The 57,165-nt window shown below is 55.4% G+C and carries 51 protein-coding genes, 1 tRNA gene and 1 pseudogene (1 of these 53 only partly in view); 27 read left to right on the forward strand and 26 right to left on the reverse strand.

All coding sequences use genetic code 11. From position 1 onward, the window contains the following. Positions 1-249: 249 nt before the first annotated feature. Positions 250-864 carry a protein-methionine-sulfoxide reductase heme-binding subunit MsrQ gene (gene msrQ, locus AC2FLU_RS03720; protein WP_480555929.1) on the reverse strand — a complete coding sequence of 205 codons (615 nt, stop codon included), beginning with the start codon at positions 862-864 and terminating at the stop codon, positions 250-252. Positions 865-868: 4 nt separating this feature from the next. Further along, a complete protein-coding gene (gene msrP, locus AC2FLU_RS03725; RefSeq protein WP_480607486.1) occupies positions 869-1,771 on the reverse strand; it encodes a protein-methionine-sulfoxide reductase catalytic subunit MsrP in 903 nt (300 codons plus the stop codon). 379 nt (positions 1,772-2,150) lie between these two features. Between msrP and AC2FLU_RS03730 the strand changes: the two genes are divergently transcribed. Together AC2FLU_RS03730 and AC2FLU_RS03735 are read left to right on the forward strand one after the other, a co-directional pair. Continuing rightward, positions 2,151-2,966 carry a cyclase family protein gene (locus tag AC2FLU_RS03730; RefSeq protein WP_480555930.1) on the forward strand — a complete coding sequence of 272 codons (816 nt, stop codon included), beginning with the start codon at positions 2,151-2,153 and terminating at the stop codon, positions 2,964-2,966. Between the two features lie 97 nt (positions 2,967-3,063). Then, positions 3,064-3,687, forward strand: a complete 624-nt coding sequence (locus tag AC2FLU_RS03735; protein ID WP_496808992.1) for a class I SAM-dependent methyltransferase — start codon at positions 3,064-3,066, stop codon at positions 3,685-3,687. 53 nt (positions 3,688-3,740) lie between these two features. Here the strand turns inward: AC2FLU_RS03735 and clpB are convergent, their stop codons facing one another. Both clpB and AC2FLU_RS03745 read right to left on the reverse strand, forming a co-directional pair. Continuing rightward, the gene (gene clpB / locus AC2FLU_RS03740; RefSeq protein ID WP_480555931.1) at positions 3,741-6,359 is read right to left on the reverse strand and encodes an ATP-dependent chaperone ClpB; all 2,619 of its coding nucleotides are present in this window, start codon (positions 6,357-6,359) and stop codon (positions 3,741-3,743) included. A gap of 125 nt (positions 6,360-6,484) precedes the next feature. Further along, a complete protein-coding gene (locus tag AC2FLU_RS03745; RefSeq protein WP_480521174.1) occupies positions 6,485-6,802 on the reverse strand; it encodes a hypothetical protein in 318 nt (105 codons plus the stop codon). A 139-nt stretch (positions 6,803-6,941) separates the two neighbouring features. Between AC2FLU_RS03745 and pyrF the strand changes: the two genes are divergently transcribed. Both pyrF and AC2FLU_RS03755 read left to right on the forward strand, forming a co-directional pair. Next, positions 6,942-7,646 carry an orotidine-5'-phosphate decarboxylase gene (gene pyrF / locus AC2FLU_RS03750; RefSeq protein ID WP_480474867.1) on the forward strand — a complete coding sequence of 235 codons (705 nt, stop codon included), beginning with the start codon at positions 6,942-6,944 and terminating at the stop codon, positions 7,644-7,646. A 350-nt stretch (positions 7,647-7,996) separates the two neighbouring features. Then, positions 7,997-9,250 (forward strand): DNA polymerase IV, encoded by a 1,254-nt coding sequence (locus tag AC2FLU_RS03755; RefSeq protein ID WP_496808991.1) that lies wholly within the window; start codon positions 7,997-7,999, stop codon positions 9,248-9,250. Between the two features lie 2 nt (positions 9,251-9,252). Here AC2FLU_RS03755 and AC2FLU_RS03760 read toward each other — a convergent pair whose 3' ends face one another. Beyond that, positions 9,253-10,113, reverse strand: coding sequence for an N-formylglutamate amidohydrolase (locus AC2FLU_RS03760; protein WP_496715664.1), 861 nt, complete (start codon positions 10,111-10,113; stop codon positions 9,253-9,255). A 148-nt stretch (positions 10,114-10,261) separates the two neighbouring features. Here AC2FLU_RS03760 and AC2FLU_RS03765 point away from each other — a divergent pair. From AC2FLU_RS03765 to AC2FLU_RS03785, 5 genes are all read left to right on the forward strand, one after another. Further along, positions 10,262-10,336: transfer RNA gene (locus AC2FLU_RS03765), tRNA-Val, on the forward strand. Positions 10,337-10,426: 90 nt separating this feature from the next. Beyond that, on the forward strand, positions 10,427-10,552 hold the full coding sequence (gene ykgO, locus AC2FLU_RS03770) for a type B 50S ribosomal protein L36 (RefSeq protein ID WP_085868787.1): 126 nt from the start codon (positions 10,427-10,429) through the stop codon (positions 10,550-10,552). A 225-nt stretch (positions 10,553-10,777) separates the two neighbouring features. Continuing rightward, positions 10,778-11,794 (forward strand): Fe(3+) ABC transporter substrate-binding protein, encoded by a 1,017-nt coding sequence (locus AC2FLU_RS03775; protein ID WP_480521179.1) that lies wholly within the window; start codon positions 10,778-10,780, stop codon positions 11,792-11,794. Positions 11,795-11,911: 117 nt separating this feature from the next. Next, the gene (locus AC2FLU_RS03780; protein WP_480521181.1) at positions 11,912-12,466 is read left to right on the forward strand and encodes a helix-turn-helix domain-containing protein; all 555 of its coding nucleotides are present in this window, start codon (positions 11,912-11,914) and stop codon (positions 12,464-12,466) included. Further along, positions 12,463-12,984 carry a GNAT family N-acetyltransferase gene (locus AC2FLU_RS03785; RefSeq protein WP_480521183.1) on the forward strand — a complete coding sequence of 174 codons (522 nt, stop codon included), beginning with the start codon at positions 12,463-12,465 and terminating at the stop codon, positions 12,982-12,984. Before AC2FLU_RS03780 ends, AC2FLU_RS03785 begins: the two co-directional genes overlap by 4 nt. A gap of 16 nt (positions 12,985-13,000) precedes the next feature. Here the strand turns inward: AC2FLU_RS03785 and AC2FLU_RS03790 are convergent, their stop codons facing one another. Further along, positions 13,001-13,801 (reverse strand): phenylalanine 4-monooxygenase, encoded by an 801-nt coding sequence (locus AC2FLU_RS03790; RefSeq protein ID WP_480521185.1) that lies wholly within the window; start codon positions 13,799-13,801, stop codon positions 13,001-13,003. Positions 13,802-13,920: 119 nt separating this feature from the next. On the opposite strand from AC2FLU_RS03790, the gene AC2FLU_RS03795 reads away from it, so the two are divergent. Next, positions 13,921-14,379 (forward strand): Lrp/AsnC family transcriptional regulator, encoded by a 459-nt coding sequence (locus tag AC2FLU_RS03795; RefSeq protein WP_480623872.1) that lies wholly within the window; start codon positions 13,921-13,923, stop codon positions 14,377-14,379. 151 nt (positions 14,380-14,530) lie between these two features. On the opposite strand, the gene AC2FLU_RS03800 is transcribed toward AC2FLU_RS03795, so the two are convergent. The 7 genes from AC2FLU_RS03800 to AC2FLU_RS03830 all read right to left on the reverse strand — a co-directional run bounded on the left by AC2FLU_RS03800 (position 14,531) and on the right by AC2FLU_RS03830 (position 23,317). After that, positions 14,531-17,323: a bifunctional aconitate hydratase 2/2-methylisocitrate dehydratase gene (locus AC2FLU_RS03800; protein WP_496808990.1), complete on the reverse strand. Its 2,793-nt coding sequence runs from the start codon at positions 17,321-17,323 to the stop codon at positions 14,531-14,533. 670 nt (positions 17,324-17,993) lie between these two features. Continuing rightward, on the reverse strand, positions 17,994-18,755 hold the full coding sequence (locus AC2FLU_RS03805) for an adenylate/guanylate cyclase domain-containing protein (protein WP_496715670.1): 762 nt from the start codon (positions 18,753-18,755) through the stop codon (positions 17,994-17,996). 289 nt (positions 18,756-19,044) lie between these two features. Next, on the reverse strand, positions 19,045-20,514 hold the full coding sequence (locus AC2FLU_RS03810) for a flavin-containing monooxygenase (RefSeq protein WP_496808989.1): 1,470 nt from the start codon (positions 20,512-20,514) through the stop codon (positions 19,045-19,047). Further along, positions 20,511-20,750: a hypothetical protein gene (locus AC2FLU_RS03815; protein WP_480607462.1), complete on the reverse strand. Its 240-nt coding sequence runs from the start codon at positions 20,748-20,750 to the stop codon at positions 20,511-20,513. The genes AC2FLU_RS03810 and AC2FLU_RS03815 overlap by 4 nt, the downstream gene beginning before the upstream one ends. Before the next feature lie 687 nt (positions 20,751-21,437). After that, on the reverse strand, positions 21,438-21,974 hold the full coding sequence (locus AC2FLU_RS03820) for a hypothetical protein (RefSeq protein ID WP_480521194.1): 537 nt from the start codon (positions 21,972-21,974) through the stop codon (positions 21,438-21,440). Next, on the reverse strand, positions 21,958-22,728 hold the full coding sequence (locus tag AC2FLU_RS03825) for a hypothetical protein (protein WP_496808988.1): 771 nt from the start codon (positions 22,726-22,728) through the stop codon (positions 21,958-21,960). The genes AC2FLU_RS03820 and AC2FLU_RS03825 overlap by 17 nt, the downstream gene beginning before the upstream one ends. A 73-nt stretch (positions 22,729-22,801) precedes the next feature. Beyond that, on the reverse strand, positions 22,802-23,317 hold the full coding sequence (locus tag AC2FLU_RS03830) for a DUF805 domain-containing protein (RefSeq protein WP_480521198.1): 516 nt from the start codon (positions 23,315-23,317) through the stop codon (positions 22,802-22,804). Positions 23,318-23,882: 565 nt separating this feature from the next. On the opposite strand from AC2FLU_RS03830, the gene AC2FLU_RS03835 reads away from it, so the two are divergent. The 5 genes from AC2FLU_RS03835 (at position 23,883) to AC2FLU_RS03855 (ending at position 29,239) form a co-directional block, all read left to right on the forward strand. Further along, the gene (locus AC2FLU_RS03835; protein ID WP_480521200.1) at positions 23,883-24,182 is read left to right on the forward strand and encodes a hypothetical protein; all 300 of its coding nucleotides are present in this window, start codon (positions 23,883-23,885) and stop codon (positions 24,180-24,182) included. Positions 24,183-24,545: 363 nt separating this feature from the next. Beyond that, a complete protein-coding gene (locus AC2FLU_RS03840) occupies positions 24,546-24,845 on the forward strand; it encodes a hypothetical protein (RefSeq protein WP_480474852.1) in 300 nt (99 codons plus the stop codon). 55 nt (positions 24,846-24,900) lie between these two features. Next, a complete protein-coding gene (locus AC2FLU_RS03845) occupies positions 24,901-25,515 on the forward strand; it encodes a hypothetical protein (protein ID WP_480623875.1) in 615 nt (204 codons plus the stop codon). Between the two features lie 1,359 nt (positions 25,516-26,874). Further along, positions 26,875-28,308, forward strand: a complete 1,434-nt coding sequence (locus AC2FLU_RS03850) for a hypothetical protein (RefSeq protein ID WP_480555941.1) — start codon at positions 26,875-26,877, stop codon at positions 28,306-28,308. Beyond that, positions 28,298-29,239 carry a metallophosphoesterase family protein gene (locus AC2FLU_RS03855; RefSeq protein WP_496715674.1) on the forward strand — a complete coding sequence of 314 codons (942 nt, stop codon included), beginning with the start codon at positions 28,298-28,300 and terminating at the stop codon, positions 29,237-29,239. The genes AC2FLU_RS03850 and AC2FLU_RS03855 overlap by 11 nt, the downstream gene beginning before the upstream one ends. Here AC2FLU_RS03855 and AC2FLU_RS03860 read toward each other — a convergent pair whose 3' ends face one another. Next, on the reverse strand, positions 29,240-29,998 hold the full coding sequence (locus AC2FLU_RS03860; protein WP_480521210.1) for a hypothetical protein: 759 nt from the start codon (positions 29,996-29,998) through the stop codon (positions 29,240-29,242). 182 nt (positions 29,999-30,180) lie between these two features. On the opposite strand from AC2FLU_RS03860, the gene AC2FLU_RS03865 reads away from it, so the two are divergent. Beyond that, the gene (locus AC2FLU_RS03865) at positions 30,181-31,107 is read left to right on the forward strand and encodes an SdiA-regulated domain-containing protein (protein WP_496808987.1); all 927 of its coding nucleotides are present in this window, start codon (positions 30,181-30,183) and stop codon (positions 31,105-31,107) included. A 94-nt stretch (positions 31,108-31,201) separates the two neighbouring features. On the opposite strand, the gene AC2FLU_RS03870 is transcribed toward AC2FLU_RS03865, so the two are convergent. Next, on the reverse strand, positions 31,202-33,574 hold the full coding sequence (locus AC2FLU_RS03870) for an autotransporter family protein (RefSeq protein WP_496811872.1): 2,373 nt from the start codon (positions 33,572-33,574) through the stop codon (positions 31,202-31,204). 425 nt (positions 33,575-33,999) lie between these two features. Between AC2FLU_RS03870 and AC2FLU_RS03875 the strand changes: the two are divergent. The 3 genes and pseudogenes from AC2FLU_RS03875 (at position 34,000) to AC2FLU_RS03885 (ending at position 35,395) form a co-directional block, all read left to right on the forward strand. Next, positions 34,000-34,757 (forward strand): annotated as a pseudogene (locus AC2FLU_RS03875) (IS5 family transposase). A 28-nt stretch (positions 34,758-34,785) separates the two neighbouring features. Then, positions 34,786-35,001, forward strand: coding sequence for a hypothetical protein (locus AC2FLU_RS03880; RefSeq protein WP_480519976.1), 216 nt, complete (start codon positions 34,786-34,788; stop codon positions 34,999-35,001). Next, the gene (locus AC2FLU_RS03885) at positions 34,994-35,395 is read left to right on the forward strand and encodes a hypothetical protein (RefSeq protein ID WP_496715546.1); all 402 of its coding nucleotides are present in this window, start codon (positions 34,994-34,996) and stop codon (positions 35,393-35,395) included. Before AC2FLU_RS03880 ends, AC2FLU_RS03885 begins: the two co-directional genes overlap by 8 nt. Here the strand turns inward: AC2FLU_RS03885 and gyrB are convergent. Together gyrB and AC2FLU_RS03895 are read right to left on the reverse strand one after the other, a co-directional pair. Next, positions 35,318-37,735: a DNA topoisomerase (ATP-hydrolyzing) subunit B gene (gyrB, locus tag AC2FLU_RS03890; RefSeq protein WP_480474814.1), complete on the reverse strand. Its 2,418-nt coding sequence runs from the start codon at positions 37,733-37,735 to the stop codon at positions 35,318-35,320. The genes AC2FLU_RS03885 and gyrB overlap by 78 nt on opposite strands. A gap of 114 nt (positions 37,736-37,849) precedes the next feature. Beyond that, positions 37,850-38,422, reverse strand: coding sequence for a TetR/AcrR family transcriptional regulator (locus AC2FLU_RS03895; protein ID WP_480555246.1), 573 nt, complete (start codon positions 38,420-38,422; stop codon positions 37,850-37,852). 100 nt (positions 38,423-38,522) lie between these two features. On the opposite strand from AC2FLU_RS03895, the gene AC2FLU_RS03900 reads away from it, so the two are divergent. Further along, positions 38,523-39,089, forward strand: a complete 567-nt coding sequence (locus AC2FLU_RS03900; protein ID WP_209507178.1) for a carboxymuconolactone decarboxylase family protein — start codon at positions 38,523-38,525, stop codon at positions 39,087-39,089. Here the strand turns inward: AC2FLU_RS03900 and recF are convergent. The 6 genes from recF to mutM all read right to left on the reverse strand — a co-directional run bounded on the left by recF (position 39,086) and on the right by mutM (position 45,711). Continuing rightward, on the reverse strand, positions 39,086-40,183 hold the full coding sequence (gene recF / locus AC2FLU_RS03905) for a DNA replication/repair protein RecF (protein WP_480519982.1): 1,098 nt from the start codon (positions 40,181-40,183) through the stop codon (positions 39,086-39,088). The two genes, AC2FLU_RS03900 and recF, sit on opposite strands and share 4 nt — an antisense overlap. Positions 40,184-40,240: 57 nt before the next feature. Then, positions 40,241-41,362: a DNA polymerase III subunit beta gene (gene dnaN, locus AC2FLU_RS03910; protein ID WP_480483945.1), complete on the reverse strand. Its 1,122-nt coding sequence runs from the start codon at positions 41,360-41,362 to the stop codon at positions 40,241-40,243. Between the two features lie 224 nt (positions 41,363-41,586). Continuing rightward, positions 41,587-42,972 (reverse strand): chromosomal replication initiator protein DnaA, encoded by a 1,386-nt coding sequence (gene dnaA, locus AC2FLU_RS03915; RefSeq protein ID WP_480488104.1) that lies wholly within the window; start codon positions 42,970-42,972, stop codon positions 41,587-41,589. A 555-nt stretch (positions 42,973-43,527) separates the two neighbouring features. After that, positions 43,528-43,791, reverse strand: a complete 264-nt coding sequence (gene rpsT, locus AC2FLU_RS03920) for a 30S ribosomal protein S20 (RefSeq protein WP_039541017.1) — start codon at positions 43,789-43,791, stop codon at positions 43,528-43,530. A 225-nt stretch (positions 43,792-44,016) separates the two neighbouring features. Then, positions 44,017-44,793: an acryloyl-CoA hydratase gene (acuK, locus tag AC2FLU_RS03925; RefSeq protein WP_480474809.1), complete on the reverse strand. Its 777-nt coding sequence runs from the start codon at positions 44,791-44,793 to the stop codon at positions 44,017-44,019. A gap of 66 nt (positions 44,794-44,859) precedes the next feature. Continuing rightward, positions 44,860-45,711: a bifunctional DNA-formamidopyrimidine glycosylase/DNA-(apurinic or apyrimidinic site) lyase gene (gene mutM, locus AC2FLU_RS03930; protein ID WP_496715551.1), complete on the reverse strand. Its 852-nt coding sequence runs from the start codon at positions 45,709-45,711 to the stop codon at positions 44,860-44,862. A gap of 86 nt (positions 45,712-45,797) precedes the next feature. On the opposite strand from mutM, the gene ubiE reads away from it, so the two are divergent. Together ubiE and ubiB are read left to right on the forward strand one after the other, a co-directional pair. Beyond that, entirely contained in the window at positions 45,798-46,550 is a 753-nt protein-coding gene (gene ubiE, locus AC2FLU_RS03935) for a bifunctional demethylmenaquinone methyltransferase/2-methoxy-6-polyprenyl-1,4-benzoquinol methylase UbiE (RefSeq protein ID WP_480474807.1), read from the forward strand. A gap of 3 nt (positions 46,551-46,553) precedes the next feature. Continuing rightward, positions 46,554-48,089, forward strand: a complete 1,536-nt coding sequence (gene ubiB, locus AC2FLU_RS03940) for a 2-polyprenylphenol 6-hydroxylase (protein WP_496808985.1) — start codon at positions 46,554-46,556, stop codon at positions 48,087-48,089. Positions 48,090-48,181: 92 nt separating this feature from the next. On the opposite strand, the gene AC2FLU_RS03945 is transcribed toward ubiB, so the two are convergent. Further along, positions 48,182-49,357 carry an acetyl-CoA C-acyltransferase family protein gene (locus tag AC2FLU_RS03945; RefSeq protein ID WP_496808984.1) on the reverse strand — a complete coding sequence of 392 codons (1,176 nt, stop codon included), beginning with the start codon at positions 49,355-49,357 and terminating at the stop codon, positions 48,182-48,184. A 116-nt stretch (positions 49,358-49,473) separates the two neighbouring features. Here AC2FLU_RS03945 and AC2FLU_RS03950 point away from each other — a divergent pair, with 116 nt between their 5' ends. From AC2FLU_RS03950 to AC2FLU_RS03970, 5 genes are all read left to right on the forward strand, one after another. After that, positions 49,474-50,037, forward strand: a complete 564-nt coding sequence (locus AC2FLU_RS03950) for a helix-turn-helix domain-containing protein (RefSeq protein WP_480606561.1) — start codon at positions 49,474-49,476, stop codon at positions 50,035-50,037. Positions 50,038-50,147: 110 nt separating this feature from the next. After that, a complete protein-coding gene (locus AC2FLU_RS03955; protein ID WP_480606558.1) occupies positions 50,148-51,332 on the forward strand; it encodes a glycine C-acetyltransferase in 1,185 nt (394 codons plus the stop codon). Positions 51,333-51,346: 14 nt separating this feature from the next. Continuing rightward, entirely contained in the window at positions 51,347-52,375 is a 1,029-nt protein-coding gene (gene tdh / locus AC2FLU_RS03960) for an L-threonine 3-dehydrogenase (protein ID WP_480476882.1), read from the forward strand. 64 nt (positions 52,376-52,439) lie between these two features. Then, on the forward strand, positions 52,440-53,324 hold the full coding sequence (locus AC2FLU_RS03965; protein WP_480494561.1) for a tryptophan 2,3-dioxygenase: 885 nt from the start codon (positions 52,440-52,442) through the stop codon (positions 53,322-53,324). 3 nt (positions 53,325-53,327) lie between these two features. Beyond that, positions 53,328-54,155 carry an alpha/beta hydrolase gene (locus AC2FLU_RS03970; protein ID WP_480555260.1) on the forward strand — a complete coding sequence of 276 codons (828 nt, stop codon included), beginning with the start codon at positions 53,328-53,330 and terminating at the stop codon, positions 54,153-54,155. Between the two features lie 66 nt (positions 54,156-54,221). Here the strand turns inward: AC2FLU_RS03970 and infB are convergent, their stop codons facing one another. Beyond that, complete coding sequence (gene infB, locus AC2FLU_RS03975) at positions 54,222-56,708, reverse strand: translation initiation factor IF-2 (RefSeq protein ID WP_480555262.1); 2,487 nt, start codon at positions 56,706-56,708, stop codon at positions 54,222-54,224. An 8-nt stretch (positions 56,709-56,716) separates the two neighbouring features. After that, on the reverse strand, positions 56,717-57,165 hold the 3' portion of the coding sequence (locus tag AC2FLU_RS03980; protein WP_480474799.1) for an RNA-binding protein. The gene runs 175 nt beyond the window's last position; 449 of the gene's 624 nt are visible here — the last part of the coding sequence; its start codon lies off the right edge, out of view; its stop codon occupies positions 56,717-56,719.

Here is a 57,165-nt window from a genome sequence, read left to right on the forward strand (position 1 = left end):
CCGTCTTTCCAGTCCGTCAGGCCAACCTCAGCTGCGCCGGTGAAGGGGTATTTACGGATTAGACTCCCTACCCGCAAGCGGAAAATGCACAAAAACTATAGAAAATGCAGATTTCAAAATTAATTATTTATTTTCAAATTGTTAGCTGATCCATATCAAGCGGAGGCGCGCCAAAATCGTCGGAAACACAGACGGGGTTCCGCACTTTATCACCTTGTTCATAATGTAACTCACAGACTCGCTTCCGAGTCAGGCAGAATCTGCTGTGTTGGACTGGAGTGACAGGCTTGGAATCGGCAACCGGAGGGTAAGAAGGATGACGATAGCTGCCAAATAGATCAGCGGCTCGATCTGAAACCCTTTTGCCAGCATCACATAATGCAGGCCGCCCAGCAAAGCGGCCGGGTACACCAGCCAATGCAGCCTGCGCCAACGCGGCCCCAGTTGGCGCACCGACCAGTTGTTGGATGTTACCGTCAGAGGCAACAGCAAAAGAAACGCCCCCATTCCAACTGTAATATAAGGACGCTTGAGAATATCCGCCCAAATCTGGCTGGGAAGCTGTACGTCCAGAACCAGCCAGACAAGGAGATGCAGGCTGACATATACAAAAGTCAGCACGCCAATGGCCCGACGGAACTTCATCAGGTTCAAGCCCACAAATCGGCGCAAGGATGTGATGGCCAGACCGGCAATCAGCAATTGTAACGCCAGTTCGCCATAGCGGTGCTCCAGCGCCTCAATCGGTTCGATCCCCAAACCGCCAGTCAGGCCAAGATAGAACAGCCAGGGCGCAGGCAGCACCCCCGTCAAATAAACAGCCCATACCGGAATACGCCGGAGTGTCTGATTGATAGCTTGCATGATTCTAGTAATTCCTGGCCAGATCCATACCTTCATAAAGGCTGGCGACCTCTTCTTCATAACCGTTGAACATCAGCGTCGGTTTACGCGAGGCAAACAAGCCGCCGCCGATTTCACGTTCTGAGGCTTGTGACCAGCGCGGATGATCCACGTTCGGGTTTACATTGCTATAAAACCCGTATTCTCGCGAATTGGCCATATTCCAACTGGTGGGCGGCTCTTCTTCAGCAAGCGTGATACGGACAATCGACTTGATCGATTTAAACCCGTATTTCCACGGCACGACCAGACGCAAAGGCGCGCCGTTCTGATTTGGGATCGGCTTGTTATAGATACCAGTGGCCATGATCGTAAGCGGATGCATCGCCTCATCCAGGCGCAAACCCTCGCGATAGGGCCATTCCAGAATTGGATAGCGTGTTCCCGGCATCTCATCCGGGCGGTGGGCCGTTTCGAACGCCACGTATTTCGCGCCCTCTTTAATCCCTGCCATGTTCAGAAGATCGGCCAATTCGAACCCGTTCCATGGAATGACCATCGACCAGGCTTCAACGCAACGGAAGCGATAGATGCGTTCTTCGATCGTCATCTCGGACAGGATGTCCTTGAAATCATACTCACCGGGACGATCGACCAGACCGTCAATCTTGACGCTCCAGGGTTCGGTCACCAGCGTATGTGCATATTTCGCCGGATCATCTTTTCCGGTCCCGAACTCATAGTAGTTGTTGTAACTCGTGATCTCTTCCCACGTGTTCGGCTCCAGCGCATCCTGCGCCGCAGCTGGTCGACCCATTGCCGCCAAACCAACACCCGCCATCCCGGCCATGACCTGCCGCCGGTTCAGGAACGCCGCCCGTGGGGTGACGTAGGCATGTGTCAATGTATTGGTCCAGCGATGCGCCATCTGGGTCTCCGTCATATTCGTTTGTCATTACAGATTTAGGGTGCTGATAGCACAGACCCATGGAAACAGGCGTCACGTTTGAGCGACGTGATTGTAACGTTCCGGTTGGCGACAGGCCCAGACAGGCGGACTGTGCCGCGCTTTGCCCGTTGTTTGACGGTCGTCACGACCTGAGCCAACTCGCGGTGCTCGAACATTACGCCGGGCATATACGTTTTACTCAGAGCTGGCTCTGAAAGGAGAATTACAGCCGGGTAGCCTGCCTGCAGTCTTTACAACTGCGGGTCCAAAACTGCACTCTGTCCGACAGGCACCATACGCGATCAACAGTGTGGCGGGCCTGTTTTTGCAGCCGCGTGGCCGCAATGGGAGGACAAAAATGTGTGATATCTGTGTAATGAACGCCGTAAAAGACAGGATGCTGTCCCGGCGCGGGTTCTTCAAAGCTGCTGCGGCATCGGGTGTTGCGGCTGCCGCAACCGGAGCAATGGCACCGGCCGCACTGGCCGCGGGGCATGGCGGTGTCCAAGACATGACCCACACGCTCAGCCCGGAGTTCCCGACCTGGGGCGGAGAGCCGGGCATCTCGGCTGAACAGGCATTCAATTTCGCGGAACACGGATTCAATCTGTTCAATTTGTCGATTAATGAGCATACGGGCACGCATATAGATGCCCCACTGCACTTTTCTGCGGATGGAGCTTCAGTCGATGAAATCCCGGTCTCAGATCTGGTTGCACCACTTTGCGTGGTCGATATCGCAGCCCGCGCAGCAGAAGACGCCGATACGCGTTTAACCCCTGATGACCTGAAAGCCTGGATAGCCACCAACGGTGACATCCCCGACGGGGCCTGCGTCGCCATGCACTCGGGATGGGCAGGCAAAACCGCTACGGATAAGTTCCGCAATTTCGACGGCGAAGCGCAGCATTACCCAGGCTTTCACGTTGAAGCTGCGCAGATGCTGATGGAGGAAACCGGGGCGCGGTCAATTGCCGTTGACACCTTGTCACTGGATCACGGCATGTCTGCGGATTTCGCCACCCATTATGCCTGGTTGCCTTCTGGCCGGTTCGGGATCGAATGCCTGGCCAATCTGGACCGGGTACCCGCGACGGGCGCGACACTTGTTATTGGCGCACCGAAACACGCTGGCGGTACCGGAGGTCCGGCGCGGATACTTGCGCTGATCTGACCTAACTGACGTACGGCGAAACTGGCCCGCTTTCTTCAGTGGGCCAGTTTCCTTCTGCGCATTCCATGAGTGGTAGGCACTGAGAGAAAGCCAGCCAATGGGCAAGACCAAATCTGATACCACACGGCGCTATGATACCGCTGCACCAAAATGGCGGGATAAGATGCGTGCTCTTGGTTATTACGATGCGTATCTTGGTTTTCTGTCAGCAAGTCAGCTCGCGCCAGAGCATAACAATCGGGTTGTTGATATCGGTGCCGGAACCGCCTCGTTTGCAGAAGCCTGGGTCGCTGTTCATGGGTCACCCGTCGAAGTAACCCTTCTCGAACCCAGTCAAGCCATGTTGAAACAGGGTCAAAGCGCGTTACAGGCGCGGGGTGTCGAGCCAAGACTTGTGCAGGGCTTGTTAGGGTCTGTCGTTCTGGAACCCGCTGATGTGGCACTGGTTGCGCATGTCATCGAACATTGCCTCGATCCTTTGTGCGCACTTGAGCAGATTCACGATTTGATGCGCCCTAGTGGTCGTTTGTATCTGGTGGTGTCAAAGCCGCATTGGTGCAATGCGATCATCTGGCTGCAATGGCGCCATCGCACATTCGGCAGAGAAGAAATTCTGGGACTATTGCACAAAGCTGGCTTCGAATGCGAATGTGAGCACTCATTTCCCGCAGGCCCACCATCCCGGACAAGCCGGGGAATTTTGGCGCGTCGGAGAACGTAGATTCAGACAAATAAAGACCCGCCAATACGGCGGGTCTTCCGTTTGTGCCTAAGTCAATGCACCACTGCGTCATCCGGGCGGGGCCGTTCCGACGTCCCCAACCGGTCACCGATGATCAAGCCATCTGCCCCGGCGGTGACCGGAACGACCTCACCATCCTTGATATCACCGGCCAGCAGCGCTTCGGCCAGCGGGTTCTGCAGGGCGCGTTGAATCACGCGTTTCAGCGGGCGGGCTCCGAAGACAGGGTCATAGCCTTCGTTGGCCAGCCATTCCTTGGCGCCATCGTCCAGGGCCAGCTCGATCTTGCGGGCCGCCAAGCGTTTTTGCAGACGCGCCATCTGGATATCGACGATGCCATCCATATCGGCCCGCTTGAGCCGGTCAAAGATGATCGTTTCGTCCAGACGGTTCAGGAACTCGGGCCGGAAATGTGCCCGCACCGCATCCATCACGTCACGGCGGGCCTGCGCGCTGTCCGCGCCATCGGGCAACTGGCTGAGCGCCTGAGAGCCGAGGTTCGACGTCAGAATGATCAGCGTCTGCTTGAAGTCCACGGTGCGGCCCTGACCATCGGTCAGCACACCGTCATCCAGAACCTGCAACAGCACGTTGAACACATCCGGGTGCGCCTTTTCGACCTCGTCAAACAGCACGACCTGATAGGGCCTGCGCCGCACGGCTTCGGTCAGCACACCGCCTTCGTCATAACCGACATAGCCCGGAGGGGCACCGATCAGACGGGCAACCGCGTGTTTCTCCATGAACTCGGACATGTCGATGCGCACCATCGCGTTGTCGTCGTCGAACAGGAAGTTCGCCACGGCCTTGGTCAGCTCGGTCTTACCCACGCCGGTCGGTCCGAGGAACAGGAACGATCCCAGTGGGCGGCCTTCGTCATTCAGACCCGCTCGCGCACGGCGCACGGCGTTGGCGACAGCAGTCACCGCTGCATCCTGACCAATCACGCGGGAATGCAGAGCGTCTTCCATCCGCAACAGCTTCTCGCGCTCACCTTCCAGCATTTTCGAGGTCGGGATACCGGTCCAGCGTTCCACGACAGAAGCAATCTGTTCAGGGCGCACCGTTTCCTCGGCCATCATACCATTGCTTTCGGCGTTCTCGGCCTCGGTCAGCTTTTTCTCAAGCTCGGGGATGACGCCATAGGACAGTTCCCCCGCTTTGGCCAGGTTGCCTTCACGCTTGGCGATCTCAAGATCAGCGCGCGCCTTGTCGAGCTGTTCCTTCAGGTCACGGGCACCCGCCAGCTTGTCGCGTTCGGCCTGCCATTGCGCTGTCATCTCGGCGGATCGTTCCTGCAAATCGGCCAGGTCCTTTTGCAAGGTTTCCAGACGATCTTTCGAGGCCGCGTCATCTTCAAGCTTCAGTGCCTCTTCCTCGATCTGCATCTGGAGGATGTTCCGGTCGAGTTGATCGAGTTCTTCGGGCTTGCTGTCGACCTCCATCCGCAAACGCGATGCGGCCTCGTCGACAAGGTCGATCGCTTTGTCGGGCAGAAAGCGGTCAGTTATATAGCGGTGCGACAGGGTCGCCGCTGAAACAAGCGCTGAATCCGAGATGCGCACACCGTGGTGCAGTTCGTACTTTTCCTTGATGCCGCGCAGGATGCTGATCGTATCTTCGACCGTCGGCTCCTGCACCATTACAGGCTGGAACCGGCGCGCAAGGGCTGCGTCTTTTTCCACGTATTTGCGGTACTCGTCCAGCGTGGTCGCACCGATACAATGCAGCTCGCCGCGGGCAAGCGCAGGCTTGATCAGGTTGGCCGCATCCATTGCACCATCAGATTTCCCGGCACCGACCAGCGTATGCATTTCGTCGATGAACAGGATGATTTCACCCGCAGCTTCAGTCACCTCGGTCAGAACGGCCTTGAGGCGTTCTTCGAATTCACCGCGATATTTCGCACCGGCGATCAGCGCACCCATATCGAGCGCAAGCAGCTTCTTGTCCTTCAGCGATTCCGGCACATCGCCGTTGATGATACGCAGGGCCATACCCTCGGCAATCGCGGTCTTACCGACGCCAGGTTCACCAATCAGAACCGGGTTGTTCTTGGTGCGACGCGACAGAACCTGCATCGAGCGGCGGATTTCCTCATCCCGACCGATGATCGGATCAATTTTGCCTTCGGCCGCAGCCTCGGTCAGGTCGCGCGCGTATTTCTTGAGCGCGTCATAGCCTTCTTCCGCCGACGCGCTGTCAGCGGTGCGACCCTTGCGGATGTCGTTAATCGCTTCGTTCAGTTTTTGCGCTGATACGGCTCCGGCGTCCAATGCATCCTTGGCCTTGGACTTCACCATGCACAGCGCCATCAGAACACGTTCAACCGGCACGAAACTGTCGCCTGCCTTTGAGGCTATCTTTGCGGCCTCGTCCAGGACTTTGGCAGTCTGGCCATCCATGTAAATCTGGCTCGCGTCACCGCTGACCTTGGGGATTTTCCCCATCGCAGTGTCCAGCGCCTCAACCACGCGGCTCGGCGCGCCGCCCGCGCGTGTGATCAGGTTGCTGGCCAACCCCTGATCGTCATCCATCAGTGCTTTGAGTATATGCGTGGGCTCCAGCCTCTGGTGCCCCTCGCGCAGCGCAATGGTCTGCGCAGCCTGCACGAATCCCCGTGCCCGCTCGGTGAACTTGTTCAAGTCCATGATATTCTCCTTTTCCAAGCGCCCCGTTTTGACATGCCCGCCTGGCAGCACATATCGGTCGAAGCCTCACATTCAATCTGGGAAATATCTTCGGTGGTTCAAGAGGCTAAAACACAGAAATCGACCTATTCGCGCTGGATGGTATAGACTGTATAACCACCAGTCTCGGCGACCTGAACGGCACCCAGATCATTCACCAAAGTTTGGGCTGCCGCACTTCCCGTCGGGCAAGAGACCAGATCTGCGGTATGGTCCAGGAAATTGCCGGTAAACGCCGTTTCACCAGTAAGTTGACACCAATCACCCTCAGACCTGTAACCACCAACCAAACGCAAATCGTCATTGGTCGGCACTGGTGCAGCCCCTGTGTCCGGTGTTTCGGGTGGCGTGTCATTACACGCGGCCAGTGCAATCAACGCGCCCAGCAGAACCAGCTTATTCATTTTTTACCCCTTATTTTGAATTCAAGTTATCAATACAGAGCACGATAACACGAATTGAAGCTGCCTGCGCGGCTTAGCAGATGGACAGAGCGGCCCGAAGCCGCTAGGACGCAGACGTTTGCCAAAAAGGAGCGCCCCCATGTCAGATGACCGCCTGATCGTAGCCCTTGATGTCCCCAACGCTCTGCAAGGGTTGGCCATGGCTGAACGTTTGGGGGACAGCGTTTCTTTCTACAAAATCGGGCTGGGTATGCTGACCGGTGGCGGGTTGGCATTGGCCAACGAGCTGAAACAGGACCACGGCAAGCGCATCTTCCTGGACATGAAATTGTTCGACATTGGCAATACTGTAGAAAATGCCGTTCGGGGGTTGGCGCAATTCGATCTGGATTTTCTGACCGTGCATGGTGACCCTCATGTGGTGCGCGCTGCCAAAGAAGGTGCTGCGGGTAAAGACCTGAAGATCCTCGCCGTGACTATCCTGACCTCGCTGAACCGCGACGATTTGGACGCAAGTCTTCTGAAATCCGGCGATGTGCAGGACTTGGTTGTCGAACGCGCGGCCAAAGCCTTTGAAGCCGGAGCTGATGGCGTTATCGCCAGCCCGCAGGAAGCCGCCCTGATCCGTGCTCTGCCACAGGCTGAAGGGCGTCTGATTGTAACCCCTGGTGTGCGCCCGGCTGGCGCAGCGCTTGGTGATCAGAAACGTGTAGCCACCCCGGCAAGCGCCATTCAGGATGGCGCAGATCACATCGTTGTTGGCCGCCCGATTTATCAGGCAAAAGACCCAAAGGCCGCTGCTGAGGCCGTTCTTTCCGAATTAAATTCTCTCAAGGTGTGCTAAGACCACCTGGTCATTTCAGGTGGGTTTTGCGTTGGATTTTCCGCGCAACAAGTTGACCTAAGGTCACTTTTTGACGAAACCGCGCCAAATCGTCTCTGTGCCAGAAAACACACATTCAAAACCCGAGTTTTCTCGGCACAACCTTCATCCTATCGAAACTAATGATTTTCAGGGATTCTGAAGGGGAAATACTCCCCTACGAACCGCTTCTTCCTGAGGTTCGTTACTTCCCCCCGCGATGTGCGGGGGGTCTTCTTTTCAAATCATCCCATGCCAGCAGGGCCTTTGATCCAGGATCACAGGTGATATAAAGAACTTCCAAGCCAACTGCGGAACGCATGAGGACGCAGATGCCCGGTCTTTGCCGAGATTGCCTGACCACATTGTCAAACGAACAACGCTGTACTGCCTGTGGCAGTCCGCGGGTAAAGACTCACTCGGAACTGTTTGACCTGTCGATTGCCCATATGGATTGTGACGCCTTCTATGCCTCGGTGGAGAAACGTGACAACCCTGAACTGGCGGACAAACCGGTTATCATTGGCGGCGGCAAGCGCGGCGTTGTTTCAACTGCCTGCTACGTTGCCCGTATTCGCGGTGTCCGGTCGGCCATGCCCATGTTCAAGGCGTTGCAACTCTGCCCCGAAGCCGTCGTGATCAAGCCGCGCATGTCCGTCTACGCCCAGGTGTCGCGCGACATCCGCGCCATGATGGATGAATTGACACCCGTGGTCGAACCCCTGTCGCTGGACGAAGCCTTCATGGACCTGTCGGGAACCGAACGTTTGCATGGCGCGCCACCGGCCGTCATGCTGGCGCGTCTGGTCAAGCGCATGAAGGATGAAATCGGTGTCACCGGCTCAATCGGGTTAAGTCACAACAAGTTTTTGGCCAAGGTCGCATCGGACCTCGACAAACCGCGCGGATTTTCAGTGATTGGCCAGGCGGAAACGGCAGAGTTTCTGAGTGACAAACCCGTAAGGTTGATCTGGGGCATTGGCCCGGCTGCGCAGGAAGCGCTGGACCAGGCCGGGATCAGAACTTTCAGTGATTTGCTGCGTTGGGATCAGGAGGCACTTACCGCACGGTTCGGTTCGATGGGATATCGCCTGTGGCACTTGGCCCGGGGTCAGGACAAGCGACGCGTATCTGCGCATGAGCCGATGAAATCCATCAGCAACGAGACGACATTTTTCGAAGACACGTCGAGCCTTGATATTCTGGACGGCCATTTGTGGCGCATGGCCCTGAAAGTGTCGGACCGCGCCAAGGCAAAGGATCTGGCAGGTCGGGTTGTCACGTTGAAACTGAAGAAAGCCAATCACAAGATCCTGACGCGGCGCGTGTCCTTGCGGGATGCGACACAGATTGCCGACCGGATTTACCGCACGGCCCGGGGCCTGTTCGATCAGGTTGTCGATCAGGGGCCGTATCGGTTGTTGGGCTGTGGTTTGTCTGACCTTTGCCCGGCGGATCAGGCGGATATTTCCGGCGACCTGCTGGATCCGGATGCTGCCCGCAGATCAAAGGCCGAACGGGCCACGGACGAGATTCGCCAGCGGTTCGGGGCCGAAGCAATCATGAAGGGCCGTGCGCTGCGCTGATATTATTCCGCCGCCAGACGCTCTGGGCTCGCACCCAGGCTGGAAATCTCCCGGACCACCTGCCTGAGCAGCTTCGAGAACGCCATGAAATTGGCATTGGGCGCGATTTTTTCTTCGTCCATGTACAAAGCGCGATCGATCTCGATCTGAACAGCGTGCTGCTGGCGACCGGGACGACCATAGGTTTGTGTCACATATGCCCCGGCAAAAGGCGCATTGCGTGCCACGTTGAGACCCGCTGCCGCAAAAGCCGCTTCAATGAGGTCCACAACCTCAGAGGATGCGGACGCGCCAAACCGGTCGCCCAACACGATCTCGGGCCGCCTTCCGCGCGCAGTGCCTGCCATGGCCACCGCCTCGTGCGGCATCGAGTGGCAGTCCACCAGAATTGCCTGTCCGAACATCTCGTGTGATTCGGCCAGCAGGGATTTCAACCGCGCATGATAAGGGCGCCAATAAGTGTCGATGCGCAGCCGCGCTTCGTCCATGGTGAGTTTGCCGCGATAAATTGCCCGACCGTTGGCTACCACGCGGGGAATCACCCCGAGCCCTGACGCGACCCTTGGATTATGCCCGAGCCTGCGGGCACCGCTGATCAAGGCCGGGTCAAGTTCATCCAGACTGCGGTTCAAATCCAGATAGGCGCGTGGCATGGCCGCCTTGATCAAAGGGGCACCGTTTTCCGCGGCGGGCGCGAACAACTGATCAACAAAGGCGTCTTCTGAGGATCGAATCACGCTCCGGTTCAATACGGACCGGTTCAGAAAAGCCTCAGGATACTCCCGCCCGCTGTGAGGCGATGAAAAAACCACGCACGAGGTGCGGTTTTCGGGCATATCCAATACATAGGCTGCGCTTTGCATGATCCCTCCGTGCTCGTAATCAACATAGACCGGAAAAATTGTTCTTCCAAACCCCTTGAACCCATTTGCGACTCCTTTTATAGACCCGCTACCGGCGCGGGGATCCGCGCCCCATTTCGTTATGGGGCAAGGCACGCAAAGGGAAAGTGGGCGGTTAGCTCAGCGGTAGAGCACTTCGTTGACATCGAAGGGGTCACAAGTTCGATCCTTGTACCGCCCACCATGATTTCATTGTTCCGGTTCTCCGGGACACCCGAGTAACCCAGGCGCTGGCCACGTCCTTGATGAAGGCGCCGCAGATTGGAGACAGACCATGAAGGTCAGGAACTCGCTCCGCTCGCTCAAGAACCGGCACCGTGACTGCCGGATTGTGCGTCGCAAAGGCCGCGTCTACGTGATCAACAAGACGCAGCGCAAGTTCAAAGCGCGTCAGGGCTAAGAACTGCACATCACTGCTTAAAGAAACCGCACCTTCGGGTGCGGTTTTTTTGTTCCTCGATACACTGGTCGAAGGTTTGGTTGTTTTCAGGAAATTCGACAGTACGGTCGCGACCTTTTGACCGAGTAAATCAGTCGGATTTACTTGCATCCCGCCCAGAATCATATAATTGAGAAAATCAGTCGGATTAATGACCGGCCCGAAATTCAATTGTTGAGGCACACTATGCTGAAATCCACGACCTGCCTGGCCGCCGCGCTGTCGGCTCTGATCGCAACATCTGCCGCCGCCGAAGGCGAGCTGAACCTTTATTCGTCGCGCCACTATGACACCGACGAACGGCTGTATACCGACTTTGAAGACGCAACTGGCATCAAGATTAACAGGATCGAAGGCAAAGCGGATGAACTGATTGCCCGGATGGAAGCGGAAGGCGCAAACTCACCTGCCGACGTGATGCTGACCGTGGACACGTCGCGCCTGGCACGAGCCAAGAACGCAGGTATCCTGCAATCGATCGACAGCGCAAAACTGGAAGAGCGCATTCCAGCCAACCTGCAGGACAGCGACAATCAGTGGTTTGGTTTCTCGCAACGCGGTCGGATCATCTTTTTCGACAAGGAAAACGTGACCAACCCGCCGGCCACCTACGCTGATCTGGCCAAACCGGAATACAAGGGAATGGTTTGTATCCGGTCTTCGACCAACACCTACAACCAGACCCTGCTGGCGTCGATCATCACACACGAAGGCACTGAGGCCGCCAAGTCCTGGGCCGAGGGTGTTGTCGCCAACATGGCGCGTGACCCGCAGGGCGGTGACACCGACCAGTTGCGCGGCATCGTTTCGGGCGAGTGTGAAATCGCGGTTTCGAACACCTACTATTTCGCGCGTTCCATTCGCACAGACGTCAAAGGCTTGTCCTCAGACCGCGACATGATCGACTGGGTCTTCCCGAACCAGGACAGCTATGGCGCGCATATGAATCTATCCGGTGGTGGGGTCGCCGCGCACGCACCCAACAAGGAAAACGCGATCCTGTTCCTTGAGTATCTGGCCAGCGATCAGGCGCAGAAATACTTCTCGGCGGGCAATGACGAGTTCCCGGCTGTTCCAAATGTCGAACTGGCCGAGTCGGTCAAGGCGCTGGGTGAATTCAAGGCCGACGACGTGAACCTTTCAGACGTTGCAAAGAACATCCCCGAAGCGCAGAAGATCTTTAACGAAGTTGGCTGGAAGTAATCTTTCTTAGCGCTGACTTATTGAAAAGGATGCGGATTGTTCGCATCCTTTTTCGTTGATATGTGATATTTGTTAGTGTACTTTCTCATATATGAGAAATTTTTTCACGATGGTGTAATGCCTGACACCCTGTCAAACCGCCTTGCCAATCGCCTGAGCGAGCTGCGCCGCGGGCGCGGTTGGTCTTTGGATTACCTTGCCGAACGCAGCAGGATCAGCCGCGCCACCTTGTCCCGTATGGAAAAAGGGGATGTCAGCCCAACAGCCGACAACCTAGGCCGTCTGTGTGCTGCATACGATCTGCCGATCTCACGCCTGCTGATGATGGTTGAAGACAGCTTTGACCCCAAGGTTCCATTCGAACACCAGACCGAGTGGCGCGACCCTGAAACCGGCTTCACCCGCCGTGCTGTTTCACCACCCGCAAATGGATTGAACGCCGAGGTTCTGGAATGCCACCTTCCCCGGGACAGGGTCATTACCTACGAAGTGCCAACTAAATCGGGGCAAGAGCATCATCTGATCTTAGTGGACGGAGCGCTTACCCTGACGGTCGATGGAACACCCCACGCGCTGAACGCCGGAGATTGCCTGCGCTATCATCTGTCAGGACCGACCCGGTTTGAAACAGGGGCGTCGCGTGGCGCACGTTACCTGCTGGTGCTTATATGATCACGCGCCTGACCGATAACGATTTTGACGCGGCGCTGGACGACCTGGCAGAAATCCTGCATGCCTGTGTTCACGATGGGGCCAGCATAGGTTTCATACTTCCGTTTACCCTGAATGATGCGCGTGCGTACTGGCAACAATACGTACAGCCCGGTCTTAGGTCAGGTAAACTGGACTTGTTCGTTTCGAATGACGGTCCCCGCATTGCAGGCACCGTCCAACTGATCCCGGCGGCAATGCCCAACCAACCCCACCGCGCCGACGTGGCGAAACTTCTGGTCCACCCCAACGCCAGACGGCGGGGGTTAGGCCGATCCCTGATGAATGCGCTTGTTCTTCGGGCGCGAGAGGTGGGGCGCACGGTGCTAGTACTTGATACGCGCAGCACCGATCCCTCGCGGCTGCTTTATCAAAGCCTCGGGTTTCAGATCGCGGGGGAAATACCGAATTACTGCCGGAACCCATTTGAACCAAAATTCGAGCCCACAACCTATATGTACAAAAACCTTGACCCTTGAAAAGACGCAGCCCCCGCTACTGGGCGGCGGTTACCTTTTCGGGAAACTTGTTCGGCAACAGCCCGAGGCGGCGCGCACGACGAACATCTGCCAGCAGGTCCCGTTCGGCGGCCTCAAACAACTCTTCAGGGTCATCCAGAACAAAATACCCCATCTGGTGCATGTCGATCCGGTAGGGTGTTCGCAGAATCGTAAGAACGTCAAATGGGTCACGATCGGGTATGTCGCTGGTCACGGCATAGACCAGTTCTGTCGGCGACGACGCCAACCCTGAACCCAGCGCCTTGATCTGACCGTTCTGGCGGCGCAGGCCAAACTCGATCGAAAACCAGTAGAGCCTGATCAACCAGGCATAATCCGCGTCATCTGCCTGCTTTCCGGCTAGCCCGATGGCGTGGCTGAACGCGGCAAAACGCGGATCACTTAACAACGGTGTATGTCCGAATATCTCATGAAAGATATCCGGCTCTTCTATATAGTCGAAATCTTCCCGGGAGCGGATGAAAGAGGCGGCCGGAAAAACCCGATCCGCCAGCATCCCGAAAAACGTCTTGAATCCGATCAGCGCCGGAACCGGCTGCACCCGCCAACCGGTCAGGTCCAGCAACCGTTTAGAAATATCTGCACAAGAAGGCACTTTTGTCTTCGGTAGGTCCAGCCGCGCCAAACCGCTTAGGTATTCCGGCGCCATATAGCGCCGTACGTTTTCTTCCTGTGCCGCGTAAAGATCAGCCCAGACCGCATTCTCTTCGTCTGTGTAGGTAATGTGGCCATATTCATCCGCCAGTTTGGCGACATATTTGGTCGATTTGGGCATCAGCATCCTCCTGCATGAGATCAGGATACCTCAACTCACATGGAGAATTTGTTTTGATATTCTGAGTATCGCCCATATTATGAACGAAACACTCCGAGATATTGCCATTTGCGGGCCAAATGCTTCACCCTGCCGACATTGATATTTTGCGAGAGCTTCAGGCCAGTGGACGCGTGTCCATGCAGGAACTGGCCGACCGGACCGGGTTGTCGGCCTCGCAATGTTGGCGCCGCGTCCGTGACCTAGAATCGTCCGGGGTGGTTTCAGGGTATCGCGCGCAGGTTTCTGCCAAGGCAGTCGGCCTGAATGCCATTGCCTATGTCCACGTCGCGCTGAAGGACCATCAGGAGAACAGCATCTCGGCGTTTCTTCGTCTGGTCGAGACCGAGCCGCAAATCGTCGAGTGCGCCTCAATCACCGGGGATCACGACTTTATCCTGAAGGTTTACGCCAAAAACCCTGAGGATCTTGAGGTCTTCATCATGCAGCGCCTGTTAAAATCAGGGCTGGTCCGCGACACCCGCAGCAACTTTGTGCTTCGCCAGACCAAGACCCGCGGCCCTTTACCCATTCTTTGACAGGGTCCACCGAAACGGAACCTGAGCGGCTCTGTTAGCGGCTTAACCCATCCTTTCAAAGACGTGGTGTTGAAGGGCGGGGTGTGTCACTCAGTTGGAAAAGCCCGGCCACCATTTATTGGCGGCCGGGCTTACAAGGATCAAAACGTCTTCAGAAGTGAGCCGATTTCGCGGTCGCGGGCTTTTCCATCGGCGGCGCGAACTTGGTCAAATCGATCCCCTTTACTGCCGACTTGTATTCCTCGGCAGTTGGGGTGCGGCCCAAAATGGCCGAGAGCACGACAACCGGTGTCGACGCAAGCAGGGACTCACCCTTTTTCTCATCGGAGTCTTCGACAACACGACCCTGGAACAGGCGCGTGGATGTCGCCAGAACGGTATCGCCTTTTGCAGCCTTTTCCTGGTTCCCCATGCAAAGGTTACAGCCGGGCCGCTCAAGGTACAGGATATTTTCATATTCCGTGCGTGCCTTGTTTTTCGGAAACAGATCGTCGAATTCAAAGCCCGAGTATTTCTGAAGAATGCTCCACTCGCCTTCTTCTTTCAGCTCATCAATGATGTTGTAGGTCGGTGCTGCGACAACCAGCGGGGCCTTGAATTCGACAGTGCCCTGTTCCTCTTCAAGGTTCTTAAGCATCTGCGAGACGATAATCAGATCGCCCTTGTGCACCATGCACGACCCGACAAAGCCCAGATCAACCTTCTTTTCACCCTTGTAGTAGGAAACCGGGCGGATAGTGTCGTGCGTGTAACGCTTTGATACGTCAGCGTTGTTCACATCCGGGTCGGCTATCATCGGTTCGTCGATCTCATCCAGATCAACGACGAGCTCTGCAAAATACTTGGCGTTTTCATCGGGTTTCAGGGCCGGCTTTTCACCCGACCTGATCTCCGCGATCCGCGCATTCGCCTTGTCGATCAGACCTTGCAGCGTCTGGGCTTCGTTTTCCATACCCTTGTCGATCATGATCTGGATGCGGCCTTTGGCGATTTCCAGAGATTCAATCAGCGTGTCATCTTCGGAAATACAGATCGAAGCCTTGGCCTTCATCTCGGCCGTCCAGTCGGTGAATGTGAACGCCTGATCCGCCAGCAAGGTGCCGATATGAACTTCGATGATCCGGCCCTGGAAGACGTTGTCACCGAATGTCTTCAACATCTGCGACTGGGTGGCGTGAACCACGTCGCGGAAATCCATATGGTCTGCCATCTGGCCCTTGAAGGTCACCTTCACCGATTCAGGGATCGGCATCGTGGCTTCACCGGTGGCCAGCGCCAGCGCAACGGTGCCCGAATCCGCTCCAAACGCTACGCCCTTGGACATGCGGGTGTGCGAGTCGCCGCCAATGATGATGGCCCAGTCATCCACGGTGATGTCGTTCAGCACCTTGTGGATTACGTCTGTCATCGAATGGTAAACACCCTTGGGATCACGCGCAGTGATCAGGCCAAAGCTGTTCATGAACTTCATCAGTTTGGGTATGTTCGCCTGCGCCTTTGCGTCCCAAACTGACGCTGTGTGGCACCCGGACTGATATGCGCCATCAACGATGGGCGAGATCACGGTTGCCGCCATAGCTTCCAGCTCCTGCGCGGTCATCAGGCCGGTGGTGTCTTGCGACCCAACGATATTGACCTTCACCCGAGCATCCGAGCCCGCGTGCAGGACCTTTCCGTCAGCCACGCCAACCGCGTTTTTGTTGAAGATCTTCTCGACAGCTGTCAGGCCCTGTCCCTCGTGCGAGATTTCCTTGGACGGAGCAAATGCAGATTCCAGCGCAACACCAAGGGTTTCCGCCGCAAAGGTCTGCAGCTTCTTGCCAAAGACAATAGCGTAAGAGCCGCCAGCCTTGATGAATTCGACCTTTTGCGGCGTGAAGGACGACGATACATCGACAAGCTCTTTATCGCCTGCTTCGTTGTAAAGCTTCTTGTCCTTTGTGTTGATGGTCAGAACGGTTCCGGTCTCGACCGAGTATTTCTGTTCAAGGACAGGACTTTCGTCGTTGTTCAGGATCGGGTTGCCGTCGTCATCCAGCTTTTTGACCCAGTTCTTCAGGTCAATGCCGATACCTCCGGTCACGCCAACGGTGGTCAGAAAGATCGGTGAGATTCCGTTTGTTCCCGCGACAACTGGTGCGATGTTCACAAAGGGAACATAAGGGCTGGCTTGCGTTCCGGTCCACAAGGCGACGTTGTTGACGCCGGACATGCGCGACGACCCGACGCCCATTGTCCCTTTTTCGGCGACCAGCATGACACGTTTGTCCGGGTGTTGTTTCTGCAAATCCTGAATCTCGGCCTGTGCCGCCGGTGTGATCATGCATTTTCCATGCAGTTCCCGATCCGCACGAGAATGCGCCTGATTACCGGGCGACAGAAGGTCGGTGGAAATGTCTCCTTCGGCCGCGACATAGGTCACAACCTTGATTTCCTCTTCGATGTCAGGCAGCCGGGTAAAGAACTCGGCCTTGGCATAGCTTTCCAGAATGTCCTTTGCGATCACGTTTCCGGCCTCAAAAGCAGACTTGAGGCGCTGGGTATCCGCATCATACAGGAACACCTGCGTTCTCAGCACCTCTGCCGCCTGACTTGCGATCGACGCATCATCGCCCAGCGCCAGATCCAGCAGAACCTCGACCGAGGGGCCGCCTTTCATATGTGACAACAACTCGAACGCGAAGGCCTGCGAGATTTCTTCGACCGAGGCTTCACCCAGTATGATCTCTTTCAGTAACCGCGCCTTTTCACCAGCTGCGCTGGTTGTACCCGGCAGCGTGTTATAGATGAAATAGGACAAAGACTCGGCGCGGTGAACGTTGTCCACATCTTTGATTTGTTCAATGACTTCCTGAAGCAGCGCACCGTCTTCAATGGGTTTGGGGTGCAAACCTTGCTCTTTGCGCGTCTCGATCTCGTTCAGGTATTCTGTATATAGGCTCATGACGGTTCCGACCATTTAGCTGGTGCGCTGGCAGGTAATAAACCAGCGCCTTAATTTTGTATGCCGCGGTATACTAAATGCTCACAACTTGCAAGACACTCGCCTGCGACCCTGTGTCCTGATCGAGGATGTATCTGTCGAAATACCTGTCCGTCATGCGTGATTTGTCTGTCGCGGCCAATTGGTATCAGCACACTGGTACCCTAGCCCCCAGTGGCGGAAATCAGTTCCTTGGCCAGTGGCAAGGGTGAGTAACCCAGCCGAGACGGTGTCAATCCCAATCGCAAAATCACCATATCATGAGAGGGGAAGATTCCAATGGACTGTCCATCATGCCCCCGCAACCAGACCGCATCTTCAAAAGGTGGCACATCTCCGGGTGCTTCCAGCCAAAGGTGGCCCTTGGCATATTTGCCATCCGAAGCCGCTTATCGCTGACTCATGCCCTCAGCACACGGCAAACGAACTTTACGATACAAATCCACGGTGAAGATCCTCCCTCCCTCCGTCAAAAGAAAGGGCAAAGCTGGACGACTTATTCGCGCCCGCAGCAGGGTCATCCCGCCGCTACTGTGGCAGGCTTTCTCACCGCCGTTCTCATGGTCGTCCGCCTCAGTGGAGCTGAACCTGTAGGTCGCTGCCTGTGCTCGCAGGAAGTGATCATATGCTCCTAGCATATACGGGCGCTTGTGGGCAGAACGAGATCGATCTTAACCTGTCTTATGCTTGGTGCAATTGAAGCTACAACGTTCTCAGAAATTTGACCCTGGAGGTCAAAAACATCGTCGCGCTTGCCATCGTATCGATCCGCCCAGTCATGCGATCCGGTTTGCGCGCCAATCAGCTTTCCAGTCACACCCAACCGGTTACCAACTCCACAATCAGAACCCTCCAGCACGTGGCGGACACCAAGTTCACGGCCTATACGACGCACATCAACAGAAAGCCCTTTGTAAGAAAAAGAAGAGTTTCGGGCGACTACGAATGTCCAGGGCACTCTGGACAAGCTGGTAATAATGTCTTCGGTAATACCTTCTGCGAAATAGTCCTGCTCTGCGTCAGACGGCAGATTTTCAAACGCCAATACGGCCACTGGAGGTTTGTCAGGGCGAGATTGAGCTGCTGGGCGCGTGGTGACGAATGAAGTCTGAACAGAGTAGGCTGTCACAGTGCGCGCGATATTCTTCAGGTATTGCGATCCTATTTCTGCGAACGCAATATCCACCTTACCTATGACGTCTTCGTATACCCCCATTGAAACGATAATGCCTACGGGAGGAGCCAGACCTTCCAGCCGGGCCGCGATGTTGACGCCGTCACCAAGAACATCACCGTTGTCATCAAAAACATCACCCGCGTGAATTCCCATACGAAATTGAACCTCCGGGATTTGCCCGCGTGCCGCGTTCCGCTCAACCATCTGACGCTGCATCGTTTCCGCACACGCCACCGCATCCAAAACCGAAGAAAACTATGCAAAAAAACCGTCACCGGTCTTTTTGAACAGGCGCCCGCCATTCAATCCGATATGCGGCTCCAGCGCTCTAAAGTGACCCTTGTTAGCGTGCAAAGTGGCTTGCTCGTCAGTACTGACAGCGCGCTATAGTCAACAATGTCAGCTGCGAGTATTGCCGCTAGGTGTCGTTCCAAACAAAAACCCTCCCGCGCATCCATTTTAAAGAAGTGTCACAAGGATATTAGGGGCTTCTCGTACAAATCGCTTAGGCTACGTCTCGAAAGTCGGCCGCACGATAAGGCACAATCAGTTCAGAAATCGGCGCCAGGATACCGCGTTTGCGAAGTGGGTCTACACTCATGTCGAGTAGGAGTTCATCGTGATAGTGGAACATGTGAAGCAGAAGTGTGGCGGAACGTCCCGGCCCTTCTGGCATCCATGATTGTTTCCAGGACTTTAGCGCATCGATATCGCTTTGCATGGCCTCAGCATCCGGTAGGAGCACACGACCTGCAACGACTTCCGCAAGCCATTTGGCCTGAAGCGCGAAGGTCGTCACACTCATGAAGGAGGACGCCCGACCCACGAATGCAAGGTTTGGCACCGAGGGGTGTAGGACATGCCGGTATAAATAGAACCCATCCGGCCCATCATCCAAAGAGTTGAGTATCGACTTCGGTAGATATGGGTAGCCGGTCTTCCAGCCCGTGCCGAAGACGACACAATCGACCTCAAGAGAAACCCCATCCGCAAGGTCGATTCCGCTGGAAGAGAATGCACTCACACCTGTTCGATGTGCAGAAATCTTACCAGATCGGATAAAGTCGATGAGCTCAGGACGTGGAACCATAGTTACTTCCGTAAACGCGTCGAATTCGACAGGCGTCTCAGGCATCAGGGTCTCACCACGTGCGATTTGCGTTCGCAATCGTTGCTGGGTACTGAGCAGCAGTTCTACGATACGCCAGAACAGCCAGGGCAACGGATATCCTATTGAGTGGATAGCGCGCACGATTGGGCTGGGTCTCACATACGGAGGGATCAGGGCTGCAACAAGGCGTGTCAGCATTCCCCATTTGAAAGGAAGAACACCCAGCAATTTGCGCGGAACAGGCCAGTGTGCGGTTCGGAATACGAGGTGAACCTTTTCCGCGACACCCACAGCCGAACCCGCTATATCTGTGGCACTTTTTCCGTAACCGATTACAGCGACACGACGACCTTTGAGTTGCGATATGTCTTTAAATTCGCTGGCGTGAAGGACTTCTCCTCCAAAATCTTCACGTTTGGGAATGTTCGGGACATTTGGTGTCTCTGAATAGAGCCCGGTTGCAACAACAACGAGATCGACTTCAACATCTTCAGATCCTTCGGAGCCACTAACCTCAAGTAACCACACGTCAGTTTTGCGCTCAATCAAGGTGACGCGGGTGCCTAACCGTAAGCACTCTCGTATTCCGAAATGATCGCAATAATCCTCCAGATACTCTCGAAAGACCGGCCCCGGAGTGAAATGAGACGCTTCTTCGGAAAGCGGAAAATCCGGGAACTCGTACAGGTCCTTTTGCACCTGAACGCCAAAATCGTGGTATCCATCCGCCCAGACACCGCCAAGGTACGGATTGCGATCAAAAACAGTGCAGTGGATCCCAACCCTCGTCAGGCATTTTGCAGTAGCAAGCCCGGAAACCCCCGCACCAATGATAGCGGCGGTTTTTACCTCCCCTACTTTCATGCCTCAGTTCCCCGTCGCAAAATTCGCGATAAACCCAAGAGAACGACACCCACAAGCCAGAGCGCCAGAACATAGGCACCGAACACGGTCCAAAGCGCCCATACCCAAAGGCCTTGCCAAATTGTCTTTGCTTGATTTAACCCGGTCTGACCGAGGCGAGAACGCAAAATGAACAACATATTGAGCAGCCCAATCGCAGCGCCGATTGCTGTTCCAATCCAAAAGAAATCGCCCATAACAACCCCCCAAGGCGATATCAGGATATCACGAAATCACAGTTTTAGAAAGTAAGGCGACCATTGGCGCTTTTGAAATCACAGACGGCATCGAAGTCGCCGTTGCCGTCATGCCCCTGAGAACTCGTTCAAAATCTTAGCTTGCCCGCTCGTACCAAGATTGCCCCTACAGCCTGTTTCAATGAGCTATTGGAGGAAGCCGCAGCAGCACTTGGTAGCGAGATTGGTGTCAGGAAGATACACGTCGACAAACTTTGCAAAGTCTGCTTTCTGCGCATCGCAGACCTTAGCGAGAATCCAAGCAAAAAGGCCGCATGGAACCCAAGGTTCCTTGGGGAGGCCCTTTGCGAGATTGCGCAACGCAAAGGGCCATTACCGCAACGACTAAGCCAAAAACTGATTGAATTCATCACTAAGGCAGACAATCGCGCAGCGCAAAACTATGGGCAAACTACGCAAACTTATGGGGTGTGCGAAGTGTTATGCGCGCACCTACAAACCGTGTAGGTGCGCTCGTAACGCTACATTGCCGACATTGATTTCATTGAAGAAAATCTTGGAACTTTGCCCATAACTCTTCGCGGTATTTGCGCATAACTTTGCACGATTTGCCCATATGTTTGCATGCTATAGAGAACTCATCGAACAAACAGACTCTCAGGCTTACCTGCGGTGCCTAAATGTTACTTACTCCCAATGGCCAGCAGACGAGCGCCAAGTGTTGGCTTCGCCATCCCAAACACTAGCGCTGACGCAAGGCGTTGGGTTTATTGCGTCGCATTTGGATCCATGAATATCTGCCACGACAACGCGTTGACGCCCAAAATCAACAACAGTCCAGCCTTGATTGAGCAATGAATGAACCTCCTCTTCAACCAGGAAGTGCGACATGCATCCGCCAGTTCCGCAGTAAAGAGATGCGGCGCTCGAACACGCAAAACCAGACTCATTCAAAACCCAGTCGCGTTGTAGATCTCCGTCGAGATCGACCCTTTCAACCGCGCCCCAGGCTATGTCAAATTGACCGTCGTTGAACTCCGCGCAGGCTCGTGCCGCCAAATCAACCCTCGCCTGCAAACCGGGCGGAAGTTGCGATACATCAGCCGCGACAGCTGGTGAGGTCCAAACAAGGCCCGAAGCAAGCACAATCCCGGCGACCAAACATTTCATCTTACACGCTATTTGGGAAGCTGGTTGGAAGGAGGTATCAATTGCACTGATCATACCTATAGTCCCCATATTCCAGCCAGTTTGCCGAGCCTTCGCTAAAAATCAGAAACTCGGACCTGTCCTCCCCAAGCAGGGCGACGACAAATCCGGCGGGCGGCACAGAGTTTCCAAAGTAACTGTAGGCCGTCATGGCTCTGATCGACTCGCCGTTGACCGTTACTAGCGCGTCCCACTCTCCCTCCGGGTTGTCCAGAATTACATATTCGATCTGGCGTTTTATCGCTCCACCACCACAATAGACGATGCCTTCGGGTGCTTCGTAGGACCCCCCCTGGCTAGTATCTGAATCGCACGCGGAACGAAGGGACCGAATTGCCGCGCCGGAACCTTTCAAGTCAAAGATTCCGTAGCTTACATCTTGATCAATCATCGACAGATTAACTGTTGCATTGGCCGCAAGCTGGTCCAGTACAAAACCATAGTCCTCTTGACTATTGAAACTGACCTCGACGGGATAGTTGTCGACGATCTGCATGGCAGCGTTTTCTGCGCCAACCTGAAATGCACCAACCTCGGTGGTGCCGTTCTTCAAAAAACGAATGGAGAGCCCCTGCTTTTCCACGATGTCCTGGCTATCCTCATATCCAGCCGGAGCAAAGCGGATACGATTACACTGAAGCTCCAGCGTCATGTTTCCGGTCTGAATAAAGGCATTGGGGTTGGGCCCGGAACTGAACGACCACTCCGCCGATGCCGTGGTTGCTATTACTATCATTAGCGCTCCAATGGAAATCGTCTTGAAACTCATTTTCTCTCTCCATTTTGTTGCGTTTCGCACTTTCATTCAGCAGAGAATCCGGCCCGCCGCCCCGGCCACCAGATCAGGAAACAGGTGCGCCGTATTCGTTTGCGCCTTCTTCCGAAGGTCGTGTCAGCCACCAGATCATCAAGATGGACAGAACCAATTGAAGAATTGAGACAACAACAATACCGGTTACGCCCAGGACTGCGGCGGGTCCTCGTAATGCATCGGGGTTTTCGGTCCCTTGCTCCAACACCGAGAAGAACGCCACCCCACCCAACATAACAAAAAGCGTTGTAATGCTGAGCGCCATCGGCAGCAGCAAATACCAGCCAGGTCGTCCTGTATCATGCAGCCTCCGCCAACCGGCGGCCAGCATAGGTATGATAACTGCAAGTTGGAAAACAAAGGACAGAACCCGAGATCCTTGCCCCGTTTCGGGGTTGGTCCCGAATATGACCGTATCCAGCACAGCTAAAGCAGCACTCACGAGAACCACAAACAAGAAGAACCACCAGTATTCTGAGCGTATAGCCCGACCGGAGAACTGGAAGTATTTCGAGAAACACGTTTTAACGGCTTCAACAAACCCCATTTTCAATCCTTTCTTAGTTTCTGTGCGAACTCAGAACGCGTCGCCGACCCAAAAGAACACATTCTCCCTTATGAGTGCTCCCACCTACCTTTTTGTTTAAAAGCAGAAGCCTATCGTACGAGAGCGTAAAGAAGTTTACAAAAAAAATATTGATTTATGAAGAATAAGATTCAAACATTCGAATTCGACACAACTTTATTTTACCTCCGTTGTGGTCGCTGCTGCTCGCTGTGCCGAGCCCTTCCGACTGCTGGAGTGAGTGCTGGCGGTCGGAAGGCCTTCTCCATTGATCGAGCGTTGGGAGGACGCGATGCTTGGACTTAACGAACTAGCCCTCCCTCCAGAGTTCGCTTTAGCTTTTTCCAGTGGCGCCATTCGGGCATCACGCGTTGTTGGCGGTCTCGGCAGTCAACGAAAAATCGTTCCGTCGAAAAAGCCCTCCGCGGCAGGTTTTGGGCAAGATAGTCACAGGGTCGAGGTATGTTCCATTGGCTGTCCAGATACGAGAGCTTCAAACAAGCACATCCAATTTGATTAATTTCAACGAACCCAGAGGGAGAAGAAAATGACCAACAAGATGGTGAAGATTGCGGGCGCAACTTGTTTCGCACTGCTTGCGGCCTGCGACGATACGAGTACATCAAGCGCGTCAGCCGAGCTCACGCCAGCCCAACAGGCGTGTTTGCGAGATGTAGCCAACACGACGAACAATTCGCAAGTCGTGGTGCTCTCATCCGCCTTTAGCGAGGCGGGAACACAGGTTACTGTAGGCGTTGGTGAGGATCGTGCTCCTTGGAATTGCATTGCTTACAGTGATGGAGCAACAGCTGGTATCGAGTTCCTGGGCGACGAAGGCGCATTGTGACCAGTCTGCTGCGTAGCCGAAAACGGCTGCGCAGCACTGGCTTGATCTGCTGAGGTTCGACTTGGTTTGTAGAACCACCATCATTGTATTCGCGATCCTTTACCTGTTGGCGTTGATTGCATTCTTGACGGGCACATTTGGCTGGTTGGGACAGGAAAGAGACCCTTTGTCCGGGGTGTTCCTTCTGCCGTTGGGGCTACCTTGGATACTTGTAGCGGACTCGATCTCAGAGGCGGCCAAACCGTGGTTCGCGGCGCTCGCACCGGTGCTCAACCTGTTGGCGCTGGTCTTGATTTGCAGATGGGCACACGGTTTGCGCCGGCAGTAATAGCCGCGCTTATCCTCACCAAAAGGGAGGAAAACATGGGAAAAGTGATCTTGGGTATTGTGATCGGGCTCGTCCTCGGCGTGGTTGGGGCGATGACCCTGGGTGGCGGCGCCGCGGTGGGTGTTGGCGTTGCGACAGGCTTGTCCGCCGGTGACTGCACCACATTGAAAGGAGCACAAGCTGAAAATCTGATCACCGCCGAGCAAGCGGATCAGATCCTCAATCGCGTAAATTCCGAGATGGCAACACTGCAAGGACTTGAAACGATAGACGAGGTCGTAGGCAGCGCACAGGCATGCGATGAGTTTCTATCAAAGTTGAGGGATGCGAAGTAAGGTTCCTGCCCACGAGGAACAGAACATCAAGGATAGACCAAAAGAGGACCTGCTTGTGAAACGTAGTCTAATGAACCTTGTCACTCCTGTACTTGCGATCAGCGGAACAGCCGCGCTGGCCATGTCAGACGCCGACGACGCTTGCATCGACCATTTGCGGCAGGTTGGTGGACCAGACGGTCAATCCGGTACGATAGAAAGCTCAGAGTTCTCGGAAGCAGGTACGCTCGTCATGCTACGCGACGCAGGCGGAACGCTTTGGCGCTGTATCGCGTACAAGGATGGAAGCATTGGCGAGATGTCGGTTGTCGAGGCGATGGATGATGGCGGTGGCGCCATGGCAGGTGCCCCCGGCTCTACCGGTAACCAACGTGTCAAATTCGATGCCGGCTCCACTGGCGCCGAACTTGTTGGCCAACTCGCGCCCGGAGCGTCGCAGCAATACCTTCTCGGTGCAAAGAACGAACAGTTCCTTTACGTCCGCGTTGCTCCGCGAAATGGCTCCTTGGACTACGTCATTCGTAACCCCGATGGTTCTGAACTGTTGGGATTGATGTCGGCGGACAATGAGTATCGAGGACAGCTTTGGCAATCCGGTGATCATGTTGTGGAGGTTATCAATCGCAGCAACTCTTCCGTCGACTACAACGTAATTTTCGGAATTGAATAGGTTATCGACCAGAAATCCTGGATCTCTAGTCCAATACTGCAAGGAGCGAAAAGATGAAATCCAAGGTCCTATTGGTGATAGGCACGGCGTGTATTGCTGCGCTCGCAGCATGCGATGAGAGTGGCGGATCGGTGGATGCAAGTGCACCAACTGTGGGCAGCTCTAGCGATCTTTCGTCATTTGAAGGGGCAAGAGCGGGACAGGCTGAAATGGGCATCCAGAGTCTCGGATTTGAACTCATCCGAAGCGAAGGGCTGACCTCGTACTGGTTTAACACGGATACTGGTGCATGTGCTCGGATCACAACATCTGAGGGAAGGTACTCAGATGTAGCTATGCTGCCATCAGGTGACTGCTGACACATTTTCATCGATCTAACATCCGCAATAGGGAGCACTAGTACGCATTTTGATCTGGCACATGCGGCGGTCATCGTTGTCGCTCTGATTGTTACAAACCTGGCATTGAAGTCGTCCGGCGTGATCAACGAAGAAAGCAAACACCAATGGAACTGGAAAGTTTTTCTGGCCTACTTCCTGGTCGTCTTTATCATCAACCTGGTGTGGCCAATTTAACGCTGCATGGCGGAAGGCTTATCACCCACTTGAAATGGATCTCGAGAATGAGCCGCTCCAATAGATTACAAAGTGGGAAGAGTTTGAGCATAACAGGCTCAAAAATAGAAAGGAGCTGGCATGCGGTTTTTGACGTCACTGATATTCATTGGTGTTCTTGCAACTACTGCAAATTCTGACGTAACCAGTCGAAACGGTGGCCCAAGCAACAGTCAAATGCTTTCAAAGGGTGGCGACGGAGGTGTTGATGGCGTCGCTTTCTTTCGCCCGGTCTTGAGCGGAGTTTTGTATCGCTCTGGCTTCAAAGGCGGTGACAAGGATCGAACGGGTCTGAGTAACGTTCAGCGCGAAACCCTGTGCGATGAGGGGTTTTCAACCGGGTTTTATGCGGACTTCGGCAAAAACACTCAATACGGTCGCACCAGTTGCGGAAACGGATCTTTCGACTATCAAAGCGCCAGATCCTCCCGACCCGATGCTGTCATGGCGTCCATACACGAGGTGATTGAAAACCCTGGTAAGGGCCCTGTCCTGATACACTGCATGTGGGGCGTTCATTCCTCGGGCGCATTGTCGGCAATGGCGCTCGTTCAGTTTTGCGGTTGGACGGAAGAAAGGGCCAAGGAATATTGGAATGACGCCCGAAACGGGGCGCCTTGTTCAGGCGGATGCGACAAGTGGATTGACACAAAATTCTCCAACTTCAGTGTCGACCCAAAGTTAAAAATCTCCACCGAACAAAAGGCAGCGATTTGCCCTAAATGATACCGGGAGGACTATCCAAATGAAGTTCAATCTTCTGGGGCCACTTGCTTTCATCGCACCCACTGTCTTGTGGGCGAACGACGAAGTTCTCGGTGAAGCCACAACATTTGATAGTCCCAACGGCGTTTCTGAACGTTGTATTCGGATCGAAAAAGTTCCAACGGGCGAGTACAAGAACAGCGATCTTGAGGAAGAAAAAGCCTATTGCGAGATCGATTTCTATGCCTCTGAAATTGCTATTTGCCCAAAAACCTGGAGCACCAGCCCAGGAATGGCCGTCTACGATATTTCGGAAGGACCCTACATGGGGAACCGTTCTGAATTCGAGAGAAACGCTTGCAAAGAGGGCAAGTTGGCAAAAGATCTGGCCAAAGACAGGGTGGCTAAATTCAAGTCCACCATGAACCAAAAGGGCACCAGTGGAACGTTTTCCACTTCTTCGCTGCTTTACTATCATTTCTCCAGGTATTTCGACACGACTGTCAAAGTTCCAGTCGCGGTTTGGCGCAGCATGGACGCCCAGGCGCATTTTTCCGAGGTCGCAGAGCCTGGTCTTGCGATTTCTGGTGGCTCTCATGGCGGGCGCATGAACCACGAAGGCTGGCGTGTCTTCGCAGCTGCGGATGCCGACCCGAACTCATACCAACCGACCGATGATCTATTCACATCGGATCGAACGCAAATATATGGTGTACTGCTTGATAGCCCTGGGCATCGATACGGCTCGGAAATCAACGGCACCCGTAAATCTGGTTGGGGGAAAGGCCAAAACCGTGATTTTCAGGAAACCCCCGCTTTCTTGGCTTTGCGTTCTTCAAAACCATTGTCTGAGGCCATTGCAGAGGGCGTCGGAGAAGGCCGAAAAGACCGGATGATCAACAAGGATCTCGGTCCCGATGTCAGCGACCAACAGATGGCATTTTGGATGCAAGAACTTACCGAGATTGTTCTCCTCGATTTCATCTTTAGCCAGCAGGACCGCGTAGGAAACATAGACTTCACACCCTATTGGTATTGGGTCGAAGACGGAAAGCTGAAGCATAAGAAAGCCAAGCACCATCAGCCGAATGATGGAGATATTCCCGCCGAGGCATTATTAATCCGTCGCAGCAATCTAAACGACAACGATGCTGGTGGGCGGGTCGAGTATGCTAACTTCGCGAAATCTACTCATATGCTAGAGAAAATGCGGCACTTCTCTCCAAGCACTTACCGGCGCTTGGTTGCATTGAATAGCGACCTTCAAACCCAAGGCCCGGTTTATGACTGGCTGTCGCTAAGCCTTGGGCTTTCAGACAGTCAGATTGCACAAGCCGTCAAAAATACCGCGCTGGCAACGTCCATCCTCCAGAACAATTGTTCTAATGGTGATTTGATGTTCGACTTGGATCCTGTCGCATTCTTTTTGAGAAACGACACCGAGGTAGAGACAGTGGATTGTAATGACACGTAGGCTTTCTACGCTTTTTGCGGCGTTCATTTGGACCGCTCTGATCGCCTGCAAAGCGGCGGCATTGGATGTTATCGTCATATCGGATCTGAACGGCAGCTATGGTTCGGTGAAATACGATGCCCGCGTCGACAAAGCGATTGAGCGGGTAGTCGAGATTGATCCCGATTTGGTGATTTCGACGGGCGATATGGTCGCGGGACAGCGCATTCCCAACTTGTCAGACAAACAGGTCAGAGAGATGTGGAAGGCGTTTCACGAGGCCGTATCAGATCCTTTAGCGGCTGCCGGAATTCCATTTGCGGTCACGCCTGGAAACCATGATGCCTCCGCCTACAGTGGGTTCGAGCGTGAAAGAAAAGTATACGCAGAGGAATGGATACCAAGAAAACCAGACGTCGATTTCCTGGTTTCGGATGACTACCCGTTCTTCTACGCGTTTGAGATGCAGGGCGTAACGTTTGCATCTCTGGATGCAACGACCTTAGGGCCGCTATCCGGTGATCAACAGGACCGACTTGGGGAATTGGGTGCAAATGGAAATCCGGTTGTCACTTTCAGTCACCTCCCACTCTGGCCCTTCGCGATCCAGCGCGAACGCGAAATCATCGGTGACCCAACACTTGAAAAAATTTACCTAGAAAGCGGTGTCGTTCTGCATCTGTCAGGCCACCATCATGCCTTCTACCCAGGCTGGAAAGACGGTGTGGCTTATGTTTCCCAAGCTTGTTTGGGAGGTGGCCCGCGACGGCTTATTGGTGACAATGCCAAATCACCTCACAGCTTCACTCATGTTACGTTCCAACCAAACGGAGAGTTTGGAATAGCAGTATATCGAGGGCCTGATTTCGAAAGGTCAGTAAACTTCAAGTCGCTCCCGAAAGAGATCAGATCCCCGAATGCGGTGTTGAAACGCTTAGACCTTGTGAAATGATTAGAGGTTGAGTTTCAGCTCAACTTTTTCAGGGACCAGATCGTTTATCATCTCTTCGATCCGAGCTTCCGACAATCCACCCGAGGTAATGAAAAGCAAAGAAACGCGAGATTTTCCGGGTACGTGGTGTTTTCTGACCAACTTCCAGCCAGCGTCTGCGGCCATAGCTTCAATGTCCCCGCTGACTTTCAATGAGTGCTCTTCGTCTGAAGCCTTGAGCGAAATTTCCACGCCCTTGTTTCGCCCACCGAGCCAAATGAAACACCAACACACAATCGCCACCAGTGTGGCCATCAGCGGTAAGCCCAAACCGACCGCGAGCCCAAGCACGGTCACTATAATCATTTCAACCGTGTCGACCGGGTCATCCATATTTGATCGGAACCTTAACAGAGCTCCTATTCCAAAAATCACGAACCCAATCATCGATCCGTGCTGTACGACCAGAAACCCAACCACCATGCCGACAAGCGCGTATAGGAAGAACAGTCGCGGCATAACGATATCGCTGACACTTCTGCGGGCTCTCCGCCTCACAGGATGATAGACGATCAAACCAGCCAGAATGATCGTGACGATCACATCGAGAGTGAAGAAATACAGTTCCTGTTTGCCACGAAACTGCGTCCACCGGCGTTCGATAACGATTTCCGACCCCGAAGCCCCGGCCAGCATCGTCGCAGGGTCGACTTGTGACACCGCAGCACCTGGCAACAGCAGCATCAACAACACGGTCACAAATGTGAGGGTCGTATTCAACTTGTCTTCCTTCCTGCTCACGCCAAAGGCTTACGCTTAACCAAAGGCACATCGTGCACTATTCAATTCAATCGCAACAGGCGGGATCAGGTAAAGAGATTACAGTGCATTCTTCGGACATCGTATCCGGACTGTGATACGAACGCTGATACAGGGATGTGGTCCAAGCGCGAGAGAATCCAATGACAGAAAACAGATTGTTTTTGTCAAATGCTGAAATTTCACGGTGTTTCTGCAAACTTAGACGACTTGCTTTTGCAGCCAGCTTGGTTGCGGCAGCCTTCTTGCCTTGGACCGATTTTGCCTGCGCCGAAAGTGCTGGTTTGGTTCTGGTCGATAAATTCAAGGTGGCAGACAAATCAGAGGGATTTTCGGAACCTTCCGGTTTAACAATGTCTAACGCTGAAGGTTTCTTGTGGTCTGTAAGTGATGCCGAACCTAAACTGCACCTACTCGGAGTCGACGGGGTATTAGGAAACTCTTTCAAGTTGCCAGCATTGGTAGGATCAGATTTGGAGGGCGTCGCATCACGAAAAGATGGGACTGTTTTAGTACTTCAGGAAACTGATCGATCAATTCTAGTCGTTCACCCGACTGACCCCATTCAACTAACTACAATCCCTCTCACATCTCTCAAAGGCTACTCGGACGCCGCTGAATTGCTCGTCGGTAACCCTTTGAACAAGGGACCTGAGGGCATCGCCGTCGACCCGGAATCCGGGCGGGTATTCATTGGCATTGAGGGACAACCAAGGTTGTTAATGGTCGTATCACCGGAGCTAGATGAAATTGTTGAGATCATTCCTTTAGACCGCGATGCAGGTTTCATCTCCGAGCGTGTAGATGATGATGAACTGGATTTGAGCGGCCTGGCATGGTCCCCATCTTCACGTTCTCTTTGGATTGTAAGTGACAAAGGCCGTCAAATCTTCGTCTACAATCCAGAGTCCAAGTCCATAAAGTCTATCAGTTTGACGTTCACAGAAGATGGCAAACAAAAGGAAGTTAAACATCCCGAAGGAATCGCTCTCGATGAGACCAAAGGGCTTCTCTACATCCTGACAGACGACGCCAAGAAATCGCGGCTTTATGTTTTTAATATTCCCTAATTTTGATCGCTAGAGAATGAAGCTCACACCGCCACGATAGCTTCCGCAAGTTGTTGCAGCTAGCTTACCACTCCTCTTCGTTGGTCCACCCTAATCAGAACCGAACGCTTAAGTTTGCACCGAGACCATGCTCTTGGCCGTTGGAACGAACTGAATAACCATACCCTGCCGTTAGTCTCGCCAGATCAGAAATCTGATAGCCCAGTCCAAGCCCGAGAACGAAGCCATTTGCTCCTCGATTTTGTCCGACTTGTGTAAATGTTCCGAACAATGGATTTGTAACTGTGATTCCGTGCTCACTATCCTTGTTGGCAAAGAAGTCATATTCATACCGGGCGAAGGCGATTGGGGTCAGCAAACCACTCTCTGTCAAGAAGTCCCGTTGGTAGTCAACTCCAATGGAGGCGACCAGAGACTCTGCGTTCGCTTTTTCAATCGAGTAGTTGAAATCACCACCGCCGGTCTCTGTGCCTGAACCTTGTTGAATACGCCCGTAGTTCACTCCAAAAACCGTAGAAACCCTTGCACCGCTGTCCAGGTTAAACAGCTTCCGTGCCTGGATACCGGCATGGATGCCCTCTTGGTCCAAATCAGACTTTGCCTCGCCTCCCGTAAAGCCATCAACAGAAGGGTTATTCCGCTTGGCGTCGGTTTCACCGAACATGTAACCGATCAGTCCGGAGAACTCCCAAGTTCCGGTTGTTGTACGCCCATAGACGCCCACATGATAGCTGTCGGTCGAAAAATCCTGATCGACTTGATCGTGTTCATCCATGGAGGATGTCCCAAAACCTGCGTAGACGCCGACCACACCTCTATCGGTGCTTGCGACATCCGCTCCGACCAAAATGGTGCCCAGCGAATAGTCGAATGTCCCGAGGCCGTTACTTCCATCAACGTCTCCGCTCACATAGGCCGTGTCGATCCACCAGCGCCGATCAGAGCAGTCTATTGCGCCGCTCGGGCTCTGGGCCAAGTCGATGTCGCCTGCTGCAACGGGTTGATCCTCATTGCTGAAGCCAAATGCTTGATACTTGCGGCAGTCAGCGTGGCTCAGCACTGTGTTAGTTATCAGGTCAAGTTGCTCCAGCCCCACGGTCAAATTAGAGGAATAGGGTTCTGCGTGCACACGATTAAACCCAGCCAAACCTGAATTGGTAAGCGTGTTAACGGTATTACCCAAGGTTGAGCCATTGGTCAGATTAGTTCCAGGTGACGTGTTTGTGGTGTTAGCCACCGCACCAGCAAGGTTGCTTGCATTGGGAGATCCAACAACTGATGGATGTTGCGGTAAACTCGAGACGGGGAGAGTCGAAAACGTTATGTCGATTCTACCGTCTGCGGTTGGCGTGTTTGAGATACTCAGACTGGATAGGGCGGGCAAAGATCCTCCGGCAACAAGAGTTGGGGAGTTTCCATCGAAACTCGAGGCTTGAAAAACCGTGTAGTCGTTGCCAGCTGCATAGTCCTGCGCAGTCAGGCCGGGACGAGCGGCTTCGACTTGTATGGTGGCGCGGTTAATCCCTGTCACGGGCCCGCTGGATGACACCAAGTCGACTTTCTGACCGGCCGTCGGATCGACTTCGCTCAAAAGTCTTGACCCAGTTTCAAAAGCGATTCCGCCACTATTATTGAGCGTACCAATTGAAAAGCCCGGCGAAAGCACCCCTCCGTTCTTAACTGTGAAGTTGAATGCGTTCACGCTTCCCGTTCCGGCCAACGTGCCAAAATTCTCAAAGTTTACGGTGTTCAAACTGCTTGTGGTATCGAGGCGAACAGTCGTGCCTGCGGCTATCGCCATATCGCTGGTTGAGAAAATCGAACTATTCGTCAGTGTGAAATCAGAAGCCTCAGCAACCCGAGTCTGAAAATAGTAGGCTCCGAAAACTACTTCGGTGGCTCCCATAACGGTCAGGTTGTCATAGGTTAGCGGGCGGTCGGACTGGAAGTAGACTTCAGTGGGGTCGATATTCGCGCCGTTGAAGGGAGCGAACGTCATTGATCTGCCGGAACCAATCGAAGTTCCAATGAGGTTCACTCTGAGCTTCCCGTTGATGTTTGTTGCCAACGCTTCCCGGGAGACAAAGTCTCCGCTACCCGCCGCGACATCGACATTCAAAAGTGTTAAAACTGAAGCATTGCTTGGAACGGTATTTTGGCCCGGAACATACAACTCAATTTCACCTGAGGAAGTAATTGAGGAGTTTCCAATTGTAAGTCCTGTAATGGGTCCGTTTGGGATCGGGAGACACGTACGTTCCGTCATTGAGATTGTTTGATTAACGCGAGTGCTTTCAGATCCAGAAGCGTACTCTATCCGGGGAGAACCTAATTCCACGCAGGCCTGTGAGCTTTGGGCTTGTACTTTGGTTGGCGACATCAAATAAGCCAAGATTAAGAATGCGATATTCGCCAGAGTGATGCGCTGAGCAATTCGACTTAGTGGGAACGGCCTATTGTTTGTCACCAACTTTTTCCTCTCGCGGTACAAGCGACGCTACCTCAACTTAGGACTTGAAAAACAGAGTTTATCTTTATGGATTTTTTGTTGTGGCATATGAGCAAGCTCACAACACGGGAAGGTCTGCGCAATGCAGACCTGCTCGTGCATTTACTGCGAGGCAAGACAAGCCGGGTTTTACATTCCGACCATATCCACCTTTGCATAGAAGCAATCGCAAAAGGTCAAGCCTTGAAACGATTTTCCCGAGCTTGATGGGCGCTGAACAGCGCCATTGAGTATAGGCATGGATCATTGGATTTCGGAGTCGATAGCTAAGATCAATGCAGATGCTCACCGCTCCGCCGATACGCACCTTTTCAAGCTAGGGTCAGGATGCATTGATTTCCCGAGCGCTGCGTGTTTCACGGCTCTGAAAACAGAGCGGTGACATGAGCAATCCTTTCTGGCTGACCGACGCACAGATGGCGCGTCTGAAACCCTACTTTCCAAAGTCGCACGGTAAGCCAAGGGTCGACGACAGGCGGATTCTGAGCGGGATAATTTTCATCAACCGCAATGGGTTAAGGTGGCGCGACGCTCCTGAAGCCTATGGTCCACACAAGACGCTTTATAGCCGTTGGAAGCGCTGGAGCGAAAAGGGCATATTCGCGCGGATGATGGTGGGGCTAGCTGTCGAGCACGGCGAACAGAAGACAGTCATGATCGACGCGACCTACCTGAAGGCACATCGAACAGCGACCAGCAGGGCCGCTAAAAAGGGGGGCGCGGTCGCCTAATTGGCCGGACCAAAGGTGGTATGAACACCAAGCTTCACGCCATTTGCGACAGCCAGGGACGACCGCTCGACCTCTTCACCACCGCCGGACAGGTCAGTGACTATATCGGCGCACGGGCATTGCTGGGCGGTTTGCCAAAGGTCGAATAGCTGCTCGGAGACCGAGGCTACGACGCCGACTGGTTCAGAGATGCGTTGAAAGACAAAGGGATACGCGCCTGCATCCCTGGACGAAAACAGCGCAAGAAGACCGTGAAATACGACAAGCGCCGATACAAACGGCGCAACCGCATTGAGATCATGTTCGGCAGGCTCAAAGACTGGAGACGCGTGGCAACCCGCTACGACAGGTGTCCCAAGGTCTTCCTCTCGGCCATCGCGCTCGCAGCCGTCGTCATCTACTGGTTATGAATCCTGACCCTAGTAGGGATAAGCATCTGTGGCCAATGAAAAAATCAAGACGGCTACCGAAGTTGTCACCGGGTTCATCGACGAGCAAGCGAAGGACGAAGACCTTGATCCTGACACTGTAAAATCGGTCGGCGCACTGCTTCATGAAGGCAAGCTGACCAAGGTCAATCTGCTTCGGCAGCTCGAAGTTCTGCGCAAGGCAGCGATCAATACTCAGGCAGATGAAGGCGGTGCAGATGACTAAGCTGCGTTCCCTCAAAGCCACCGGTTTCCGTGGCGCCCGGTTTGAGTTGCCGCAGAAATTCACCAAGAAACATCGAAGCCTTGCGATCTATGGAGAAAACGCCGCTGGCAAAAGCACGATCACCGACGCGCTGGAATGGTTCATCCGTGACCGGATCATCTTGCGGCATGCCGATATCGTCGGTTTTCTGGACGAAACCAAGGGACGAAAGCGCGAAGCGATAGCGCGTATTATCGGTTTTGACGAGACCATTCAGTTTCGATCAGTCATCCAGCAGTCGCGCAACACCCTGCAAAAAGACGGTTCCTACAAACCGTCAGAAATCCAGATTCTCGACGCTCAGTGCGTTTTTCTGGATAAATTCTCGACGAGGTTCGACAACATCACCCATTAGCTTGGTGAACAGATCGTCAGCTTCCACCATATCGTCAACGCGCACTTGCAGCAGCGTGCGTGCATCCGGGTCCAAAGTCGTTTCCCAAAGCTGGCCGGGGTTCATCTCTCCCAGACCTTTGTAGCGCTGCAAGGACAGGCCCTTTTCCCCTTCTTCCAGAATGGCGCGCAACAGGTCCAGCGGACCGTGGATCAATTGGCTACGATCACGGCGGATCAACGTGGCCGAAGTGTTGTAGACCTCTTGCAGGCTTTGCGTGAAGTTGCCTGTTTTGCGCGCTTCTCCCGACCGCAACATCGGGCCGTCCAAGGTGCGAACCTCTTCGACACCACGCAGAATGCGGGCCAGCCGAATTCCGTGATCCTGTGTGATCCGGCCCTGCCAGCCACGCTCATACTCCAGCGCGATCAGGTCCAGACGGGCGGCAACCTTGTCAGCCACCCCTTGCAGGTCTGCGTCCACCGCACCCGGCACAAAGGCACCTGCAACGGCGGCCTGTTCCAGGATGTGGCGCGGGTAGTGCGTCGGGAAGGCGTCCAGAACGCGTTTCAACTGGCGCGCTTCGTCCACCACGCGGGCCAGGTCCTGCCCGGTGATCTCTTCACCCGAACCCAGTTTCAGCACGGCGCCCTCGATCCCCTGGTTGACCAGATAATCGTCCAGAGCCGCCTGATCTTTCAGATAAACCTCTGATTTTCCACGCGAAACCTTATAAAGCGGCGGCTGCGCAATATAAAGATACCCACCTTCGATCAGCTCAGGCATTTGCCGGTAGAAGAACGTCAGCAGCAGAGTCCGGATGTGCGCACCGTCCACATCCGCATCGGTCATGATGACAATCTTGTGGTAACGCAACTTTTCAATATTGAACTCATCACGGCCGATACCCGTGCCCAGAGCCATGACAAGATTACCGATCTCTTGCGAGGACAACATCCTGTCAAACCGCGCGCGTTCCACGTTCAGGATCTTACCGCGCAGAGGCAGAACCGCTTGTGTCAGCCGGTCACGGCCCGTTTGCGCCGACCCTCCGGCTGAATCACCCTCGACAAGGAAGACTTCGGTTTTGGACGGGTCTTTTTCGGAACAATCCTTCAGCTTCCCCGCCAGATAGTTCACATCCATTGCCGTTTTGCGGCGGGTCAGTTCACGCGCCTTGCGCGCGGCCTCGCGCGCCAGTGCAGCTTCGATGATCTTGCCGACGATCGCCTTGGCCTCGGTCGGGTTTTCTTCGAACCACTCGGCAAGTTTTTCGTTCATCAGACCCTCGACCGCTGGGCGAACCTCGGAACTGACCAGCTTGTCTTTGGTTTGCGACGAGAATTTCGGATCAGGCACTTTGACCGACAGCACACAGGTCAGACCTTCGCGCGCGTCATCACCGGTAAAGCTGACCTTTTCCTTTTTCGCGATCCCGCTGGACTGCGCGTAGTTGTTGATCGTCCGGGTTAGGGCACCACGGAAACCCGCCACATGGGAACCGCCATCGCGCTGAGGAATATTGTTGGTAAAGGGCAGTACAGACTCGTGATAGCTGTCATTCCACCACATTGCGATTTCCACACCGATATCGTCGCGCTCGCCCTTGATATAGATCGGCTCGGACATGGCAGGGGTTTTGGACCGGTCGAGGTACTTGACGAACTCCTTGACCCCACCTTCATAGAACAGCTCGGTTTCCAGCCGTTCCGCCGGACGCTCGTCAATCAGGATGATCCGAACGCCCGAATTCAGGAAAGCCAGTTCGCGCAGGCGTTTTTCCAATGTCTCGAATGAGTATTCAAGGTTCGAGAATGTGTCGGTCGAAGCCAGAAACCGCACCTCTGTTCCTGTCCGGTCCCCGCATTCGCCAACAACCTTCAGGTGCTCAACGGTTTCGCCACCTTCAAATCGCGCGATGTGCTCTTTGCCATTGCGCCAGACGCGCAGTTCCAGCCAATCCGAAAGCGCGTTCACCACGGAAACACCCACACCGTGCAGGCCGCCCGACACCTTGTACGAGTTGCTGTCGAATTTCCCACCGGCGTGCAGCTGGGTCATGATGACCTCGGCCGCCGACACGCCTTCTTCCGGGTGGATGTCCACCGGAATACCGCGTCCATTGTCGCTGACCGAAACACTGGAATCGGCGTGAATTTTCACCGTCACATGGTCGGCATGACCCGCCAAAGCCTCGTCAATCCCGTTGTCGACAACTTCATACACCATATGGTGCAGACCCGAGCCATCATCCGTGTCCCCGATATACATGCCGGGGCGTTTGCGAACTGCCTCCAAGCCCTTGAGAACCTTGATAGAATCTGCGCCGTATTCTTGGGGGGCCTGTGCGTCTTCGGACATTCAGTCAGTACCTATATTATTTTGGTAACTTATACGTTTTCTGGTAGGGATTGTCACGCCATCCCCCAATATTTTGTGTTGTTCCGGATCGTTTTTTGCCGCCCGAAAAAGGGATCACAAACGATCGATATCAGAAGCGATATCCGCGGCAATTTCCAACGCGTCGACATCCTTGCGCTCGGCCGACAATCGCAGCCCGAGAATGTCCGACTGATACCGTGCCGCCAGTCGATCCGGATCATGTCCCGCCCCGATTTCACCGGCATCCTGAGCCCTGCGAAACAGATCAGCGAAACAGCCTTTCATTTCCGCCATATGATGCGCCGCCTGATCCGCAAGGTCATGATCCTTCGCCTTCAACTCGGCATATGTCTTTGCCAACATGCAGGCCTTTGCCGGGGTCTCGACCGCTTCGATCACCAATCGGGGCTGCGCTTTCAGCGCCTCCTTCGGACCCAGTCTCTCTGCCAGGGCCTTTAAGCGCGCCACACCTTCTTGCGTATAACTCTCCAGCGTCAGCGCATAGAGCGCATCTTTCGACCCGAACGCCGCATAAAAACTGCCAGGCTTCAGCTTCAGTTCCCGCTCCAGATCCTTCAGCGATGTACCAGCCCAGCCCTGACGCCAGAAGATATCCTTCGCCTTCGCGATCAACACGTCACGATCGTATGCGGGTTTGCGGGGCATCAGCATCACCAATTTTTGAACATTCACTCAAGTATATACTTGAGCGTTCACTCAAGAAACCCTAAATACGACCCATCGCGCCAGAAACAGGAGTTCCGACATGGCCAATTTCCCGTCTCACGACCTCGAAACCGCGCCTGAAGCGTCCAAACCGCTGCTGCAAAAGTCTCAGGCCGCTTTTGGTCGCTTGCCCGGCCTGCATAAGGTCATGGCCGAAAGCCCTCAGCATCTGGAAGGCTATCAGGTTCTGCACGGCCTGTTCCTGCAAACTGATTTCGACAATGATGAGAAAACCGTCGTCTGGCAGACCATCAATGTGGAAAACGAATGCCACTACTGCGTGCCCGCCCACACCGGGATCGCCAAGATGATGAAGATCTCGGACGAGATATCGGACGCCCTGCGTAACGAAACTCCGTTGCCTTCAGCCAAACTCGAAGCACTGCGCACCTTCACCCTGCAAGTGATGGAAACCCGCGGCAACCCGACCGAAGACCAGCTTCAGGCGTTCTTTGACGCGGGCTATTCACACCGCGCGGTTCTGGATGTCGTGCTGGGTCTGGCCCAGAAAACCATGTCGAACTACGTCAACCACATGGCCAAAACCCCGGTGGACGAGGTTATGCGCGGCTTTCTGTGGGAACGCAAAGTCAGCGAACCGGCCTAAGCGGTCACGACCGAGCCCTGATCGCTGTCGGTAACGATCAGCGTCTGGGCCCGGTCGCCCATTTCCGCAAACAGCTCAGGCCCGGTGCCCGTCATCCAGGCCTGAGCGCCCAGCGCGCAAATCTCGTCATAAAGCGCTGCACGCCGCCCAGCATCCAGATGCGCGGCCACCTCATCCAGCAGAACGATCGGAGGTGCGCCCAGCATCGCCGCCAGCGCCCGCGCATTGGACAGGATCAGCGACACCAAGAGCGCTTTCTGCTCACCAGTGGAACACTCCCGTGCCGGCACGCCCTTGGCCGCGAACACACCGTACAGGTCGGACCGATGCGGCCCCACCAGGGTTCGGCCCGCTGCCAGATCCCTGAACCGGCTCTCGCTCAACGCGTCTCGCAAATCTTCCGCTGTCTCGGGCATTGCGCCTTCGGTTTGCACCAACTCCAGTTCGGCCGAAGGAAAGACCGTTTCCGCCCGGTCCTGCGCCGCCCGTAGAAGATCCAGCGACCTCAACCGCGCGGTATGGATGCGGTGCCCCGTCTCGGCCAACTGCCCTTCAAGCGCGGCGTACCAATGCGCGTCCCTGATCTGCTCTTTCAGCAGACGGTTACGTTCGCGCATCGCTTTTTCATAAATCAGCGATGTTTCGGCGTGGGCCGGGTCAAAACTCAGCGCGATACGGTCCAGAAACCGACGGCGTCCCTCAGCCCCTTCAATCCACAGACGGTCCATGGACGGGGTCAGCCAGACTACCCGTGCAAGTTTCCCCAGATTGATCTGGGTCGCCGACTTGCCATCAATTCGCACCTGTCGCGCTGCGCTGCCCTCGGACCAGGTTTCGATTTCAAACCGCTGCCCTTGAGCGTCCAGCAACCCGGACAGTTTCCAACCCAACGCCTCGGGCCGACGGGTCATCTCGGCCGCGCTCGCCCGCCGCATCCCGCGACCGGGCGAAAACAACGACACCGCTTCAAGAATATTGGTCTTCCCGGCCCCGTTCGGCCCGTGAATGGCAACCGGTCGGCCGTCCAGAGACAACCGCGCCAGCTTATGAGATCGAAAATGCGAGACCGTTAGCTCGGTCAGGGCCAATCCCATGACCCCTCCCTTCATCTTTTCAAAAATACTCCCGCCGGAGGCATCGCATCCGCGCGATCAGACGCGCATCGGCATGACGACGTATACAGCGCTCAGATCGTTGCCTTCACGCATCAATGTCGGGTCACCAGCCGAGTTGAACAGGAAAACTGCATTCTCACGATCCACCTGAGACGCAATCTCCAACAGGTATTTGGCGTTGAACCCGATCTCCAACCGCTCATCCCCGTAAGCGACAGCCAATTCCTCCTCGGCCGCGCCGCTGTCAGGAGCATTCACCGACAAGATCAGCTTGTCGCCTTCCAATTGCAACTTCACTGCCCGCGACCGTTCCGACGAAACAGTCGCCACGCGATCTACGGCCTGCGCGAATTCAGCAGCATCCACTTCAAGCTTGCGGGTATTTCCTTGTGGGATAACACGTGTGTAGTCGGGGAAGGTGCCGTCAATAACCTTCGACGTCAGCGTGATATCCGGCGTGGCAAAGCGTACCTTGGTTTCACTGACCGAAACGGCGATATCCATCTCGTCGTCATCCAACAGCTTGCGCAACTCGCCCACTGTTTTGCGAGGCACGATCACGCCCGGCATATCCGCCGCGCCATCCGGCAAATCTGCGTCAATTCTCGCTAGCCGGTGGCCATCGGTGGCCACACAACGCAACACTTTTCCACCCTCGGACCCATCCGCCACATGCATGTACACACCGTTCAGATAGTACCGGGTCTCTTCGGTCGAGATGGCGAATTTGGACTTGTCGAACAACCGGCGCAGCAATGCTGCCGACGCGCTGAAATTCGATTGATATTCCGAGGACGCCATCACCGGAAAATCTTCTTTTGGCAGTGTCGCCAGCGAAAAATTCGACCGACCCGCTTCAACTGTCAGCCGTCCTGCGGCGCTGTCAGCAGTCAATGTCACCAGCGCACCGTCCGGCAGTTTGCGCACAATCTCATGCAGGGTTGTTGCCGCGACGGTCGTCGCGCCCGCCTTTTCGACCTGTGCGGGTGCCTTATCGACCACTTCGATATCCAGATCGGTGGCACGGAACTGGACCTGATCGCCTTCGGCCTCGATCAGGACATTGGCAAGTATAGGAATGGTATTGCGACGTTCTACAACGGACTGAGCCTGCGAAACGGCTTTAAGAAGGGTGCCGCGTTCAATGCTGATCTTCATACCCTCAATTCCTCTGACTTGCGTACCGACATGGGCGGGACTGGCACGTTAGCGGTTCCACCCCGAGGCACAAGGATTTTTTACGGATTTCTGGGTTGGAATGCACCAACCGTCAAGTGCGGCGTGCCCCACACGCCTCAGTTCTGGTGCAACCGTGGATTCTTACGCACAAAAAACGCCCCGGCACAGAAGTCCGGAGCGTTTCTTAGCACTACTGGCCCGGTTCAGGCTTCGAGAGAACGGCGCAGCATTTCCACGTCTTCAGCGATCTGACCATCGGTCAGTTTCAGCTCTTCAATGCGCTTGACGCCATGCATGACCGTGGTGTGGTCGCGCCCGCCGAACCGGCGGCCGATCTCTGGCAGCGACCGGCTGGTCAGCTGCTTGCACAGATACATCGCCACCTGACGAGGGCGCGCGTAGGATCGCAGGCGCTTGGGACCGATGATATCAGACATGCGGATGTTGTAGTATTCGGATACTTTCCGCTGAATCTCTTCAACCGTGATCTTACGCTCGGATGCGCGCAGGACATCTGCCAGACAATCCTGCGTCAGCTCCATGTCGATCTCGCGTCCAACCAACGAGGCAAAGGCAAACAGACGTGTCAGAGCACCTTCCAGCACGCGGACATTGGTCGAGATACGATGAGCCAAAAATTCAAGGACGCCATCTGCAATCGTCAGGTCGGGATAGGAACTGCTATATTGCTGGACCTTGTTCTGAAGAATGCCCAGACGCAATTCATAGTCGGTCGGATGCAGGTCAACGACCAAACCACATTGAAGGCGGGACTTTACACGATCTTCCAGATCCTTGATTTCGCCCGGGGCGCGGTCGGCCGAGATGATGATCTGCTTGTTCTGATCCACCAGCGCATTGAACGTATGGAAAAACTCTTCCTGAGTAGAATCCTTTCCGGCAATGAACTGCACGTCATCGACCATCAACACATCGACCGAACGGAACAAATGTTTGAAATCCATCATCCGGCGTTCCCGCAGGGCCTGCACGAAGCGATACATGAACTGTTCGGCTGACAGGTACAGGACATTCAGTTCCGGATGCTTGGTTTTCAGCTCCCAGGCAATTGCGTGCATCAGGTGGGTCTTACCCAGACCCACTCCACCATACAGAACAAGCGGGTTGAATGTTACCGGGCCACCTTCGGACACACGGCGCGCGGCAGCATGGGCCAGCTCGTTGGGTTTGCCCACCACAAAACTGTCAAAGGTGAAACGTGAATCGAGCGGCGCGGCCTGCAACGACTCCAAAGCGTTCTGCGCACTATCCGTCGCCGCTAAGGGTACCGGCTCTGGCTGAGTTTCGGTGACCACCTTGGCTGCGGGCTTGGGACGCGCGGGCGAGTTGGCAGCAACACGGAAGTCCAGACGCTGAACGGTTTCCCCAGCCGTATTCAGCTCGTACAAGATGAGGTCCGCAAAATTCTGGCTGACGTAGTTCCCCATAAAGTTCGTTGGCACGGAAAAAACCGCCACACCATCCTGCAGCTCTTTAAATTCCAGAGGCTCGATCCATGTGGTGTAATTATTCCGACCGACAGCCTTCAGCAATTTGTTACGCAGTAGTCCCCATTTCTCTTGTGTCATTCAGCGCCTCACGCATCCCATTCTTATTGGCCTGTCGGCCTTATCATACGAAGCCGGTTGCCCGGTCTTGCATTCACACGCCCAAAGGGAACCTGTCGCCAAACCTAACGGCTTGGCGGGATTGCCCCTGAAAGTTCGGTGCACCCGGATTTTCGACGCTCAACAATAAATGAGCGTCCCGAAACTCGGGCTGCACGTCACAATCTCAATTTTCAGACAGGGCCGAGAATCCCGGATAATCCGGACTTCGCGGCAGATCGGCAGCCCAGCTTGCGCCAGTCGTCGACGAATGTTTCCTGATCGATCTGATGCCCGTCAGTCCGATCGAGTAAACAGCCTGTCCCCCCAAGCGAGTGAATCGCTGACATCAGTGGTAGCAACTTGAAATGGGGCGCGGCAACGAAACTCTGATATTGACTCGGGTCTTTGGTCGAAAGAATCTCTCGGTTTCGTGAAGGCGCGGTATTCCGGCAACACGAAAAAAGGCGCCGCAATGCGCAGCGCCTTTGACATTAGTTCAGCCTTGCTGACTTGACCTAGGGTAACCCGCAGGCTTCAACCCAGAGCTTTGACCCGGGCCGACAGGCGCGACATTTTACGCGCAGCAGTGTTCTTGTGGAACACGCCTTTGGTGACGCCGCGCATCAGCTCGGGCTGGGCGGCGCGCAGTGCTGCGGTTGCCGCATCTTTGTCACCGGATGCAATCGCTTCTTCGACTTTACGCAGGTAGGTGCGGATGCGCGAACGACGCGCTTTGTTAACAGCGAAACGCTTTTCGTTCTGACGGGCGCGTTTCTTTGCCTGGGGCGAATTTGCCATGTGTCTCTGACCTTCGTTCGGTACGGTTATCAAGGGTTGCGCGCCACGGATATATCCGCACCGGATCAGAAATCACGAGTGTGAGTCGGGCCAAGCGGGCCGCACGCGCATGTATTGCGGCGCTCATTACCGAACATTTTAAGGATTGCCAAGCCGATTCTTGGATCTCACAGACCCGGCAAAGAAAAGGCGGGCAACACCCGCCTTTCATTAATCTCTTGCGATTTACTTGTCGCGAAACTGCGCAGCCCGCTTTTCAAGAAACGCCGCCATGCCCTCTTTCTGGTCTTCGGTGGCAAACATGGAATGGAAGACCCGACGCTCAAACAGCATACCTTCACTCAGCGGAAGCTCGTAACTGCGATTGACCGCTTCTTTTGCCGCCGCTGCCGTAAGTGCCGATTTCTCGGCTATTTTTTGCGCCGCGCCGACGGCTTCTTCGATCAGCTTCTTAGCCGGTACGACCCGGCTGACCAAACCAGAGCGCTCAGCTTCGTCCGCGTCCATGAACCGCCCAGTCAGGTTCATGTCCATCGCCTTGGACTTGCCGACAAAGCGCGTCAAACGCTGGGTGCCGCCCAACCCGGCTATGACGCCAAGGTTGATTTCAGGCTGGCCGAATTTTGCAGTGTCCGCAGCAATGATGAAATCGCAAAGCATTGCCAACTCGCATCCCCCACCCAGAGCATAGCCCGCGACCGCGGCGATGATCGGTTTGCGAATAGCGGAAACCCGATCGTTTGCATCAGCAAAAAGGTTGGTTGTGTAGACATCGACAAAGCTCATCTCGGACATTTCCCTGATGTCCGCGCCTGCGGCAAAGGCCTTGTCCGATCCGGTGATGACGATGCAACGCACCTTGTCGTTGCTGTCCGCCTCTTCCAGCGCGGTACACAACTCACCCAGCAACTGGGAGTTCAGCGCATTCAACGCATCTGGTCTGTCGAGTTTGATTAGGGCGACGTGGTCTTCGATTTCGACGATGATCGTCTCAAAAGCCATGAGAAAAAAGCTTCCGGTTGTTCCGTTCAGTTACGAGTCCTTACCACGCGAATTCTCTGGATCAAGCTATCTTTGGCATTGCGCACAGTAGAAGGATGAGCGACCGGACTGGGTGATTCTCTGGATCAGACCATTGCAACCCTCGGTTCGGCAGGGCTTTCCTTCACGACCGTAGACATCAAAACTGTGCTGAAAATATCCAAGTTCTCCATCAGCTTGCCGGAAATCCCGCAGGGATGATCCGCCTGCTTGGATCGCGTCCTGCAACACCTTCCGAATGATGGGAACCAGCGATGCGACACGCGTCGCAGAAATTTGCCCTGCTTTGCGACGTGGCGACACCTTGCCGCGATAAAGCGCTTCGCAAACATAGATATTCCCCAATCCGGCAACGATTCCCTGATCCAGCAGGGCTGATTTGACTGGGGTATTCCTGCCTTTGAGCGCCTCAATCAGGTGTTGCTCGTGGAAATCATTGCCCAAGGGCTCTGGTCCCAGAACCGCCAGAAGCTTGTGATCCTCGGCTGTGGCTGTGGGCAGCAGGTCCATCGCTCCGAACCGGCGTGGATCGTTAAAGGTGATACGCGTCCCGTTGGCCATGTGAAAAACAACATGGTCATGTTTCTCAGCGGCAGGATGTTCGCGCAGGAAATGACCTAGTGGATCCCCTGACACCGTCATTCGCCCGGACATCCCCAGATGGATCAACAATGTCTCGCCGCTGCTGAGATCGGCCAGGATATATTTTGATCGCCGCCGTAACCGATCCACGCGCTGCCCGGTCAGCCGTTCTGCCATGCGTTCGGGAAATGGCCAGCGCAGATCCGGGCGATTCACATCGGCGCGTTCGATCTCGACCCCCTCCATCGCAAGGCTCAGGCCGCGTCTTACGGTCTCGACCTCGGGCAATTCTGGCATTACAGGGCTCCTATTCCAAAGGGCCGCATTGTGCCCCGCTTCCAGAGCCCTATAACAGAAGCGAAATTCGACAAACGGCAAGGCTTATGTCCGACAACAGCGACAACACCACTCATTTCGGGTTCGAAACCGTACGCGAGGCTGACAAGGCCGGGCGCGTGCAGGGCGTGTTCAACTCGGTCGCCTCGAAATATGACGTGATGAACGATGTCATGTCGATGGGTATCCACCGGGTCTGGAAAGACGCGATGATGGACTGGCTAGCTCCGCGTCCCGGTCAGCGTTTGCTGGATGTTGCGGGCGGAACCGGTGACATTTCCTTTCGCTTTCTGAAACGTGCAGGCTATGGCCATGCCACGGTTCTTGATCTGACGGAACCCATGCTGGTCGAAGGCCGGCAACGCGCCGAAGCCGACCAGATGGCCGACAGCCTGAACTGGGTGGTGGGCGATGCCATGGCCCTGCCGTTCGAGGACAACACCTTTGACGTCTACACGATCTCGTTCGGCATCCGGAACGTGACCCGCCCGCAAGAGGCCCTGAACGAAGCCTTTCGCGTGCTGAAACCCGGTGGCCGCCTGATGGTGCTGGAGTTCAGTCAGCTTCCCAATGACGGGTTGCAAAAGCTCTATGACCTCTACAGTTTCAATGTCATTCCACGCATGGGGAAGCTGATCGCGAATGATTACGACAGCTATCAGTATCTGGTGGAGTCGATCCGTAAGTTTCCTGATCAGGAAACCTTCCTGAACATGGTCCGAACTGCTGGCTTCGAAAACGCCAAATACCGCAATCTCAGCATGGGTATCGCCGCGCTGCATTCCGGCTGGAAAATCTGACACATGCGTGGCCCACATAATATCATCCGCCTGATCCGAACGGGTGCCACGCTTGAGCGCACCGGTGCCATGAATGTCGTGCTGGATGCATTCGAAGCCCCGCGCCCGCTTCGCGTCATCGCTCATGCTTTGGGCAAACCGTTTCAGTGGCTGGGCTACAAAGGCGACCCGCAGATGCCACCCGCAACCCGTGCCCTGACCGCTTTGGGTCCGGCATATATCAAATTTGGGCAGGTGCTTTCCACCCGCCCTGATGTCGTCGGCAACGAACTGGCAGAACAGTTACGTGTCCTACAGGACAAACTCCCGCCTTTTTCCCGGACAAAAGCCATGGCCGAGGTTGAAAAGGAACTTGGACAGCCAGTGGCGGACGTGTTCTCTGAGTTCAGTGAACCTATTGCAGCCGCATCCATCGCTCAGGTCCACAAAGCCAAACTGGTTAGCACAGGCGAAGATGTCGCCGTCAAAGTTCTGCGCCCGGGGATCGAGCGCGCATTTCGTAAGGATGTGGATGCATTTTATTTCGCCGCTCGCATCGTGCAGCTTTTCGCCCCCGGTGCCCGTCGTCTGAGGCCCATGGAGGTCATTGAACATTTCGACGGCGTTGTTCGGGGCGAACTGGATCTGCGTCTGGAAAGCGCTGCCGCCTCGGAGTACGCGGCCAACACAAAAGACGACACAGGGTTCTGGCTGCCGCCCGTCTTGTGGTCACTGTCGGCACGGCGCGTGATGACACTCAGCTGGGCCGACGGTGTTGCATTGGGTGAAAATGACGCACTGGACGCCGCAGGCCACGATCGCCGCGACCTGGCTGAACGTGTGCTGCGTCTGTTCCTTCTTCACGCCTTGCGCGACGGCTATTTCCACGCCGATATGCATCAGGGCAACCTAAAAGTCGCCGCCAACGGTGACATCATCGCTTATGATTACGGTATCATGGGCCATATCGACGAATACACGCGCCGGGTCTATGCCGAGATCCTGTTCGGTTTCATCCGCCGCGACTACAAGCGCGTGGCCGAAGTGCATTTCGAAGCCGGTTACGTTCCTGCACATCAGGACGTCGATGAATTCGCCCGCGCCCTGCGTGCGGTTGGCGAACCGATCTTCGGTATGGATGCCTCGCATATTTCGATGGGCCGTTTGCTAAGCTATCTGTTCGAAGTGACAGAGCGTTTTGGCATGGAGACCCGTACCGAGCTGATCCTCCTACAGCGGACGATGGTCGTGGTTGAAGGCGTTGCCCGGTCACTGGATGACCACATCAATATCTGGGAAGTCGCCCGCCCCGTGGTCGAAGATTACATTAAACAATCCATCGGCCCGCGCGCCGCGCTTCGTGACTTTGCCAAAACCGCTTTGGTTCTGGCACGCTTTGGTCCGCGCCTGCCGACATTGGTCGAAAACGCGTTGATTGCACAGACACACAAAGAAGAACCGGAAAACTCGGGTCTTTTGCCAAAAATCCTGCCAGCCGCTCTCGGTGCAGTTGCCGGCGCAGCCATAGTTTTGTTGATCACGACACTCGGCTGGTTGTGATCCGCAGCTTCATCTGGCTGAAAACATCCTCGGGGGGAATCGCGCCTTGCGCGATGGGGGGGGGCAGACAGCCCCCCTTGCCCAAACCTGGATCAGAGCCGCTCGATGGCAATGGCTATCCCCTGACCGCCACCAATACACATGGTGATCAACCCTTTTGATCCACCTGTACGCTCCAACTCGTAAAGTGCCTTCATGGTAATGATGGCACCCGTCGCACCGACAGGATGTCCCAGTGCAATCGCACCTCCATTCGGGTTCACTTTCGCTGCATCCAACCCAAGCTCCTGATTGACGGCCAGCGCCTGCGCGGCAAATGCTTCGTTGCTTTCGATCACATCGAAATCTTCCACCGAAAGACCCGTCTTCCTGAGCAGGTTTTGCACGGCCGGTACCGGGCCAATACCCATGACTTCGGGGCGCACGCCAGCATGTGCATAGCCGATTACACGCGCTTTTGGCTTCAACCCGGCCTTTTCCGCCGCATCCGCCGTTGCCAGAACCATCGCCGCCGCGCCATCGTTGATGCCCGAGGCATTGCCTGCCGTTACACGCCCATCTTTCTTGAACACAGGTCGCAACCCGGCCAGCGCTTCGGCGGTCGTCGCTTTGGGATGCTCATCAACTTTGAAATCCACCATGTCCCGCTTGACCTTCACCTGAACGGGCACGATCTGGCTTTCGAGATATCCGGCTTCAATTGCGGCGGCAGCGCGGGTCTGGCTGGCAAGGGCGAATTCGTCCATCTGTTCACGGCTGATCTGGTGTTCATCGGCAACGTTCTCGGCCGTCACACCCATGTGCCCTGTGCCAAAGGGGCAGTTCAACGCACCCAGCATCATGTCCAGTGATGTGACATCACCCATTTTCGCGCCCCAGCGTGCCTGTGGAACAATGTAAGGGCTTCGCGACATGCTTTCTGCCCCACCTGCCACGGCAAAATCGGCATCGCCAAGCATCAAGGACTGCATTGCCGACACGATCGCCTGTGCGCCTGAACCACACAGTCGGTTTACATTCATCGCAGGGGTGCCGTTCGGAATCCCGGCCTGCATCGCGGCAACGCGCGACAGGTACATGTCCCGAGGCTCGGTGTTGATGACATGACCAAACACAACATGCCCGATTTGAGCACCTTCTACCCCTGACCGCTCCAAGGCCGCTTCGGTGACCACCGTCGCCAGATCAATGGGCGCGGTTGACGCTAGTGCGCCACCAAAAGTTCCAATCGCGGTGCGCGCACCATCCAACAATACGATGTCTGTCATGTCTTTCTCCTCTTGGAATCGTCGTCAGTATGCACATGCAGCATGATCCTGTCCTATAGGACGTGCCGTCACGGATGGAATTGACAAGCGGGGTCCCAACACGCATGGATTCCGTCATGACGGAGAACACAGACGATATCCTGAACCTTTTGCCCGCCCGCCTGAAAAACGCACGCCGGGCCAAAGGACTGTCGCTGGAAGCAGTCGCAAACCTGAGTGGCGTGTCCAGATCCATGGTTAGCCAGATCGAACGCGGGGAAAGTAGCCCGACGATCTCGACCCTCTGGAACCTGACCCGTGCGCTACAGGTGGATTTTGCCGGTCTTCTGGAAGGTTCAAAAGCCAGTGATCAGATCGAGGTGCTGCGCGCGTCCGAAGTGCCCAGCATCGACAATATGGGGCAGAACTGCCGCATTCGCATCCTGTCCCCGCCGGAAGAGGCCGGAGGTCATGAGGTTTACGATATCGAGTTCGACAAAGGCGGGGCCTTGAACAGCCAGCCCCATGCGCGCGGCGCGCGTGAGCAGCTGACCGTGCTGGAAGGCGCCGTCAAGGTTACATCGGGCAGTGCCGTGTCGGAACTGAGCCAAGGGGATACCGCCCGCTATGCCGCGGATATCGTGCATTCCATCTCGGCCAAAGAACCAGCGCGGGTGTTTCTGATCGTAAAGAACGCCTAACATCAGCAGATTTCCGCCTTCACGGAAAATTTTCCTGTATATTGAAATTCCCCTATTTGGGAAATCCATCCGCTATGTTAGACGTGCGACTCAGTTGAACGGAGGTCGCCATGGCAGATGCATTCCTGTCCCACATCACGGACACACTCGCGCAGATCGAATCCGAGGGGCTGTATAAGCGCGAACGAATGATCACCTCGCCTCAGGGCGGTGAGATTACGGTTGGCGGCAAACGGGTGATCAACCTGTGCGCCAACAACTATCTGGGTCTTGCGGATCACCCCGCGCTGATCGAGGCCGCAACAAATGCGATGGGTCCGAAAGGATTCGGTATGGCCTCGGTCCGGTTCATCTGCGGGACGCAGGATATTCACCGTGAACTGGAACAGCGGTTGGCGAAGTTCCTGAACAAGGACGATGCGATCCTGTTTGCGGCCTGCTTTGATGCCAATGGCGGGCTGTTCGAACCGTTGCTGGGGCCTGAAGATGCCATCATTTCGGACAGTCTGAACCACGCCTCGATCATTGACGGGGTGCGGCTGTGCAAGGCCAAGCGCTATCGCTATCTGAACAATGACATGAACGACCTGGAAGCGTGGCTGAAGCAAGCGCGCGAGGATGGCGCGCGTCACATCATGATCGCAACCGATGGCGTGTTCTCGATGGATGGCTATCTGGCCAACCTGCCGAAAATTCGCGAACTGGCTGACAAATACGACGCCATCGTGATGGTCGATGATTGCCATGCAACGGGCTTCATGGGGCCGCGCGGTGCAGGAACACCGGATCACTTTGGTGTTGATGTCGACATTCTGACTGGAACTTTGGGCAAGGCACTTGGGGGGGCAATCGGCGGCTACATCGCCGGGCCGCAGCCAGTGATCGACCTGCTGCGGCAGCGGGCGCGGCCCTATCTTTTCTCGAACTCGCTGCCGCCATCCATCGTCGCCGCAGGGATTGAGGCGATCCGCCTGGTCGAAGAAGGCGACATTCTACGCGCGCAGTTGTTCGGAAACGCAAAGTACTGGCGTGCCGGTTTGGAAAAGCTTGGCTTTGACGTTTTGCCCGGCGAACATCCGATCATCCCTGTCATGCTGGGCGACGCGACGCTGGCACAAGAGATGGCCACCAAGCTGTTTGACGAGGGCGTGTATGTCTCGGGCTTCTTCTTTCCTGTTGTTCCCCGCGGGCAGGCGCGGATCAGAACACAGATGAACGCCGCCCTGACGCGGGACGAACTGGACCGCGCTCTGGCGGCCTTTGGCAAAGTCGGCAAGGAACTGGGGGTGATCTGATGCGACCCAACACGATGAAAGCGCTGGAAAAGTCGAAACCCGAAGAGGGGTTGTGGATGGTACAGGCCCCGGTCCCGGAAATCGGGCCGGATGAGGTGCTGATCAAGATCAACAAGACCGGAATTTGCGGTACCGACATTCACATCTGGAACTGGGATGAGTGGGCCTCTCACACCGTTCCGGTTCCGATGATCACTGGTCATGAGTTCGCTGGGGAAATCGTTGAGATTGGGCGCAACGTAACCGGCCTGAACGTTGGGCAGCGCTGTTCCGGCGAAGGGCATCTGATCGGCACTGAAAGCCGTCAAAGCCGCGCAGGCAAGTTTCACCTCGACCCCGGCACGCGCGGGATCGGGGTGAATGAACAGGGCGCGTTTGCGCAATACCTGAAACTGCCTGCCTTCAATGTTGTTCCCCTACCGGATGATATCCCGGATGAGATCGGGGCAATCCTTGATCCGCTGGGCAATGCGGTACACACCGCGTTAAGCTTCGATCTTCTGGGCGAAGATGTCCTGATCACCGGCGCAGGACCCATTGGCATCATGGCCGCCGCCGTTGCCCGCCATGCAGGTGCCCGTAACGTGGTGATTACCGACATAAACGCTGAACGATTGAAACTCTCGGAACATGTCGTGCCGTCGGTGCGGACCGTTGATGTTTCCAAACAAGATTTGCACGATGTCATCGCACAGCTAGGAATGAAAGAAGGCTTTGATGTGGGGCTTGAAATGTCCGGCTCACAAGCCGCGCTTGACCAGATGGTCGAAGCGCTTGTGATGGGTGGGAAAATCGCCTTGCTGGGGATACCGCCGGGGAAATCTCCAGTCGACTGGTCGCGTATCGTTTTCAAGGCGATCACAATCAAGGGTGTCTATGGTCGCGAAATGTTCGAGACCTGGTACAAGATGATCGCCATGCTGCAAAATGGCTTGGATGTGTCCCGCGTGATCACGCATCGCTTTGCGGTTGATGATTTCGCGGATGGTTTTGCCGCGATGAAATCCGGCCTCTCAGGCAAGGTTGTCCTTGACTGGACCTAACCCGCTGGAAAGTTACGAACTCAACGCCTAGACAGGTGCAAGGATCGCACAACGGAGGCATGAGATGGGCGAGAACAAAGACGATCGTCTGTTGCAAAGAGGTGTCGAAGACACTCTGATCACTGATTTCGCCGAGACACATCGCAAAAGCTATGGAGATTTTCTGCAACTCAAAACGCTGCTGAATCTGCAAAAGACCTTTCAGGACCCTGCGCAGCCGGACGAGATGCTGTTCATTATTATCCATCAGGTCAGCGAACTGTGGCTGAAACTGATGCACCACCAACTGGTCGAGGTGCGCCGTTTTCTGCAACAGGATGAATTTGGCCCAGCCATGAAAAACCTCGACCGAATCAAGGCCATTCAACGGCAGTTGATTGCGGCTTGGGAAACCCTGCTGACCATGACGCCTGCCGACTATATGACGTTTCGGCAGGCTCTTGGCAGCTCGTCAGGGTTTCAGAGCTACGGGTATCGGCAGATCGAATTCATTCTCGGCAACAAGGATGCCTCAACACTGAAGGTCCATACGCATGACCCAGAGGTGATGGAGATGCTGAATGCCGCACTGACCAAACCGTCGCTTTATGACGAGGTGTTGCACATGTTGGCCCGCCAAGGGTTCGATGTGCCCAAAGATCTGATCGAACGCGATTACGCCCAACCCTATTCCGGCGATTCGCGCGTGGTGCAAATTTGGGTGGAGGTGTTTCGAAACACTGAAAAATACTGGGATCTTTATGCTTTGGCCGAAAAGCTGATGGATGTGGAAAGTTTGTTTCAACGCTGGCGCTTTGACCATGCCACCGCGGTTGAGCGCGTGATCGGGATGCAACCTGGCACTGGTGGCTCAAGCGGCGTGGCCTTTTTGCGAAAGGCGCTAGAGCTGCGGTTTTTCCACGACCTTTACGACGTGCGTACGGAATTGATGTATAGCGGGCAGAACTAAGACATGTTGTATCGAGGATTTTCGCAATCCGATCTGGAGCGGGAGTACTCTCCCAGCACAATGATCGGCGGCGACCTGAGCCCCTATCTTGCCAGTTATCAGGCGCTGAGTGCTCAGGCGCGGGCCGACTTTCCGGTACGGGAAAGTCTGGCTTATGGTGACAGCCCCCTTCAAGTTTTGGATTTCTTTCCCGCTCGCGATGACAAGGCACCCCTGCACGTCTTCATTCACGGCGGGTACTGGCAGGCGCTCAGCCAGAATGAGTCGTCTCTGATGGCGCCGGGGCTGTTGGAACACGGGCAAGCTTTTGCGACTGTGAACTACACGCTGGCACCCGATGCCCGGATTGGCGACATGATCGACGAGTGCCGTGACGCGTTGTTGTGGCTGGCGGCCCAGGCTGAGGAGTTGGGGTTCGACCCGTCGCGGATCACCCTGTCAGGTCACAGTGCAGGCGCGCATCTGGCGGCGATGGTGATGGCAACCTCATCAGACGCCCTTGCCAAAGCGGGGCTCCGGGTGCGGGATGTGCTTCTGATCAGCGGCATATACGACCTGGAACCGATCAGCCTGATGTCGGTGAACGATCCGCTGCAATTGACACCGGTCGAGGTCAACGATCTGTCACCCATCCGCAATCTGCCCCGGCCCGGTCCTCGATACCATGTTTCGGTGGCCGAACGGGATACGGATGAGTTCATTCGCCAAAGCCGTGACTATGCCGAAAGGCTGCGAAAGTCCGGACACTCTGTCAGCTTTATGCTCGCGCAAGGAATGCATCATTTCGATATCATCATGCATTCAGCTACGTTTCTGCCCCAAACAAAATAAGCGCCTCGACAAATGAAAACAGCGGCCTAAGGGGGTCGCTGTTTTTCGTTTTCAACTTATGCCGGGTTAGTCCAGCGTGCGGGTGACTTCTTCGCGCTCGAAGATTTCGATCACGTCGCCTGCGCGAATGTCATCGTAGTTCTCGAATGCCATACCGCATTCCTGACCCGACTGAACCTCGGCCACTTCGTCCTTGAAACGCTTCAGTGTTTTCAGCGTGCCTTCGTGAATCACCACGTTGTCGCGCAGCAGGCGGACACCGGCGGAACGGCGCGCCACACCTTCGGTAACCAGACAGCCGGCAACCTTGCCAACGCCGGTGACCTTAAAGACTTCGCGGATTTCGGCGTAACCGATGAACTTCTCGCGAATCTCGGCGCTCAACAGACCCGATGCGGCAGCTTTCACGTCGTCCACCAGATCGTAGATAACCGAGTAATAGCGAATCTCGACACCTTTCTGGTTTGCCGTGTTCCGGGCAGACGCATTGGCCCGCACGTTGAAACCCAGGATCGGAGCACCCGAGGCCTCGGCAAGACCGACATCGGTTTCGGTGATTGCACCCACGCCCGAATGCAATACGCGCACGCGTACCTCGTCGTTGCCGATCTTCTCCATCGCCTGAACGATGGCCTCAGCCGAACCCTGCACGTCCGCTTTCATCAGAATCGGCAGTTCGGTGACGCTTTCGTCTTCCTTGGCCTTCTGCATCAGCTGCTCAAGGGTGGTAGCGGCACCGGCGGCAGCGCGTTTGTCCTTGGCGGCCTGCTCGCGGTAGGCGGCGATCTCGCGCGCCTGTGCTTCAGTCTCGGTCACGTTCAGAACGTCACCGGCTTCCGGTGTGCCATTGAGACCCAGAACCTCGACCGGAACCGAAGGACCCGCTTCCTGAACGCGTTCACCCTTGTCATTGATCAGCGCACGGACCTTACCGTACTGCTCACCCACAACAAAGATATCGCCCTGACGCAGCGTGCCGTTCTGAACCAGAACGGTCGCGACCGGACCACGGCCTACATCCAGCTGCGCCTCGATCACGGCACCCTGGGCTGCGCGATCGGGGTTGGCTTTCAGTTCCAGAATCTCGGCCTGCAATGCGATGGCTTCCAGCAGCTCGTCCAGACCCTGACCGGTGATGGCGGACACTTCTACGTCCTGAACCTCACCCGACATTTTCTCGACGATCACCTCGTGTTGCAACAGATCGGTGCGCACCTTGTCCGGATTTGCATCATGCTTGTCGATCTTGTTGATCGCCACGATCATCGGCACTTTGGCCGCCTTCGCGTGATTGATCGCCTCGATTGTCTGCGGCATGACCGCGTCATCGGCAGCGACAACCAGAACCACGATATCGGTCACCTGAGCACCGCGCGAGCGCATCGAGGTAAACGCCGCGTGGCCGGGTGTATCCAGGAATGTCAGCGTCGATCCACCATCGGTTTTCACCTGATAGGCACCGATATGCTGGGTGATGCCACCGGCCTCACCAGCCACAACGCGCGCATCGCGGATTGCATCCAGCAGCGATGTTTTCCCGTGGTCGACGTGACCCATGATGGTGATGACGGGCGGACGAGGCTTCAGATCGTCTTCGCTGTCTTCGACCTCTTTGATGACGTCCTCAACATCCGAATCAGAGACGCGTGTGACCTTATGGCCAAACTCTTCGATGATCAGTTCGGCAGTATCAGCGTCGATGGTCTGGTTTTGCGTGACCATCATACCCATCTGCATCAACGATTTGACCACGTCAGCCACACGCTCGGCCATACGGTTGGCCAGTTCCGAGACCATGATCGCCTCAGGCAGTTGTACGTCGCGGATCACCTTTTCACGCTCGACCGAACCGCCCATGGCTTTCTGACGGGCGCGTTCCTGCTTGCGCTTCATCGCTGCCATCGACCGCTGGCGGCTGCCTTCGTCACCAGTGGCCTGACCCAGTGTCAGCTTGCCTGAACGACGGTTGTCTTCGCGGCCCTTGCCACGACCGCGCTGTTCGCGTTCGCGATCCTGCTTGCGAGGCGCAGCTGCAGGCGCAGGTTTGCTGGCCGGGCTGCGTGCAGCTTTGGCTTCTTCAGGGGCCGGCGAAGCGACAGCAGCAACAGCAGCACGCTTAGCTTCTTCTTCAGCCTCCACGCGCTTGCGCTCTTCATCTTCGGCTTTCTGACGGGCGCGCTCTTCGGCTTCACGCTGCTCGCGCTCTTTCGCTTCCTGTTCCGCACGGCGGCGCACACGTTCTTCTTCGCGTGCCTTTTCAGCGGCTTCGCGTTCAGCGGCCTCTTCGACCTCGCGGGCCTTGGCAGCCTGCAAAGCTTTCATACGGCGCGCCATTTCCGCGTCGGAAATACCTGCGGGACGACGCGACGGATCACCCGAAGGGGCGGCACCGCCACCCGGCTTTGCCGCGCCCGGCTTGGGGACCACCACGCGCTTGCGTTTGGTTTCCACCACGACATTCTTGGTGCGTCCGTGGCTGAAACTCTGTTTCACATTTCCGGGGCGTGCCCCGCCACGAAGACCCAATGTCTTTTTGCCGTCACTATCGCTCATAAAGCTTCTTACCCTTCCGCGCGGCCCTTGCCGCCGTCATCCGTTTCGCGCAAGCCACGCAGGCGCTGCGCTTCCTCTACAACACGTTTGGCGAGTCCGCCAGAGGCCAAGGCCGCATGAATCACCGTTTGGCGCCCAAATGCTTGCCCTAATTCGTCTGCCGTCAGCCAACCGATGTATTTTCCTAAGTGCGGCGTACTGAGCTTCGACTTGCCGCGCCCCGAACCATCAGTGGCCTGAATCAGCACCTGAGCCTCTTCCCGGTCCAGCCATGACTTGACCTTTTCATACCCGGCAACCGCGTCGCCGGACTTGCGCGCCAGACTGAGCAACTCAATCACACGGCGCGCGATCTGTTTTTCAACCTCTGCCGTCAGGTCCTGAGGCACGGTCACCTGTGCCTTGAACCCCCGCGCAAACAGTTTCTTGCCAATGGCCTTGTCCAGCGCGGCACGAT

This window comes from Ruegeria sp. SAZD013, from assembly GCF_059612525.1.

What these genes read in the sequence shown, in the direction of transcription:
- msrQ (WP_480555929.1), bottom strand. Translation starts at nt 864, where the DNA reads ATGCAAGCTATCAATCAGACACTCCGGCGTATTCCGGTATGGGCTGTT.
- msrP (WP_480607486.1), bottom strand. Translation starts at nt 1,771, where the DNA reads ATGGCGCATCGCTGGACCAATACATTGACACATGCCTACGTCACCCCA.
- AC2FLU_RS03730 (WP_480555930.1), top strand. Translation starts at nt 2,151, where the DNA reads ATGTGTGATATCTGTGTAATGAACGCCGTAAAAGACAGGATGCTGTCC.
- AC2FLU_RS03735 (WP_496808992.1), top strand. Translation starts at nt 3,064, where the DNA reads ATGGGCAAGACCAAATCTGATACCACACGGCGCTATGATACCGCTGCA.
- clpB (WP_480555931.1), bottom strand. Translation starts at nt 6,359, where the DNA reads ATGGACTTGAACAAGTTCACCGAGCGGGCACGGGGATTCGTGCAGGCT.
- AC2FLU_RS03745 (WP_480521174.1), bottom strand. Translation starts at nt 6,802, where the DNA reads ATGAATAAGCTGGTTCTGCTGGGCGCGTTGATTGCACTGGCCGCGTGT.
- pyrF (WP_480474867.1), top strand. Translation starts at nt 6,942, where the DNA reads ATGTCAGATGACCGCCTGATCGTAGCCCTTGATGTCCCCAACGCTCTG.
- AC2FLU_RS03755 (WP_496808991.1), top strand. Translation starts at nt 7,997, where the DNA reads ATGCCCGGTCTTTGCCGAGATTGCCTGACCACATTGTCAAACGAACAA.
- AC2FLU_RS03760 (WP_496715664.1), bottom strand. Translation starts at nt 10,113, where the DNA reads ATGCAAAGCGCAGCCTATGTATTGGATATGCCCGAAAACCGCACCTCG.
- ykgO (WP_085868787.1), top strand. Translation starts at nt 10,427, where the DNA reads ATGAAGGTCAGGAACTCGCTCCGCTCGCTCAAGAACCGGCACCGTGAC.
- AC2FLU_RS03775 (WP_480521179.1), top strand. Translation starts at nt 10,778, where the DNA reads ATGCTGAAATCCACGACCTGCCTGGCCGCCGCGCTGTCGGCTCTGATC.
- AC2FLU_RS03780 (WP_480521181.1), top strand. Translation starts at nt 11,912, where the DNA reads ATGCCTGACACCCTGTCAAACCGCCTTGCCAATCGCCTGAGCGAGCTG.
- AC2FLU_RS03785 (WP_480521183.1), top strand. Translation starts at nt 12,463, where the DNA reads ATGATCACGCGCCTGACCGATAACGATTTTGACGCGGCGCTGGACGAC.
- AC2FLU_RS03790 (WP_480521185.1), bottom strand. Translation starts at nt 13,801, where the DNA reads ATGCCCAAATCGACCAAATATGTCGCCAAACTGGCGGATGAATATGGC.
- AC2FLU_RS03795 (WP_480623872.1), top strand. Translation starts at nt 13,921, where the DNA reads ATGCTTCACCCTGCCGACATTGATATTTTGCGAGAGCTTCAGGCCAGT.
- AC2FLU_RS03800 (WP_496808990.1), bottom strand. Translation starts at nt 17,323, where the DNA reads ATGAGCCTATATACAGAATACCTGAACGAGATCGAGACGCGCAAAGAG.
- AC2FLU_RS03805 (WP_496715670.1), bottom strand. Translation starts at nt 18,755, where the DNA reads ATGCAGCGTCAGATGGTTGAGCGGAACGCGGCACGCGGGCAAATCCCG.
- AC2FLU_RS03810 (WP_496808989.1), bottom strand. Translation starts at nt 20,514, where the DNA reads ATGAAAGTAGGGGAGGTAAAAACCGCCGCTATCATTGGTGCGGGGGTT.
- AC2FLU_RS03815 (WP_480607462.1), bottom strand. Translation starts at nt 20,750, where the DNA reads ATGGGCGATTTCTTTTGGATTGGAACAGCAATCGGCGCTGCGATTGGG.
- AC2FLU_RS03820 (WP_480521194.1), bottom strand. Translation starts at nt 21,974, where the DNA reads ATGATCAGTGCAATTGATACCTCCTTCCAACCAGCTTCCCAAATAGCG.
- AC2FLU_RS03825 (WP_496808988.1), bottom strand. Translation starts at nt 22,728, where the DNA reads ATGAGTTTCAAGACGATTTCCATTGGAGCGCTAATGATAGTAATAGCA.
- AC2FLU_RS03830 (WP_480521198.1), bottom strand. Translation starts at nt 23,317, where the DNA reads ATGGGGTTTGTTGAAGCCGTTAAAACGTGTTTCTCGAAATACTTCCAG.
- AC2FLU_RS03835 (WP_480521200.1), top strand. Translation starts at nt 23,883, where the DNA reads ATGACCAACAAGATGGTGAAGATTGCGGGCGCAACTTGTTTCGCACTG.
- AC2FLU_RS03840 (WP_480474852.1), top strand. Translation starts at nt 24,546, where the DNA reads ATGGGAAAAGTGATCTTGGGTATTGTGATCGGGCTCGTCCTCGGCGTG.
- AC2FLU_RS03850 (WP_480555941.1), top strand. Translation starts at nt 26,875, where the DNA reads ATGAAGTTCAATCTTCTGGGGCCACTTGCTTTCATCGCACCCACTGTC.
- AC2FLU_RS03855 (WP_496715674.1), top strand. Translation starts at nt 28,298, where the DNA reads ATGACACGTAGGCTTTCTACGCTTTTTGCGGCGTTCATTTGGACCGCT.
- AC2FLU_RS03865 (WP_496808987.1), top strand. Translation starts at nt 30,181, where the DNA reads ATGACAGAAAACAGATTGTTTTTGTCAAATGCTGAAATTTCACGGTGT.
- AC2FLU_RS03885 (WP_496715546.1), top strand. Translation starts at nt 34,994, where the DNA reads ATGACTAAGCTGCGTTCCCTCAAAGCCACCGGTTTCCGTGGCGCCCGG.
- gyrB (WP_480474814.1), bottom strand. Translation starts at nt 37,735, where the DNA reads ATGTCCGAAGACGCACAGGCCCCCCAAGAATACGGCGCAGATTCTATC.
- AC2FLU_RS03895 (WP_480555246.1), bottom strand. Translation starts at nt 38,422, where the DNA reads ATGCCCCGCAAACCCGCATACGATCGTGACGTGTTGATCGCGAAGGCG.
- AC2FLU_RS03900 (WP_209507178.1), top strand. Translation starts at nt 38,523, where the DNA reads ATGGCCAATTTCCCGTCTCACGACCTCGAAACCGCGCCTGAAGCGTCC.
- recF (WP_480519982.1), bottom strand. Translation starts at nt 40,183, where the DNA reads ATGGGATTGGCCCTGACCGAGCTAACGGTCTCGCATTTTCGATCTCAT.
- dnaN (WP_480483945.1), bottom strand. Translation starts at nt 41,362, where the DNA reads ATGAAGATCAGCATTGAACGCGGCACCCTTCTTAAAGCCGTTTCGCAG.
- dnaA (WP_480488104.1), bottom strand. Translation starts at nt 42,972, where the DNA reads ATGACACAAGAGAAATGGGGACTACTGCGTAACAAATTGCTGAAGGCT.
- rpsT (WP_039541017.1), bottom strand. Translation starts at nt 43,791, where the DNA reads ATGGCAAATTCGCCCCAGGCAAAGAAACGCGCCCGTCAGAACGAAAAG.
- acuK (WP_480474809.1), bottom strand. Translation starts at nt 44,793, where the DNA reads ATGGCTTTTGAGACGATCATCGTCGAAATCGAAGACCACGTCGCCCTA.
- mutM (WP_496715551.1), bottom strand. Translation starts at nt 45,711, where the DNA reads ATGCCAGAATTGCCCGAGGTCGAGACCGTAAGACGCGGCCTGAGCCTT.
- ubiE (WP_480474807.1), top strand. Translation starts at nt 45,798, where the DNA reads ATGTCCGACAACAGCGACAACACCACTCATTTCGGGTTCGAAACCGTA.
- ubiB (WP_496808985.1), top strand. Translation starts at nt 46,554, where the DNA reads ATGCGTGGCCCACATAATATCATCCGCCTGATCCGAACGGGTGCCACG.
- AC2FLU_RS03945 (WP_496808984.1), bottom strand. Translation starts at nt 49,357, where the DNA reads ATGACAGACATCGTATTGTTGGATGGTGCGCGCACCGCGATTGGAACT.
- AC2FLU_RS03950 (WP_480606561.1), top strand. Translation starts at nt 49,474, where the DNA reads ATGACGGAGAACACAGACGATATCCTGAACCTTTTGCCCGCCCGCCTG.
- AC2FLU_RS03955 (WP_480606558.1), top strand. Translation starts at nt 50,148, where the DNA reads ATGGCAGATGCATTCCTGTCCCACATCACGGACACACTCGCGCAGATC.
- tdh (WP_480476882.1), top strand. Translation starts at nt 51,347, where the DNA reads ATGAAAGCGCTGGAAAAGTCGAAACCCGAAGAGGGGTTGTGGATGGTA.
- AC2FLU_RS03965 (WP_480494561.1), top strand. Translation starts at nt 52,440, where the DNA reads ATGGGCGAGAACAAAGACGATCGTCTGTTGCAAAGAGGTGTCGAAGAC.
- AC2FLU_RS03970 (WP_480555260.1), top strand. Translation starts at nt 53,328, where the DNA reads ATGTTGTATCGAGGATTTTCGCAATCCGATCTGGAGCGGGAGTACTCT.
- infB (WP_480555262.1), bottom strand. Translation starts at nt 56,708, where the DNA reads ATGAGCGATAGTGACGGCAAAAAGACATTGGGTCTTCGTGGCGGGGCA.